This is a genomic window from Prevotella sp. tf2-5 (genome assembly GCF_900115435.1).
Lineage (GTDB): Bacteria > Bacteroidota > Bacteroidia > Bacteroidales > Bacteroidaceae > Prevotella.
Genome location: NZ_FOWK01000005.1, coordinates 1 through 57,671 on the forward strand (window position 1 = coordinate 1; position 57,671 = coordinate 57,671).

General features: G+C 47.4%; 48 protein-coding genes (1 of these 48 running past the window's edge). 27 read left to right on the top strand and 21 right to left on the bottom strand.

The genetic code is table 11. The annotated features are described in order from the left end of the window. The 3 genes from BM257_RS06510 to BM257_RS06520 all read right to left on the bottom strand — a co-directional run. Window positions 1–395, bottom strand: a 395-nt coding sequence (locus BM257_RS06510; protein WP_304443162.1) for an S-adenosylmethionine synthetase N-terminal domain-containing protein, incomplete at its 3' end; no start/stop codon positions are given. Between the two features lie 14 nt (window positions 396–409). Further along, on the bottom strand, window positions 410–1,231 hold the full coding sequence (locus BM257_RS06515) for an SAM-dependent methyltransferase (protein ID WP_092069988.1): 822 nt from the start codon (window positions 1,229–1,231) through the stop codon (window positions 410–412). A 16-nt stretch (window positions 1,232–1,247) separates the two neighbouring features. Further along, entirely contained in the window at window positions 1,248–2,426 is a 1,179-nt protein-coding gene (locus tag BM257_RS06520) for a glycosyltransferase family 87 protein (RefSeq protein WP_092069991.1), read from the bottom strand. Window positions 2,427–2,671: 245 nt separating this feature from the next. Between BM257_RS06520 and BM257_RS06525 the strand changes: the two genes are divergently transcribed. Genes BM257_RS06525 through BM257_RS06535 form a run of 3 tightly spaced genes read left to right on the top strand, consistent with a single transcriptional unit; the run spans window position 2,672 to window position 6,492 of the window. Continuing rightward, a complete protein-coding gene (locus tag BM257_RS06525; RefSeq protein ID WP_092069994.1) occupies window positions 2,672–3,598 on the top strand; it encodes a glycosyltransferase family 2 protein in 927 nt (308 codons plus the stop codon). Then, entirely contained in the window at window positions 3,595–5,496 is a 1,902-nt protein-coding gene (locus tag BM257_RS06530) for an SUMF1/EgtB/PvdO family nonheme iron enzyme (protein WP_092069997.1), read from the top strand. Before BM257_RS06525 ends, BM257_RS06530 begins: the two co-directional genes overlap by 4 nt. Beyond that, a complete protein-coding gene (locus BM257_RS06535; protein ID WP_092070000.1) occupies window positions 5,497–6,492 on the top strand; it encodes an acyltransferase family protein in 996 nt (331 codons plus the stop codon). Between the two features lie 3 nt (window positions 6,493–6,495). Here BM257_RS06535 and BM257_RS06540 read toward each other — a convergent pair whose 3' ends face one another. Genes BM257_RS06540 through BM257_RS06550 form a run of 3 tightly spaced genes read right to left on the bottom strand, consistent with a single transcriptional unit; the run spans window position 6,496 to window position 9,172 of the window. Beyond that, window positions 6,496–7,320 carry a DUF6492 family protein gene (locus BM257_RS06540; protein ID WP_092070003.1) on the bottom strand — a complete coding sequence of 275 codons (825 nt, stop codon included), beginning with the start codon at window positions 7,318–7,320 and terminating at the stop codon, window positions 6,496–6,498. Between the two features lie 2 nt (window positions 7,321–7,322). Next, window positions 7,323–8,165 carry an alpha-1,2-fucosyltransferase gene (locus BM257_RS06545; protein WP_092070006.1) on the bottom strand — a complete coding sequence of 281 codons (843 nt, stop codon included), beginning with the start codon at window positions 8,163–8,165 and terminating at the stop codon, window positions 7,323–7,325. Beyond that, a complete protein-coding gene (locus tag BM257_RS06550; RefSeq protein ID WP_092070009.1) occupies window positions 8,162–9,172 on the bottom strand; it encodes a glycosyl transferase family 90 in 1,011 nt (336 codons plus the stop codon). The genes BM257_RS06545 and BM257_RS06550 overlap by 4 nt, the downstream gene beginning before the upstream one ends. 119 nt (window positions 9,173–9,291) lie before the next feature. Between BM257_RS06550 and BM257_RS06555 the strand changes: the two genes are divergently transcribed. Both BM257_RS06555 and imm40 read left to right on the top strand, forming a co-directional pair. Continuing rightward, on the top strand, window positions 9,292–10,251 hold the full coding sequence (locus tag BM257_RS06555) for a lysophospholipid acyltransferase family protein (RefSeq protein ID WP_092070522.1): 960 nt from the start codon (window positions 9,292–9,294) through the stop codon (window positions 10,249–10,251). Between the two features lie 997 nt (window positions 10,252–11,248). Continuing rightward, complete coding sequence (gene imm40 / locus BM257_RS06560) at window positions 11,249–11,908, top strand: Imm40 family immunity protein (protein ID WP_092070012.1); 660 nt, start codon at window positions 11,249–11,251, stop codon at window positions 11,906–11,908. Between the two features lie 165 nt (window positions 11,909–12,073). Here imm40 and BM257_RS06565 read toward each other — a convergent pair whose 3' ends face one another. Then, complete coding sequence (locus tag BM257_RS06565) at window positions 12,074–12,466, bottom strand: type II toxin-antitoxin system HicB family antitoxin (RefSeq protein ID WP_092070015.1); 393 nt, start codon at window positions 12,464–12,466, stop codon at window positions 12,074–12,076. Window positions 12,467–12,477: 11 nt separating this feature from the next. After that, window positions 12,478–12,735 carry a type II toxin-antitoxin system HicA family toxin gene (locus BM257_RS06570; protein ID WP_092070018.1) on the bottom strand — a complete coding sequence of 86 codons (258 nt, stop codon included), beginning with the start codon at window positions 12,733–12,735 and terminating at the stop codon, window positions 12,478–12,480. A gap of 272 nt (window positions 12,736–13,007) precedes the next feature. Here BM257_RS06570 and BM257_RS06575 point away from each other — a divergent pair, with 272 nt between their 5' ends. From BM257_RS06575 to BM257_RS06590, 3 genes are all read left to right on the top strand, one after another. After that, the gene (locus BM257_RS06575; protein ID WP_092070021.1) at window positions 13,008–13,784 is read left to right on the top strand and encodes a hypothetical protein; all 777 of its coding nucleotides are present in this window, start codon (window positions 13,008–13,010) and stop codon (window positions 13,782–13,784) included. Window positions 13,785–13,959: 175 nt separating this feature from the next. Next, the gene (locus BM257_RS06580) at window positions 13,960–14,631 is read left to right on the top strand and encodes a hypothetical protein (RefSeq protein ID WP_092070024.1); all 672 of its coding nucleotides are present in this window, start codon (window positions 13,960–13,962) and stop codon (window positions 14,629–14,631) included. Between the two features lie 452 nt (window positions 14,632–15,083). Then, window positions 15,084–16,070 (top strand): IS1595 family transposase, encoded by a 987-nt coding sequence (locus BM257_RS06590; protein ID WP_218154494.1) that lies wholly within the window; start codon window positions 15,084–15,086, stop codon window positions 16,068–16,070. On the opposite strand, the gene BM257_RS06595 is transcribed toward BM257_RS06590, so the two are convergent. Next, on the bottom strand, window positions 16,053–16,859 hold the full coding sequence (locus tag BM257_RS06595) for a hypothetical protein (RefSeq protein WP_143096787.1): 807 nt from the start codon (window positions 16,857–16,859) through the stop codon (window positions 16,053–16,055). The two genes, BM257_RS06590 and BM257_RS06595, sit on opposite strands and share 18 nt — an antisense overlap. A 55-nt stretch (window positions 16,860–16,914) precedes the next feature. Here BM257_RS06595 and BM257_RS06600 point away from each other — a divergent pair, with 55 nt between their 5' ends. The 3 genes from BM257_RS06600 (at window position 16,915) to BM257_RS06610 (ending at window position 20,187) form a co-directional block, all read left to right on the top strand. Then, window positions 16,915–17,322, top strand: a complete 408-nt coding sequence (locus BM257_RS06600; RefSeq protein ID WP_092070033.1) for a hypothetical protein — start codon at window positions 16,915–16,917, stop codon at window positions 17,320–17,322. A 111-nt stretch (window positions 17,323–17,433) separates the two neighbouring features. After that, on the top strand, window positions 17,434–17,667 hold the full coding sequence (locus BM257_RS06605) for a hypothetical protein (protein WP_143096788.1): 234 nt from the start codon (window positions 17,434–17,436) through the stop codon (window positions 17,665–17,667). Window positions 17,668–17,976: 309 nt separating this feature from the next. Next, on the top strand, window positions 17,977–20,187 hold the full coding sequence (locus BM257_RS06610; protein ID WP_092070039.1) for a S8 family serine peptidase: 2,211 nt from the start codon (window positions 17,977–17,979) through the stop codon (window positions 20,185–20,187). 96 nt (window positions 20,188–20,283) lie between these two features. Here the strand turns inward: BM257_RS06610 and BM257_RS06615 are convergent, their stop codons facing one another. From BM257_RS06615 to miaB, 4 genes are read right to left on the bottom strand one after another with little or no spacing between them, the layout of a single operon-like run. Continuing rightward, a complete protein-coding gene (locus BM257_RS06615) occupies window positions 20,284–22,224 on the bottom strand; it encodes an LTA synthase family protein (protein ID WP_092070042.1) in 1,941 nt (646 codons plus the stop codon). Further along, the gene (locus tag BM257_RS06620) at window positions 22,221–24,032 is read right to left on the bottom strand and encodes an LTA synthase family protein (protein WP_092070045.1); all 1,812 of its coding nucleotides are present in this window, start codon (window positions 24,030–24,032) and stop codon (window positions 22,221–22,223) included. The genes BM257_RS06615 and BM257_RS06620 overlap by 4 nt, the downstream gene beginning before the upstream one ends. Continuing rightward, entirely contained in the window at window positions 24,029–25,858 is a 1,830-nt protein-coding gene (locus tag BM257_RS06625; protein WP_092070048.1) for an ABC transporter ATP-binding protein, read from the bottom strand. Before BM257_RS06625 ends, BM257_RS06620 begins: the two co-directional genes overlap by 4 nt. After that, window positions 25,855–27,156: a tRNA (N6-isopentenyl adenosine(37)-C2)-methylthiotransferase MiaB gene (gene miaB, locus BM257_RS06630; RefSeq protein WP_218154495.1), complete on the bottom strand. Its 1,302-nt coding sequence runs from the start codon at window positions 27,154–27,156 to the stop codon at window positions 25,855–25,857. Before miaB ends, BM257_RS06625 begins: the two co-directional genes overlap by 4 nt. A 76-nt stretch (window positions 27,157–27,232) precedes the next feature. On the opposite strand from miaB, the gene BM257_RS06635 reads away from it, so the two are divergent. Genes BM257_RS06635 through BM257_RS06650 form a run of 4 tightly spaced genes read left to right on the top strand, consistent with a single transcriptional unit; the run spans window position 27,233 to window position 31,549 of the window. Beyond that, entirely contained in the window at window positions 27,233–27,646 is a 414-nt protein-coding gene (locus BM257_RS06635) for a 5-fold beta-flower protein (RefSeq protein WP_092070054.1), read from the top strand. Window positions 27,647–27,670: 24 nt separating this feature from the next. Next, the gene (locus BM257_RS06640) at window positions 27,671–28,516 is read left to right on the top strand and encodes a DUF3737 family protein (RefSeq protein ID WP_092070056.1); all 846 of its coding nucleotides are present in this window, start codon (window positions 27,671–27,673) and stop codon (window positions 28,514–28,516) included. Next, on the top strand, window positions 28,513–29,688 hold the full coding sequence (locus BM257_RS06645; protein ID WP_092070059.1) for a MalY/PatB family protein: 1,176 nt from the start codon (window positions 28,513–28,515) through the stop codon (window positions 29,686–29,688). Before BM257_RS06640 ends, BM257_RS06645 begins: the two co-directional genes overlap by 4 nt. After that, on the top strand, window positions 29,672–31,549 hold the full coding sequence (locus BM257_RS06650) for an OPT family oligopeptide transporter (protein ID WP_092070062.1): 1,878 nt from the start codon (window positions 29,672–29,674) through the stop codon (window positions 31,547–31,549). Before BM257_RS06645 ends, BM257_RS06650 begins: the two co-directional genes overlap by 17 nt. On the opposite strand, the gene BM257_RS06655 is transcribed toward BM257_RS06650, so the two are convergent. From BM257_RS06655 to BM257_RS06680, 6 genes are all read right to left on the bottom strand, one after another. Continuing rightward, window positions 31,522–33,993, bottom strand: a complete 2,472-nt coding sequence (locus BM257_RS06655; protein ID WP_092070065.1) for a glycosyl hydrolase family 95 catalytic domain-containing protein — start codon at window positions 33,991–33,993, stop codon at window positions 31,522–31,524. The two genes, BM257_RS06650 and BM257_RS06655, sit on opposite strands and share 28 nt — an antisense overlap. A 20-nt stretch (window positions 33,994–34,013) precedes the next feature. Further along, window positions 34,014–35,594, bottom strand: a complete 1,581-nt coding sequence (locus BM257_RS06660; protein WP_092070068.1) for a S41 family peptidase — start codon at window positions 35,592–35,594, stop codon at window positions 34,014–34,016. Continuing rightward, window positions 35,587–37,527, bottom strand: a complete 1,941-nt coding sequence (locus BM257_RS06665) for a DNA topoisomerase IV subunit B (RefSeq protein ID WP_092070071.1) — start codon at window positions 37,525–37,527, stop codon at window positions 35,587–35,589. Before BM257_RS06665 ends, BM257_RS06660 begins: the two co-directional genes overlap by 8 nt. Then, window positions 37,524–38,678 (bottom strand): N-acetyltransferase, encoded by a 1,155-nt coding sequence (locus tag BM257_RS06670; protein ID WP_092070073.1) that lies wholly within the window; start codon window positions 38,676–38,678, stop codon window positions 37,524–37,526. Before BM257_RS06670 ends, BM257_RS06665 begins: the two co-directional genes overlap by 4 nt. Before the next feature lie 75 nt (window positions 38,679–38,753). After that, complete coding sequence (locus BM257_RS06675; RefSeq protein WP_218154496.1) at window positions 38,754–39,971, bottom strand: class I SAM-dependent methyltransferase; 1,218 nt, start codon at window positions 39,969–39,971, stop codon at window positions 38,754–38,756. Between the two features lie 58 nt (window positions 39,972–40,029). Next, entirely contained in the window at window positions 40,030–41,526 is a 1,497-nt protein-coding gene (locus tag BM257_RS06680; protein ID WP_092070528.1) for an L-fucose/L-arabinose isomerase family protein, read from the bottom strand. 161 nt (window positions 41,527–41,687) lie between these two features. Here BM257_RS06680 and BM257_RS06685 point away from each other — a divergent pair, with 161 nt between their 5' ends. From BM257_RS06685 to dusB, 8 genes are all read left to right on the top strand, one after another. Further along, window positions 41,688–42,374 (top strand): PAQR family membrane homeostasis protein TrhA, encoded by a 687-nt coding sequence (locus BM257_RS06685; protein WP_092070076.1) that lies wholly within the window; start codon window positions 41,688–41,690, stop codon window positions 42,372–42,374. A 68-nt stretch (window positions 42,375–42,442) separates the two neighbouring features. Beyond that, a complete protein-coding gene (locus BM257_RS06690) occupies window positions 42,443–44,218 on the top strand; it encodes an ABC transporter ATP-binding protein (RefSeq protein WP_092070079.1) in 1,776 nt (591 codons plus the stop codon). Further along, complete coding sequence (locus BM257_RS06695; protein ID WP_218154497.1) at window positions 44,178–46,010, top strand: ABC transporter ATP-binding protein; 1,833 nt, start codon at window positions 44,178–44,180, stop codon at window positions 46,008–46,010. Before BM257_RS06690 ends, BM257_RS06695 begins: the two co-directional genes overlap by 41 nt. A gap of 6 nt (window positions 46,011–46,016) precedes the next feature. Next, a complete protein-coding gene (locus BM257_RS06700; protein ID WP_092070082.1) occupies window positions 46,017–47,318 on the top strand; it encodes a DUF2851 family protein in 1,302 nt (433 codons plus the stop codon). Between the two features lie 7 nt (window positions 47,319–47,325). Further along, entirely contained in the window at window positions 47,326–47,739 is a 414-nt protein-coding gene (locus tag BM257_RS06705) for an acyl-CoA thioesterase (protein ID WP_092070085.1), read from the top strand. Between the two features lie 79 nt (window positions 47,740–47,818). After that, window positions 47,819–48,595: a hypothetical protein gene (locus BM257_RS06710; RefSeq protein WP_092070088.1), complete on the top strand. Its 777-nt coding sequence runs from the start codon at window positions 47,819–47,821 to the stop codon at window positions 48,593–48,595. Continuing rightward, window positions 48,586–49,683: a DNA-processing protein DprA gene (gene dprA / locus BM257_RS06715; RefSeq protein WP_092070091.1), complete on the top strand. Its 1,098-nt coding sequence runs from the start codon at window positions 48,586–48,588 to the stop codon at window positions 49,681–49,683. Before BM257_RS06710 ends, dprA begins: the two co-directional genes overlap by 10 nt. A 38-nt stretch (window positions 49,684–49,721) precedes the next feature. Continuing rightward, entirely contained in the window at window positions 49,722–50,672 is a 951-nt protein-coding gene (gene dusB, locus BM257_RS06720; protein ID WP_092070093.1) for a tRNA dihydrouridine synthase DusB, read from the top strand. A 320-nt stretch (window positions 50,673–50,992) separates the two neighbouring features. On the opposite strand, the gene BM257_RS06725 is transcribed toward dusB, so the two are convergent. Next, complete coding sequence (locus BM257_RS06725) at window positions 50,993–51,469, bottom strand: C-GCAxxG-C-C family protein (RefSeq protein WP_255405606.1); 477 nt, start codon at window positions 51,467–51,469, stop codon at window positions 50,993–50,995. A gap of 179 nt (window positions 51,470–51,648) precedes the next feature. Between BM257_RS06725 and BM257_RS06730 the strand changes: the two genes are divergently transcribed. Then, on the top strand, window positions 51,649–52,350 hold the full coding sequence (locus tag BM257_RS06730; RefSeq protein WP_092070100.1) for an iron-sulfur cluster assembly scaffold protein: 702 nt from the start codon (window positions 51,649–51,651) through the stop codon (window positions 52,348–52,350). A gap of 14 nt (window positions 52,351–52,364) precedes the next feature. Then, window positions 52,365–53,381 carry a GGGtGRT protein gene (locus BM257_RS06735; RefSeq protein ID WP_092070103.1) on the top strand — a complete coding sequence of 339 codons (1,017 nt, stop codon included), beginning with the start codon at window positions 52,365–52,367 and terminating at the stop codon, window positions 53,379–53,381. An 87-nt stretch (window positions 53,382–53,468) separates the two neighbouring features. Here BM257_RS06735 and BM257_RS06740 read toward each other — a convergent pair whose 3' ends face one another. Next, window positions 53,469–54,836, bottom strand: a complete 1,368-nt coding sequence (locus BM257_RS06740; protein WP_092070106.1) for an RluA family pseudouridine synthase — start codon at window positions 54,834–54,836, stop codon at window positions 53,469–53,471. 91 nt (window positions 54,837–54,927) lie between these two features. Between BM257_RS06740 and BM257_RS06745 the strand changes: the two genes are divergently transcribed. Together BM257_RS06745 and BM257_RS06750 are read left to right on the top strand one after the other, a co-directional pair. After that, window positions 54,928–57,666 (top strand): hypothetical protein, encoded by a 2,739-nt coding sequence (locus BM257_RS06745; protein ID WP_092070108.1) that lies wholly within the window; start codon window positions 54,928–54,930, stop codon window positions 57,664–57,666. Then, window positions 57,666–57,671, top strand: the 5' end (the start) of a protein-coding gene (locus BM257_RS06750; protein ID WP_092070111.1) for an AAA domain-containing protein. 1,893 nt of this gene lie beyond the right edge of the window; the window shows 6 of its 1,899 coding nt (coding positions 1–6); the start codon lies at window positions 57,666–57,668; its stop codon lies beyond the right edge, outside the window. The genes BM257_RS06745 and BM257_RS06750 overlap by 1 nt, the downstream gene beginning before the upstream one ends.

Here is a 57,671-nt window from a genome sequence, read left to right on the forward strand (position 1 = left end):
CTCTCTGTCTCGTTAGTGGCATAGCCAAACATCATACCTTGGTCGCCAGCTCCCTGATTCTCGTCATCCTCACGGTCTACACCACGATTGATGTCCTCACTCTGTTCATGAATAGCCGTCAGGATACCACAGGAGTTCCCGTCAAACTGGTATTCAGCCTTCGTATAGCCGATTTTTTTGATCGTATTGCGGGCGATGGTCTGTAAATCGATATACACCTCGCTACGCACCTCACCCATAATCACCACTTGTCCTGTCGTCACAAACGACTCACAGGCGACTCGGGCATGGTCGTCATAAGCGAGAAACTGGTCGAGAATAGCGTCACTAATCTGGTCGGCAACCTTGTCAGGATGCCCCTCTGATACGGATTCTGATGAGAATAAATAGGACATATCTTTTCTTTATTTTAATTAGTTCCTCTTAATAAAACACTCTTGAGACGATGCGCAAAGAACCCCGTCTGATTAGTATAATTACAATGATAAGTATTAAGAAAAGAAGAGATGACACTCAAATCATCCTTCCGATGGTATGTACAAATGGCAAAACTCACATTACCTGCGTTTGCAAACATCTGGCGACAGCCCGAAAGGGCCTTTCGTTCCATACCTTCTATATCCATTTTCAAGAATAGGTTATTTTGTGGTTTGTCCTTGAAAAAGGTGTCTAACGAGACATTGTTTTCATCGTCTTTATCACTCACGAACTTTTTTATGATAGTGACCTTGTCTTTCCATGGCTCAAAAGTCTTATTTAAAGCATCTATCCAATCCTCTGAGCATTCAAAAAGATATACATGTTTCACTTGCTCGATAGCCATCAAGGACAAGATACCCTCGGCTGCACCTACATCTAAAAGGACTTTATCCTTGAATTCTTCTATATGGTCGAAATACCGATGAGGCGAACGATGGTCTTGCTCCATTAATAAAGTCATGAAAAGTTTCTTAATCGCTTCATGCGTCATCTGCTTACTAAAAAAAAGCCTCTTTTTACTGTTTGGGTGTGGAAGATATACGTATGGAAGTCCTGAAGCCTTATCCTCTTCTATCTTTATTTCCATCATTTCGTACTCATGCCGAAACAGGAATAGATGATGGGAATTGTGATAATCAATCACATACTTATAATATGGGAGACTTGCCGATTGAGGATTAAAAACCTTTGCATAATAGAAAGGTATATATCCATATATTATTTTCTTAAAACCTTGAACAAATTTACTCATTTTCTATGTATTACTTTTAAACGTTATCATTGAAGGATATGATGGGACGATAGTCTTTCGTCAGCATCTCATAGCATAGTTTCAGCCAGATGATGGTAACAGGTAATGCCTTCAGTGCGTATGGCTGTACGAACTCTTTGCGCAGATAGGCTGGGAAGAGGTCGCTGGGCGACATGCTCGACAGGATGAAGGCGAACACCAACAGGAAGATGTCCCATCCGTTGCGCTGCCAGGGGGCTGCCGTATACCAGATGACGATACCGATGAAGGGGGTGATATAACCACTCGACTCACTGCCTGTCGAGAACAGGATGATGAACATCATCACGGAGGCAAGCAGGGTTTGACGGAAAGCCACGTATTTGTATTGTCCTATACGTAGGTAAGGGAGCGCAAACAATAGCATACCAGGCAGTATCAGCCAGAGGTTATTGAATTGCAAGCCCGTCGTGCGATGTACCATTCCTAATAATGAGATATTCTGCATGATAGACTCTGCATTTTGAGCATTTTTGTTCATTAAAGAGATATACCACTCATGATACTGGCTGACAATATAGTCCCACCCATGGAAGAAAGGCATAGGGGCTAAAAACATTACGACAGCCCAGAAAACCAATCCTCCAATCAACTTCCCTTTGTGTTTGGAGAAGAAGAAGAATGCCAGTCCCACGATGCTGTATGCTTTGACGAAAGTACCCAACATGATAAAGAACGCTGCCCAAAAGTCTTTCTCTTTCTCAATAAGGTAGTATGACAGCAGGATTGTGGCTGCAATGGCAATATTGAACTGTTGCATAAAGAGAGCCGTCAGCATCTCATGGGCACAGAACCACAGAATAAATAACTGTTGGTATTTCGTAAACTGCGACTTGCGAATAGCCCAATAGAGGAATAAGGTCAAGGCAATACCCCATAATAATAGCCCTATCCATTTAGGACCGATGGCAAAAGGAGCAAAGAGGAGCGAGAACAAAGGACCGTAATGGTGCATATCGCCATACTCCTCAGGATTAGGCAGATAAAGATTCCAACCCCTTACAGCATTCCAGAACGAGCCCCGGTAGATGTTGTAGTTGTTGGCACGTGTCATCTTTGTCAGCCACATGGCAACGGGCAGTATCATCCACAGTCCGAACAGCGTACGATAGTCGCTGAAGAACGGTTTTGAAAAGAACTCTCGAATCTTATTCATACTCACTGCAAAGATACTGTTTTATTTTTTAAAAAAAAGAGTTAATAAAAGAATTTTTCTTTTCTTTTTTAACTTTTAACCAAGTCGGGATGAAATACTATACAGCAACAAATTTATTTCCTCTAACTATCGTTAATTAAAGAACCTCTAAAATTATTTTTTGGGCAATAGTGTGGTAAAAGATTTACTATTTCCTTCATAATATACATTTTTTTTGTATTTTTGCACACAAAAGAATAAAAACAATGGAAATATCAGTTATCAGCCCATGTTATGGAGCCCCTACCCTGTTGGAAGAGTTGGTGAGGCAGATAGAGGAAACGGTGAGTAAGTTGACCTCCGACTATGAGATTATCCTGGTGGAAGACCATAGTCCCGACAACAGTCGTGAGATTATCACGGAGATCTGTCGGAAGAACAAACGGGTGAAAGGAGTCTTCCTGAGTCGTAACTTCGGACAGCAGTATGCGTTGAACGCAGGCTTCGACCTGTCGACAGGTGACTATGTGGTGACCCTCGACTGTGACTTGCAGAACCCGCCCGCCCAGATCAAAGACCTCTACGAGAAGATACAGGAGGGCTACGACATCGTGTTCGCCAGTCGGCAGAACCGTCCTGACAATTTCTTCATGACACAAGGGTCGCATCTCTTCAACAAACTGATGGGGTTCCTGACAGACACCAAGCAGGACGAGTCGCTCGCCGAGTTCGCCATCTATCGCCGTAAGGTGATTGACGCGATGGCACAGATGGGTGACTATCGCCGCTACTACCCGTTGATGAACCAGTGGGTGGGTTTCAAGACGGCAAAGGTATTCGTCAACCATGATGAGCGGACAGACGGCAAGGAGTCGTCATACTCCATGCGCAAGCGTATCGAGCTCGCCGTGACGACAGCGGTATCCTTCAGTACCAAGTCGTTACGACTGATTGTCTACTTCGGTGTCATCATCACCCTCCTTGCCATTATCGCCGCTCTTGCCCTCGTCATCAAGACCATAGTGAGGGACACACCGGTCAGCGGTTGGGTGACATTGTTCGTCTCCATGTGGTTCATCGCAGGAATCATGATCTCTGTCATGGGCATCATCGCTGTGTATATAGGTAGCATCTTCGACGAGGTGAAGCACCGTCCTTCTTATATCATTGACGAGAAACTGAATTTCGAATGACTAAAAAAATTTTCTCGAATAAGTATTTCTGGTGGGGCTTAGGACTACTGGTCGTCCTCATCGCCACCTCTGTGGAGGTGTTCCGCGGACGTAACACCAACTATTTCGACTACCAGGACTCCACCCGTATGTTCTGGGAGGGACTCTCGCCCTATAACCTGGAATATGCCCAGGCACACCAGATCTATTTCCTCTACTCCCCTGTGTTCAGCGTCCTCTTCGCCCCTATCTTCTACCTGCCGTGGTGGTTGGGACCCTATGTGTGGAACATCGGCAACTACACCTTGTTCTCACTAGCCATCAAATGGTTGCCGCAACAACTTGACAAATATAAGCTGTATATCTTCGTATTCCTATTGTCGGTAGTGTTGCAAACCGTCTTCTGCTACCAGCATAATATCATTGTCGCCTATATCTACCTCTTCGCCTTTATCCTGCTGGAGCGAGGCAAGGGCTTCTGGGCGGTGTTCCTCATCATGCTCTCTGCCACGACGAAGATCTACGGGGCTGCCGAGCTTGCCATCCTGTTCTGTTATCCGAAGACCCTTCGTAGCTTCGGCTATGCCATCCTCTGCGGAGCCTTCTTCCTGCTATTGCCCGCTGTCAACACCAACTTCGACAATGTCTTCGTGCTCTATCAGCAGATGTTCGACATGATAGCCTCCCATCACAGCGACTCCGACTATATCGGCATCCTCTTTGCCGTAGGTCTCAAACCCTTCCTGCTGCCCAACTACCGTATGGCGCAGGTCGTGGTATTAGCGATATTGGCAGTACTCTTCTTCTGGCGGTACAAAAGATGGAGCGATTTCCGCTTCCGTGTACAGGCTCTGGGCGTATTGAGCGGTTTTATGATCCTCTTCAGCGACTGTCCGGAGACCCACACCTATATCATCTGTCTGCCTTTCTACGTCATGGCGTTCTGGTTGCAGCCCAAGCGCAACTGGATAGACTGGACCCTGTTCTGGTCGCTGGTCGTCAACTACATGATTCTCCCAACGGACGTGCTCTGTCCCGCATGGTTGCATAACTTCATCCACCGCACCTTCTGGCTGGATGTCTATACCTATTTCTTCTGCTGGCTCAGAATGATCTGGTGGGCAGTGGGACCTGACAGATGTCTGATGGATGATGTAAGATGTGAGAAGGTTGAGTTAAAAGTTATACTGCCTTTGCTGATGCTGTTGCTGCCATTAGGCACACAGGCACAGTCCAAGTCGAACCTGCGTATCTTAAAAGTGAAAGGTGTCACTTACAAGATGCGACTTGTCGAGGGCGGTCGTTTTATGATGGGAGCCTTGCCACAGGACACCCTTGCCGATGCTGACGAGGTAAGACACCAAGAAACTGTCGGTGACTACTATATCGGAGAGACAGAGGTGACCCAAGCCCTGTGGGAAGTGGTGATGCACAAGAACCGCTCCAAGCAGAAAGGTGCCGATATGCCTGTGGAATATGTGACCTACGAGCAGATCCAGGAATTCATCGTACGACTCAACAAAATGAGTGGCAGGCATTTCCGACTGCCGACAGAGGCAGAATGGGAATATGCCGCACGAGGAGGACGCCAGTCGAAAGGTTATCTCTATGCTGGCAGCAACAACCCCGATGAGGTCGCTTATACGCTGACCCACGACTTTGACGACCATCATAAACGGGTGGCACAACTCAAGCCCAACGAGCTGGGACTCTATGATATGTCTGGTAACGTGTGGGAGTTCTGTGAGGACTGGTACCGTAAGACACCAACGGGTAAGCCCTCTGGCAATTTCCATGTGATGCGGGGAGGCTCCTACGACTGTGACGCACGTTACAGCAGGGTTACCAACCGTTTTATGTACGACGTACGTCGCAGAAGGATGGAAGTAGGATTCAGATTAGTCATGGAGGTGAGATAAATGAAAACACAACGCTCGACAAAGATCCAGAACCTGTCCTTCTTCATGATGCTTGCCATCGTATGGACACACTCCCGGCTACCCAAGTGGGAGATGGTACCCGACTATTTTCACCAACTCTCCATCTTCAATGAGATCGGACAGGATGCCGTAGCGCCTTTCTTCCTGATTACGGGATTCTTGTTCTTCCGCAACTTCCATATGGGCAACTATCTGGAAAAACTGAAAACAAGATTCCACTCACTCGTCATCCCTTATGTCATCTGGAATATCCTCGGGGCATGCGCATGGTTCCTGCTCATCTATTATACCGGTGAGCGGTATATCAGCAACAACTACTCTTTCGACTCCCTCACAGAAGTGATAGGAAACATCTTCGCCTGCAAATATACGGTCTTGTGGTACGTGGGTGTCATCATCGTCTATGCGATAGCGGCTCCCGTCTTCTACTATCTGGCACGTGACCTGCGTATAGCAGTCACCTCCGTCATCATTTTCCTTATCATCGGTATCGCCTTCCACCATCCGTTTGCCAGTCCCTTGGTATGGATGTCTATCTATATGATGGGAGCATTATTAGGAATCCACTATAACGACTATCTATTCAAGGCACAACCCTTATGGGTTACCCTGCTGGCACTGGTATGCTTCCCTGTCACCGTCTATCTCAGTCATCAGCACGACACGATGCTGATGGTCAATCTAAGACAATGGTCGTCCGTCTTCTTCTATATCGGGATCTATGACCTCCTCGACAAAGTCATGCATTTCGGCTCCCACAGAATATACAGGTATTCCTTCTTCCTTTATGCCACCCACTATTTCTTCGTCCATGTGTTACAAAGATATGTGATTGTCAACACAGGAAGTACGTTCGGGTGCTGGGTGGCGTACCTTGTTATTCCCCTTGTGGTGGTCGTCTTTTGCGTGTCGTTAGCCTACTTCCTTGATGAGAAGATACACAAGTTATACGCTTTGCTCACAGGTGACCGCTAATTCCTATTTATTCATGTAATCAGGAAAGGTCACCGACCAGCGCGAGCCTTTCCACTGACGACAAAGTGTCTCGTAGTCAGCAAGTCTCGTATAACGCAACGTTTTCTGTAACCAAGGACGTCTGACTTTCTCCTTGACGAAGTTGCCATATAGCTCAAACTCCGAGAAACCCGCATGACTATGACGGTCATAGTTCTCAAGGATGGTCTTGACCCACTCCTCGCCCCCTAATGTCTGATGTAACGCCTCCAGCTGTTCTTTGTCAAACAACATCTTATGGTCGACATACGACAGGGTATCCAGAGGCAGGTCAGGTATCAGGCGATGGATATTGTCATAGTAAGGCTGGTGCTCCTCATAACTCATATAGAAGACCGTCTTATTCTCTTTTGTCAAGAACACATGCGGATGAATCAGCACATGGTCGGCGTCAATACAAAGATAATGCTGACAAGTACCTACCTTACCGCTTAATTTTACCAGTTGCTGAAACAACCAGCCGCTGCGGTCCCTGACCTCACCCTTCTCGCTGATATACTGGATATCCAACTCATTAGGACTGAATCCGAAGATAGTGGTCTCGTCGACGAACTGCAGACGGTGCTCCTTACAGAAGTCCAGGATCTCCTGCTGGGCTGGTGCCACGATATAGATCTCCTGGATAGGATGAGCCACACATTTCCTGACGCCCTCCAGACAAAGGGGCAGGATATGAAGGTCTTTGGCAATGATAGGTATCACCACGTCAATGGGTTCCTTGGAAGGTTCCAGATCAGGAAACCACCACCATGAGAACAAACGGTATCTTATCTTACGGAGCTGGGACATATCTACACCATATTCTGAAACCAGTAAGCAAAAAGTTTGAAACCCTCCTTTGTCATTTGTGACGCGTCAGCAGTATCCATGCGATAAAGGGGGATGTCCCGATACATCGCGGCGACTAAGGAGAAAGTGCTGGGAGGACCTATCAGATAGTCACACTCGGAGAGCATAAACAGGTCTTCCGGGGCACTTCCCTGAAGATGATGGATGACCACCTGAGGACAAAGCTGCTGGAAGTCTGTCGCAGACACCTCCGGGTCGTTCGTAGAGAGATAGACATGAACTCTCTGGTCTGGATGCATCTCCGCAAAACGGTTGATATGTGCCGCATAGACCGCATTGTCGAAATAGAACTGTCCGTCACGCCACTCGGCATAGTCACCACGACGGATATGGACACCCAATCTTAGAGTTGACAGTTGAGAGTTGAGAGTTGAGAGTTTTTCTACCTCCTGCATTTTTGTTTTGACAGGAGTCGTGTATGGCTCGTCCAACGTGAAGAGGTCGCAGATCTCATCCCTGTATTTCAAGAACAAGTCGTAGTAACGCACGAACCAGCCACTGACGACGATATGCCTGTGTCTGAGCATCTTACGCTCCAACGCCTCACGGTCGCAGTCTCTCCTTTTGAAACTGGCTGTGGGCAGGACCTTGAGAGCGGCAAGGTATTTCGCCAGCAGATACCAGCCAAAACCCGTCAGGTTCGTATGACAGATTTTGAAATATTGGTATTTGTAACTGAAACGCATAGAGATGACCTTACGACCATGCTCCTTGCCCCATGCATAGACATGGGCATACTGCAACAGGTTGTTGCACATCTGGGACTTGTCTCTTGCGAATATCATAGGGCAGCGTTTGTTACATCGAAATACTTCTTCAAGACCAGAAGGGAGATGAGTCGCTCACTCTTGGGGTCCATAAACTGAGCCACGAACTCATGGGCATGCTGGATGATCGTCTCTGCCTCTTCCGGGTGTTGGATATAGTAGGTCAGGCGTTCCTCCAAATCGGAGAAATCGGGTTTCACTTCTATATAATGATAGTTGGGAATCAGTGTCCCCTCCATAAACCAGGTCTCACAGGTCAGACGGGGGGTAACGGCTATCGAGTTGGACGACATCACCCATTTGAGATTAGAGGCGACATCATTGCCCTCAAGGGACATCACGAACTTATAGTCCAGATGCTCCCCTATCGTCATCTTCTCTCGTTGCCATTCCGGATGACCATCAATAGAGTCGATAGAGGCGGCATCCACAAGGGGGTGCCCGTACCAACGGTTCATAAAGGCGACCCTGTTGGGCTTGACATTCCCATCCTTGGGGTTACCCACATCCCCGCGGAATATCGTCATGTCTCGTTTCTCACGCCAAGGTTTGGGATCGTTGACAAACAGGAAATGCCGCACCTTGTTAAGATTCAGCACCACAGAGCATTGGTTGTGATCCCCTATGGGACGACTCTTCAAAATGGTGGGTAACGCTTGTAGGTCTGCGACATCACCTGGTTTCAGGATCCAGCGAAGACGCTGGTCGAAATAGCGTGCTGTATCCATCGCGTCGAAATAATACACCTTGGGTTGGATGACAGACTGGTCCTTGAGACTGACTGCCGTCTTGTTGAATCCCTCATGGTCATAGGATGTCTCGGGAGTCAGCTTGCAATAATAGTCGACCCTCCGCAGGATCTCCTCCTTGTCATCACGCGACTGTAACTGTTTCAGTTTGCTCCCCAGCAAGCGGCGGGTGACCCATCCGGGAACACATTGCCGTATATATGCCTTTATAAAGAACTTCACCTTGCTGTTCTTTCCACTATGGAGCAAATAATATATCTTGCGCTTCTTCGACATGCCTATGAACTTATGGATGCAAAAATAGTGTTTTTTTAGCAATTTGACAAAAATTGACTTAATTATTTGCTCATTCACTTTGAATTAACTACCTTTGTGGCACATAAAACCATTTGCTGATGAAATTCTCGTACTATCTCCTGATGGCTGTGTGCTACCCTGTCTCACTACTGCCGTTCTGGGTACATTATCTCTTCTCTGACATGCTCTATTTCCTGATATACCATGTGGGAAGATATCGTGTGAAGGTGGTTCGGAAGAATCTGGCAAGTGCTTTCCCTGAGAAATCTGAAATGGAGCTAAAGGCTATCGAGCGGGACTTCTACCAGTGGTTCTGCGACTATATCGTGGAGAGCATGAAACTGCTGACTATCAGTAAAAGGAATATCAGGAAGCGGATGGTGTTCAAAGGTACGGAACTGCTGGATCCGTTCTTTGACAATGGACAGTCCATCGGTGTTTACTTAGGTCATTACTGCAACTGGGAATGGGTCACCTCCCTGTCATTATGGATTTCTCCCAAAGTCCAATGCGCACAGATCTATCATCCCATCGAGAACAAAGGGGTGGACCAGCTCTTCCTGCGCTTACGTCAGCGACTGGGCGCTGAATGTATCCCTATGGCTGACACCCTCCGTAAGATCCTGGAACTCAGACAGTCAGGACAGATCTCCATCATCGGCTATATCTCCGACCAGAAGCCTAATTGGTTTAATATCCACCACTGGGTAGACTTCCTGCATCACGACACTCCCGTACTGACGGGTGCCGAGCGTATCATGCGGAAATTCAACCATGTCGTGTTCTATCTCGACGTACAACGTGTCCGCCGGGGGTATTATGAGGCTACCTTCAAACTGATCTCCCAAGAGCCTCAGCAATTAGAGGAGTTTAAGTTGACGGATATCTACTATCAGTTGTTGGAGGAGAGTATCCGAAGAACACCCGCTTATTGGTTGTGGAGCCACAACCGTTGGAGCCGCACCCGTGAGGAGTTCGACCGTCGTTTCGAAGTTGTCAACGGGAAGGTGGTGAGTAAACTCACTGAATTTACTTTCATAGGAGATACTTCCATATAAGGACAATTCGAAAAAACTTCTATGAAATCAGTTACCGACTGAAGCCCACTTTCATACCGATTAAGGGCTTTATTCGACCCGATTAAAGCCCTCATTCAAGTTAATTAAAGCCTCATTTGCTAATCACCTTACCCCTGAACCCTTACACCTGAACCATGCCCCTATGAAGGCGGCACCTTCGACCCGAGGAAGCGGCACCTTCGACCCAAGGAAGCGGCACCTTCGACCCAAGGAAGCGGCACCTTCGACCCAAGGAAGCGGCACCTTCGCAGGCAGGAGGTGCCGCCTTCGTAAAATACCCCTATTAGTTGCTTTTTATTCCGATGCCTCCTATCTCAGTAAATTCACTGAATTTGGTGAGTAAATTCACTGAATTTACTGAGTAAACACACTGAATTTACTTTCATAGGAGATATCGTTGTCACCGTTGCCGCTATGTTGTTACCCGCAATCCCCTGACAATCAAATACTTTTGCAAGGCGGCAACGGTGACAAGGGTTTTAAAAATTACGTGTAGGGAATGGTGGGTTCTTTCAATAGCAAGGAGATACCCCTAACCTCCAACTAAAAATCCCGCAAACCTCGATAAATAAAGGGCGCAAGACCAGTTGGAGGTTCTGACAACCTCCCACTAACGTCCAACCCACCTCCCACTATATTAGAGGTTAGTGAGAGCTTAGTTGGAGGTTAGAGCAACCACCAACTGCCCGGAAACGCCCTGTACATCGGTGTTTCAGAAGAAATCAGTTGGAGGTTAGGGGTTTGGAGGAAAACGGTTCTCCCTGATCCACTTTCTTGTGTAAACATTTTGTAGAAAGAGATAATAATACTACCTTTGCAACATAATTAATAACTTACAACAATGAGAACAAAACTGAGTATCTTATTTTGGATCATTCAGTCATCGACGAAGTCGCTTGCCAGAGCAAGAGCCGTCCCCAAATTTTGACATAGATTTTTTAGACCTTATTGAGAAAATGTGTATCTTTTCAACAAAATGAATAAAATGACAATAAAAGAGTTTACCCAATTAAATAATATTAGTACTTACCCTTTATATCCTTTGGGTATTGATGGTTATGCTTATATAAAAAAAGACGCTTTGCTGATTATACATTTTTTTCGTGATAATTGTTTTCCTATAACAGGTGGGAATGTTTATACTATAAGCAAGGAGAAGATTTGTTACACAGAGGGTTACAATGGCTGGTCATGTGATAGATTACAAAATGAACCGTGGAACGATTACGTTCGACGAAGTTATAAAATTGCATATAAATACATCAATAGTTATTCCAGATTTCCTTCTCTATTTAACAGAAAAGAATTCTTATTTAGTATTAATTATGTTGAAACTCCCGATGATTATAATGATATTTACCCCTTAGTGAATGAAATTCTAGCAAAATGGAATCCTATTAATGTGCCACAAAAAATAGCGGATAATGAATACTTGTCTTATGTGCCTTACATTGTGGATTCAATAGATGATGATATAAAGTTAAGATCTTGTTTGCTTTCAGTTCTGAGAAATATGGGATTTGAAGAAGACATAATTTGTCAAAAAAAAACAAGGGAAGATATTGACAAACTTATAAAAGAACTCAAGGAATTAAGAATCACTGGGACAGATTTGATTCCTGGGAGGATTCCCTAATAGAAAGCTGGGGACTCTCAATGATCCATTTTCTAGTGAAATATTTTGTCCTATGTAAAAATTGGGGACTCATTGATCCACTTTCCTGTCCAATCATTTTATCTTTTGAAAGAAATGTTGTACCTTTGTGGTGGATCACTGAGAACCGACCCCATTTTTCAACGTTTAATCCTTCTCTGGAGGGAGTAAAGGCTCGGAAGCCAGCATGGAACTTGACTCATAACTATGAGCCAACTCATTCTGTACTGCACGATTAATGAAATCGTTAATGGTAGTGCCTGTGGATGCAGCAAAAGCGGCAATGCGAGAATGCAACTCTGAGGTCATACGAAGATTGAGTCTTCCACTATAAGGCTTGCAAGGTTCTACTCCGTCAGCCTTACAACCTTCAAGGTAGTCGTCAATACCATCCTCGAAGTCTTTACGAAGTTCGTCAAGTGTCTGTCCTTCATACAATATGAGGGCTTTGCTCAATCCCTGAACCTTACCAAACAGACAATTATCTTCCTTACTATATTCTACGGATCCTTTATATCCTTTGTACTCCAAATAATCCATAACGCTCTTCCTTATATTAATTGATTACCTTTCAAATGTCTATATATCTCTTTCAACATCCATTCTTTCATGATATTTCCTGGATGAGGTCTATGTAAATCTATGTACATTCCTGTCGCTTCATTCTTAAAGCGTATGCGGGAGCCGGAAGTCCTCCCCTTGTTATGCTTTTGATATCCCATAGACTCTAAAAGAGTTACAGTTTCCTCAAAAGTAAAGTCCTTGGGAAGTCTTTTAAACCGTTCTTTTAACTTATTCTTCGCAACCATTTATATAATATGAATCTGTTGCAAAGGTACTAAATATGGTACTAACTTCCAAATAATTACTGGATAAATTATAGATAATAACATAAAGGGGTACTTTAATACCGACAACCGGTCGAAAATCCGGGACTCAGTGATCCACTTTCCTATCCAAATATTTTGTCTTTTGAAAGAAATGTTGTACCTTTGTGGTGAATCACTGAGTCCCCATTTTTCATAGTTTGAAACCTATTTAACACACAAAATAATTACATATTTATTTCGTTGTTTATAATATGAAAGCATTATTTATCAGTGACAAGTTCAATCTCGCCTCTTATGTAGAATTGGAATTAAGAGAAGATGTGTTAGGAATTTTTGTTAAGCGTAACTACTTTATTATAAAGACGGATGTTCTATGCACGGACGCAGAATTTGAGGATTTGCAACATTATCTTTATAAAGTGGCAAAACATACAGCAGAGTCGGAAGTGTGGGTAAACACAAGCATGTCATTCAAAATAATAGTGAAATATGATGCTGTTATTTATGATAATCTGCTATTGCGCTTCGAGATCTTGAAGGAAAACTACATAGGCTCAATCCATGTAGACATAGGTGCAGATTACTTATTAGAATGTCTTACTAAAGAAGTATCATGTTTGATTAACCATGATAATTTAGTCTTTTCAGAGGAAAAGTGGAATAAGGCTTCTATTTCGTTAACGTTTTTGGGGAAACAAAAATATGATACGTGTCTGAATTTCGATTATCAATTAAGTATAATATCCAGTACATTCATTATAGACAAAAAGATTTCCATACTTGATGAAGATCGTTTGGACATCTGTGGGGGGTTGAAAAAGTTGATTTCTGAAGGAACTCCATATACCATAAAATTGCCTGATACTTTTGACGTGTTTGCCATTAAACCCTTAGATGCGAATAATTGTTTAATAGAAGGAGGTTATGTCGCAGATTCGGATTGGGAACAAAATGATATCCAGTTCAAAAAAATAATAGTTTCTGCCAAAGCAGTAGAATCTTTATTGCAATCGGTGAGCTATGAATAAATCATAGTTAATGGGTAATTGGGGACGGTTCTGACTGATCCACTTTTTCTGTCTAAACATTTTGTAGAAAAAAGAAAGCTGGGGACGGTTCTTAATGATCCATTTTCTAGTGAAATATTTTGTCCTATGAAATAAAAGAAATACCTTTGCTACTGAAAAACAATTTATTACAAATATGAAAGTAACAAGAAAACAGTTATTCAAGAAGCTTATTCCATTCTTTGAGGGAATAGGATATACTTATTTCAAGGACACAATCTCTCCTGCTAGTGGTTTATTTGCAAAGAAAATTGATGAGAAAATTTATGTTTGTATAGGAATAGACAAAAGCAACTTGTATGAAAATGCATTTGATTGTAATTATTATATGGGACAATCTCTGACTTATGCATTAATTTATGAAGGAATTAGAGATGCCTATTTGCGATCTTGGCAATTGTTCTCAGAAGAGGAACTAAATAAATATCGTATTATTGGTGCATTTTCTGAGTATTATTGGTGGCACAGCGATGATGACAATTCTATCGAATCGTTCAAGGACGCTGTGCGACTAACCGAACCACGATTTATCAATAATTTATGCTTAAGAGAACGCATTGCTGCTAATGAAGAAGCTAAACATCAGCACGACTTAACAACAAAAGTCAGAATGCTTGTACAAAGTGGAGTACCTGATTTTGAGACTCAATTCGTTCCAGAAAAAGAAAGAGATGGTATCCCTTTAGTTTGGTTTATTGCTGCTGAGTTTGCCCAAAAAGATGAAAAGTATTTCAATAAGCATACAGTGTTAAGACTTGCCGCAGATGCATACAGGCTATATGTACTTGATGAACAGGTAAAACAATAATGATGTAGAAAAAATAGGTAATAAGAGAAAGCTGGGGACGGTTCTAAATGATCCTAAAGTGGTATTATGCTTTTAAATCTGAGAACTTGAAAAAATGATAACAATTAAAAATGAAAAGAAAATGGTGTGTTTTATGAATCACATATTATACGGTTTACATTTGTTCACTCAAAAATTTGAGCCAGTTGTTTACCATAATGGTAAAGTAAGTTACAATGCTATGTTGGCTAAAAAGTTTTTCCTTCTTATGCTAATGAATTATCTCTTATGTATAGGGAATTATATAGAATTAGGCCCTAAATAACATTTTTTATAATACATAAATATGAATAAGAGATTAATTAGGGCAATTATATACTATTTGACCCCAAATAATCATCTATACGTATAAAAGTTCAGCTTTCGCTGGACTTTTTTCGTATCTTTGCTATAGTTTATAAAACAATAGCAATATGATTGATTTCTCACAGTTTGACAGTCTTATTTCAATGACAATGTACTTCAACAACGAAGATACTTGCAAGCAAGCAATCATCGAAACACGTTGGGGTATTGGTGAAGCACAAGACGTTGTTTGCCCCTATTGTGGTGAACACCACTGTGTAACTCGCAAGGATGGTAGGTTTCGCTGCAACCACTGCAAGCGCAATTTCTCTTGCAAGGTTGGCACAATCTTTGAAGATAGCAACCTTTCACTTGTAAAGTGGTTCATTGCTATGTACCTCATTTCCTCACACAAGAAGGGTATATCTTCTTGCCAACTTGCACGTGACATCAAGGTTACTCAGACTACAGCTTGGCATATGCTCCATAAGGTTCGTGCATTGCTTGCTCAAGACGATGCAGAAGGTTTCAGTGGTGAGGTTGAATGTGATGAGGTGTATATTGGTGGACGTGAGAAATGGAAGCATCAGTCAATGCGAACTCCAAACACACAAGGTCGTTCCACAAAGACAAAGACTCCCGTCTTCGGAATGATGGAACGTTCTGAGATTGAGAACGAGGACGGTGAGTTTGAGTTTATGTCATATGTTCGTGCTATGGTTGTGGAGAATACCAATCGTGACACTATCCTTCCCATTATCTCACAGTTCGTTGAGGAAGGTTCTACTGTATTCACTGATGAATTGAACTCATACAATCGTCTTGCTGATATGGGTTATAACCATAAAATTTGCAATCACGGACAGTTGCAGTATGTTGTTGATGGTGAGACGTACACCAACAACATCGAAGGCTTTTGGAGTCATTTCAGACGTATGATTGTGGGCTGTTACCACGATGTAAGTGACGAGCACTTACAGTCATATATTGACGAGGCTGTGTATCGTTGGAATACAAGAAAAGCGTCCCAATCGGAACGATTTGAGGATATGTTCAATAAGTCCATTGGGCTGATTGTTACTTGGAATGAATTGAGATTATGCGAGGTCGCTTAAGTACAGTTCTTCATATTCACGACCAAATCCCATATTTCTTAAATCACGCAATTGCCTATTTGTAAATCCAGGATATTCTTTTGATTCTTGGTCTAACCAAGATTCAATATTACTATCATCTATCACGTTGTCATGATGGAAGTAGCCATTATCCATGTTGTTGAGGTGTCTATCAATTAAGCTAATATCATCATATCTGTCTTTCAACATACCCATTTGTCTGTGTTTACGTTCTTTCCATTTTGGATTTAGCATTCCTTTTATTTGGGATTGCATATTATTTAATTGTTTACCTTTATCGTTATAAAATTGCTTTATGGAATCTGTTGTGTCGAGTGCTTCTTCCAATACTTTATTTACAGACTCTTTCACGATTCTATGAAGGTCTTGTTCTGTTAATCTAATCAATTTCTTATTCATATTCATATTCTTAGATTCATTATTATTCTGTGAGTTTGTTATTTCAAAAGGTACATCGTCAGGATTCTGATTTGTTGGTTTGAATTGTTTATCTGCCTTTATACGTTGCCCTTGAATTGGCTGTAATTGACTAATTGAAATGTGCTGCTTTATGAATGTATCCAAACTATTGTTAATTGTACTTTCAAGAAATGACAACAAACCATTAATGTCATTTATTGACCTACTACCGCCATTTTGTTCTACTGAAGCAAAATATTGTGGAACTTGTTGCTGAAATATCAATTTCAAGTTATTCCATGCGCCCGTTTCATATGAACTTGTTGGGTCAACACTTGTACCTATATTCGTATTTTGATTATTTCCCATATGTTTTTTGTTCATTTTAATAATAAATATTATCTTTGCAAAAAAAATACAGATTATGATGGAGAATTATGTTTTCATATCTGATTTATTCAGACAGCAATTGTTGCAGTTTTGCTCAGAAGATTTTATAACAAACAATATCTCTTGGCAAGGTTTTCACGTAAATAGAATAGAGAATCATCCTATAAGTATTATTGATGTATCATCTTTTATTAGGGATAACACTTATATGGATATTCTTACAAAAGTGCGTTTCTGCCTTGCTTGGCTACAAGCCATAACAGCAAATGTCCAAAACCCTCACAATGGAATCGTTTTCTTTGAAGGGATGGGCTATACTTCAATACGCTTTACAGATTTCTTATGCCATCTAACAAATAGTGGAATTATTACAAGAGAAGAACATATGCAATTAACAAATGAGTGGGGTGATATAACTAATGGATTACCTTATTATCAATAGATAACTATTTACAAGTAAATGCAGCCATTTCTGACTGCATTTATCATTTATTAGGGTCTAATTGTATATAGTTGCCTATGTATATCTTATTCCTTTATGAGTTTGATAAATATGGAAACAACACAGACACTGTTCAGAAACAGCGTCTATAAAATTATTTATTTTAGTATTATTATAGTGCTTTCTTTAATTTTAGAATATTATTGGTTTGAAAAAGATGAAAAAGAAGAAAAATATTATTGGAAATTTGCCTCAAAGCCTGACAGAGAACATTTTAAATGGAAATTAATGGCATGGGGGCTGTTTATATTTTCAATTGTTTATATTATACTTTTAATTATTTAGTGTTCACTGAGGGATCACGGGGTCGGTTCTAGTGATCATTTATTGTAATTAAAGAAAGCTGGGGACGGTTCTGAATGATCCATTTTCTTGTGAATTAAAAGAAAACTGGGTCGGTTCTGACTGATCCATTTTCCTGTCTAAATATTTTTTCTTTTGAAAGAAATGTTGTACCTTTGTGGTGGATCACTGAGAACCGTCCCCATTTTTCAATTTTCTTGGTTATTCCAAGAAATATATTTAACTTTGCCGCAAGTTTTTACTTAAACAAAGCAAGTATTCATCAAATAGAGAAATAAACATTTGAAAAGTATGAAGAGATTTTATACCTTACTTGTATTGGTGGCATGTGTGATGATAGCACAGGCCCAGAAGATTGACAGCCGTCTGACAGAGCTCGTGCAGCAGTCTGTCAGCCGTCGTGCACAGGGATTGGCTCCGCTCGACGCCAAAGCTGTAAACAAGGAAATCGCCGTGCGCTTCAATGCCGACGGAAGTATCAATACGCTGTCGGCTATCGCCACGCTGAAGGCTGGTGCCGAGTGTCCCACGGCGAAACTGGAGCAGATGGGCATTGAAGTGCGCTTCGTGCTGGGCGACATGGTGGTCCTGCGCATCCCTGCCGACAAGCTTCAGCTGCTGGAGCCGCTCGAGGAGTTCATCGAGGTAAAGGCTGACGAGATGAAGCACGTAATGAACGACGAGGCCCGCAAGGCTGTCGGCGTCAATATGGTAGACATCGAAGCTGCCGCCAAGTCACAGGGACTGCCACAGGCCTATACAGGCAAAGATGTCGTGGTGGGCGTCATTGACAATGGTATAGACTTCAATCACGCTGCCTTCAGGGATGCCAACGGCAATACCCGCATCAAGAAAGCCGTTGAATATATAAGCTTCCTTGACATGATGGAGGAGTACGAACCAAGTGACATCAGCGAACAATTGAGCAGCGATTTGGATGAAACATCGCACGGCACACACACGTCAGCTACCGCTGCAGGTTCGGATATAGGCAACAACATGCAGGGTATAGCCCCCGATGCCGACCTGGTACTGGTAGGTCTGGGTGGCGCAACAAGCGATGCCAACATCGTTGAGGGCATACAGAGAATTTTCGACTATGCCGACGCGGTCAAGAAGCCTGCCGTGGTCAACATCAGCATGGCTGGTGTTGCTGGTCTGCACGATGGTAGTGACGAACTCGCTAAGGGCATTGCCAAGCTGACAGATAACGGCACCAAGCCTGGACGTGCCGTCGTTGTCAGTTCCGGTAACTCAGCATCCATGTGGCAGTCGATTATCAAGAAATTTCCCAACACCACCGACGAGCTGAAGACCGTCCTTGGAGCATCAAATTATACCGACAAGGGCTTTGCACAATACAGTGAGACGTATTACCTCTATGCCACTGACTATCAGGACTTCACTCCGACGCTCACGATGGTCGACCTTTCGACAGGCAACTTCGTTGACATGACCGGCCATGTGAAGGACAAGCAAGGTGAAAACCTCACCCCCAACTTCGTGAAACTGAGTAAATCAATCGTGAAGACCATCAAGGGTACGGATGCCATCATCTGGAGAGTATCGTTCATGAGAACAAACGTATTCCTGGATGACATCTTCTACCGTCTGGCGATTACCGTCAAGGCTGGTCATGCCGATCAGACCATCAATATGATCTGTACGGGCGATAACAATCTGGAGCCGTGCTTCGACACGCCAAAGACGGCAACAGGCTACGACTTCGCTGCCAACGGCTGGACGAAGGGCAACAGCGACTTTGCCTGCAACACCGCCATCTGCAACGATGCCGTCATCAGCGTCGGAGCCTATATCACCAAGACATCATGGAAGGACTATCAGAACGAAGAATACAAATACCGCAAGTCCGGCTTGACAGGCGACTATCAGCAGTTGGGCGAGATTGTCGACTTCTCCAGCTATTGCATTGACGATAACGGCCAGCCGCGTCCCACGCTCATCGCTCCCGGACAGGGCGTCCTGTCGGCTGCCAACAACTATGACAAGACCTACTTCGAGGCTTCCGAGCCCGGCTACATTGATCCGAACACATCACGAAAAGCAAGGCTGTGCTCGAATGTAGAGAAGTTCGGCCGTCAGAATTGGTATATTCTGTCGCAGGGCACGTCGATGTCGACACCTGTTGTCACTGGCGTCGTTGCCCTGTGGATGCAGGCCAACCCCAAGTTGACGGCCAAGGAGATTATCAACATCATGAAGGAAACCTGCGACAACGACGAGTGGACTACCAATGTCAACATGATTCCGTCGCACAACAAGGTGCAGGCTGGTTTCGGCAAGATTAACTGTCTGAAGGGCCTGAAGAAGATTACTGGTGCTACCGCCATCGACGTCGTCACCAAGGACGGCCAGCGACAGGCTACCCCTGCCACGATGTATAGCGTCGACGCTCCCGTCTATAACATGATGGGCCAGCAGGTGGACAAGGCTCAGAAGGGCCTCGTGATTTATAAGGGAAAGATGTATCTGAATAAGTAAGAAAGGTATTGAAAATCCGGGACGGTTCTTGCTCTGGCAAGCGACTTTGTCGATGACTGGATGACCCACTTTCTTGTCTGTCCAATCATTTTGTAATTACTTTAATACCGACAACCGGTCTTGTGTCATCCGTTCCATATATTGTTGGATGATCGCCTTCAGCTCCTGCTCCATCTGTTGTTGACGGCTGACGGTTGATGACTGATGCAGGAGGTTGTGTTGCATCAGCGAGTCCTGCAAAGAGTAGAACCCCTTGGTCTTTTGACCGTCAAACTGCAGCACACAACCATGTTTCACGTACTGGTAGACACCATTCAGGTAGTTGACAGCCCAGGTGTCCTCCTTGGGAGTATTCAGCACATCGATGCCAAAGCCGAAATAAGGTTTCTGGTATCCCAGCATCCCCAGAACAGTAGGCAGGATATCTATCTGCTGGGCAATCTTGTCTATCATCTGTCCTTCTGGACGGCTGGGCTCATATATAATAATCGGCGAGCAGAAACCACCTAAGTCGGTTTGATAGTAATCATGGTCACTCATATTCGTATGGTCACTGGTCAAGACAAAAATGGTATGCTCGAACCAAGGTTGCTTGCTTGCCGTCTCAAAGAACTTGCCGATAGCCATATCTGTATAACGGATACATTTCTGGATTGACAGGTGTTCCTCCGGGAACTGTTGTTGATAGGACTCCGGTACTACAAAAGGATGGTGGCTGGAGGCTGTGAAGACAGCCGTCATGAAAGGCTCCTTCATCTGACTCATCTGCTCCGCATAATACTGCAGGAACGGCTCGTCCCAGATAGCCCATGTGCCGTCAAAGTCTTTCGTTCCCTTTGCCGCCTCATACTCCGTACGCCCAAAATAACGCTGGAAACCCGTCTTCTGAGCAAAAGCCTGGAAACCCATCGAGCCGTTCTGTGCCCCATGGAAGAAAGCCGTCTCGTAGCCCTCCTTTCCCAAGATACCAGCGATACCCGTATAGTCGTTCATCGAGGCGGGTGTCAGGATAAACGGTTCGACGAACATAGGGATGCTGGAGAGGATGCTCGGCATCCCGTCAATGGACTTACGACCATTACAGAATGAATAACGGAAAGTAGTGCTCTTGCTGATAAGGGCATCGACGTAAGGGGTATAGCCTTTGTATTTTCCGTCCTCCAGGTCTTTGTTGAGGGCTCCGATGTATTCTCTTCCGAAGCTCTCGACGATGAGGATGACGACATTCTTTTTTATAGGGGGGATAGTATCTATAGTGTGGATAGGAGAATAGATGCGTGACATCTCTTCCTCATTACTATAATATTGGGGGACTACGAAGACATTCTTGCCGATGGAGCGGATCAGGGCAAAAGGTGTGTTTAATGCCAAGGCTGCATCAACGGGACGTGCCGCATATTGGTTGGCGTTAGAGACAGTGATAGGACGCACCGCTGTGGTAAAGCCACCACGCATGCCAGCTATACAGAATGGAAGGAAAGCGATGAATGACAACTGACAGGTTAAGGCATATCGCCACGTATTTGGAGCATGGAGCGTACGACCGTCAAGGTGTGGTCTCGCATAGCAATACCAAAGGAGGAGCATCACCACGACAAAGAGCAGTACCAAGTACCAATGGTTCAAGAACTCCGTGCCTATGATACTACCCAGATTCCCCTCGTTAGAGAACTCCTGGAATACCGTCGTCGTCGTCCGACGCATGGTATATTGGAAATAGACCGCATCCGCTAAGTTGATGGCAAGGGCGAGACCATTGACGACCATATACAACCACTTACAAATCAGATGATAGGTGTTATTCTCCTTTTTATACCAAGGGATAAGCATCATCATGACATATAGTATATTGGTATAGAGGATGGCAGAGGTGTCGAAAAGCAAGCCCCCACGGAAGATATCCCAAGAGTAAGAGAGGTAGTCGCTATTCTCCAGATAATACGCCAACCTTGCCGTCTGGTATACCAAATATGCCAACAGCAGATTCCACAGGACTGCCAGCACAGGAGAATATGTCTTCGTCATCCACCGTCTCATCGCTCGTTCAAGTCTTTAGTCGCTGCCTGTAATATCGCCTGAGCCTGTCGGATGAGTCGCTCACAGCCGTTCCCCTCACTTCTCACAACCCTGTCGCTGATAAAGTCATAATTGACGAAACTGGTAGAGTCTATCATCGTAAAGCCGTCATCATAAGTATGAATGGCAACAGGTCGGGTATAGGTCTTGCTTAGCACGTCACGACTGAAGGTATAGGCATCATGGTTAAGACCTAACTGTCCTAATAACGTAGCAGGCAGATCCGTCTGGTTACAGATCTGCTCGACACGTCGTGGTTCCTTGACAGCACCGCCCACCCATATCATGGGGATATGGTTCAGCAGAGGATTTGACTCGTCAATATCCTGATAAAAGATACCATGATCCGGTAACATGACGACCAGGGTATTGTCCCAGGCAGGACTCTTCCGCAGTCTCTCTATGAAGTTACCCACACATTGGTCGAGATAATAGAACGCGTTGAGTACCTCGTCGTCAAAATGGTGAATGGGCACATCCCAGGGAGAATGACTGCTCAAGGTGGAATAACCTATCAGATAAGGCTGCGGCATCGTGGTGGTCAACTGATAGAGAGTCTCGAAGGTGATATCGTCACGAACACCCCATTTAGCACTCTTCTGCTCGTCAGACGTATAGTCTTCCTTCCAAGTCAGGTTGCTGAAACCGCCAGAGACGAGATAGCTGCGCATATTGGTGAAATTAATATCACCACCATAGAGATAATGCGTATGATAGCCACGCTCCTCTTGTAATGTCCTGGCGATATTGGGCATGGTACGGGACTTAGAAGGTATCTTCATCACCGACATCGTAGGGAAGGAGGGATAGCCGCTCCATGTACATAGCGTCCCCCGGTCCGTACGCCAACTGTTACCATAACAATTCGTAAAATAGATACCCTCTTTGGCAAGACGGTTCAGATTCGGGGTGATATCCGTACGACCACTGATCTCCGTAAACTGTCCCCCACAACTCTCCAACAATATCACGATGATGTTCGGCTGCTGCGTCGACAACAGGGTATCAATACCCATACTCTGCGTGTTGTATAGTTCAGAAACGATCTTCTCACACTCCGCATCCTCCATGAAGTGGTAAGTCACATTGTTGCTTGCCGTCTTCTCGAAAGAGGCAAAGAAAGAGAAGAAGGGATTCACTGCGGAATGGTTCAGGAACTGGTTCTGTGAGAAATACACCTGTCCGATATTCGTCGTGGACTCATCCAGTCCGCCCCTGATACCGATGATGATAAAGGGAATCAACAACAATGCCACTAAAGTGGCTATTAGTTTTGAGAGGTAAGAAGTAAGAGGTAAGAGGTAAGAGGTTAACTTGTCATAAACCCAATAGATAAGGAAGGCTATCAGGAGGAAACTTAGAATGCGGAGCAGGACATACCACACACTGACACTCGCCATCGCCTCTGTAGGGGTCTCCAGATATTGCAGACAAGAGGCGTCTAACTTAAACAACCAGAACTCGTAGAGACTGGTGTCTGCCACGAAAGCCAAGGCAAGAAGGACTGCCGCTATGACATAGTAGACTCTATAGACCCATCTTGGCACCCGGACCCATAAAGAGATGATGGTCAGAAGGAACGGCAGGATAAAGATATAAAAAGAGGTACTCAGGTCTAATGACAACCCATGTCCGATGACCTGCATCATATCCGACAAAGAGAAGTCATGCCCTCCATGATGATAGAGCATAAAACCCACCTTGCCAACCACAAAGAACAAAAGGGTTGCCAGATAGAATCTCAACAGATATAACGCCCTTTGTCTCATAGACTCTGCATATCGTTCAGTTTCTTGTAATAGCCATCAATATTGAGGAGCTCATCATGCGTACCACGCTCTACGATCTGTCCTTCGTGGAGGACACATATCTCATCCGCGTTCTTAATGGTCGAGAGACGGTGGGCAATGGCAACAGTAGTACGTGTCTTCATCAGTCGCTCCAACGCATCCTGTACGAGTCGCTCGCTCTCCGTGTCCAAGGCAGATGTTGCCTCATCGAGTATCAGGATAGGAGGATTCTTCAGAATAGCACGAGCAATAGACACACGTTGGCGCTGACCTCCCGAGAGACGTCCGCCACGATCGCCTATATTCGTCTCAAACTGATGCTCACTCTGCATGATGAAATCGTAGGCATTGGCAATCTTGGCAGCCTCAGCAATCTGCTCATCCGTCGCAGCATCCACTCCAAAAGAGATATTGTTCTTAAAGGAGTCGTTAAACAGGATCGCCTCCTGGTTGACATTACCTATCAGCTGTCGCAAGTCCTGAACACCTAAATCCTTGACATTGATACCATCTATCAACACCTCTCCCTCCTGTACGTCATAGTAACGAGGAATGAGGTCTACCATCGTCGACTTACCACTACCGCTCTGTCCGACAATAGCGATGGTCTTGCCCTTGGGAATCGTCAGATTGATATGTCGGAGGATCCATGTCTCCCCATAACGGAAGGACACATCACGGAACTCTATCTCATGCTCGAAAGAGGCAAGATGCTTGGGATGAGCCGGTTCCTTAATCGTGTTCTCCGCCAACAATATCTTATCGATACGCTCCATGGAGGCAAGTCCCTTGGGGATATTATAACCCACCTTGGAAACCTCCTTCAACGGGTTGATAATTGAATAGAGTATCACCATGTAGTAAATAAAGGTGGGACCTGAAAGGCTATGGTTGTTCAGGACCAGCACACCACCAAACCACAAGACGATGACGATCATACAAGTGCCCAGGAACTCAGACAAAGGGTGTCCGATGTTCTGACGGATATTCACCTTCATGATATCATTGCGATAGGTGGAGTTGATATGATTAAACTTGTCACGCATCTTATCCTCCGCACAGAACGCCTTGATGATACGCAACCCACCTAACGTCTCATCCACCACACTCATGGTATCACTCCATAACGACTGTGCCTTGATACTCTGTGCCTTCAGCTTACGACCAATCCAGCCCATGAACCAGCCGATGGCAGGAATGATGACCACGGAGAAAAGGGTAAGTTGCCATGAGATGACGATCAATGTGGTAAAATAAGAGATAATCAGAATAGGGTTCTTGAACATCAGGTCAAGGGACGACATGATACTGGTCTCCACCTCTTGCACATCACCTGTCATACGGGCAATGATATCACCCTTGCGCTCCTCTGTAAAGAAACCCAATGGAAGACTGACAATCTTGTTATACAGTTGGTTACGCATATCCCGCACCACACCCGTCCGGATAGGTACTACACTGGAAGAGGCAAGGAAATAAGCGAAAGTCTTCAACAAGGTGGCTACGATCAGGAAAATACCAATGAACAACAACGTTGTAGTAGAGCCGACATCTGCGATGAAGTAATTGATGTAATAATAGATGTTGTTGATGAGCACATCCTTAAAACTCCCTTCCCCCCACTCCATCAGTGAGGTGACAACAACCTGGTCACCTGTCTTGAACAGGATCTGCAAGATAGGTATCAAGGCAGCAAAAGAGAAGATATTAAGCAGCGCCGACAAGATATTAAAAACGATAGAAAGCGCTACATATTTTTTATAAGGCATCACAAAACGCCTCAGAACCTGCATAAAATCCTTCATACCTCTTCACCAAATAAAGTTGCACTTGTACTATTCGTTATTCTCACACGGACTGTCTCTCCGATATGGTGGCTGCCCTTGTCGAACACGACCATCTTGTTTTGCTCCGTGCGTCCACAGAGTTGCTGACGACTACGCTTAGAGAAGCCTTCCACCAATACGTCAAACTCCTTACCCTCATCCTTCTTGTTCTGTTGGGCAGAGATCTCTGTCTGTAAGGCTATCAACTCATTCAAGCGACGAATCTTCTCCTCCTCTGGGACATCATCGGGCAGATGTTTGGAGGCATAGGTACCCGGACGCTCCGAGTACTTGAACATAAAGGCTGAGTCATAGCCCACCTCACGCATCAGGTCTAAACTGAGCTGGTGATCTTCCTCTGTCTCTGAATGATAACCCACGAAGATATCTGTCGAAAGGCCACAGTCAGGAATGATGCGACGGATAGCGGCTACACGGTCAAGATACCATTCACGAGTATATTTCCGGTTCATCAGTTTCAGGATCCTGTCAGACCCGCTTTGTACTGGAAGGTGGATATGCTTGCAGACATTAGGCATCTCAGCAATGACCCGTAAGGTCTCGTCACTCATATCCTTAGGATGGGAAGTGGTGAAGCGGACACGCATCTGGGGAGCCTCCTCGGCGACTTTTCTTAATAAAGCAGGGAAATCAGTATCTGGTGCCTGGTAGCTGTTCACATTCTGCCCTAACAATGTCACCTCCTTAAAACCACGATCTCTGAGGTCACGTACCTCACGCAGAATACTCTCCACATCCCTAGACCGCTCACGTCCACGGGTATAAGGTACGATACAATAATGGCAGAAGTTATTGCAACCACGCATGATACTGACGAAGCCTCCTATCCTCGCCCCATGCAATCGCTGGGGAACAACGTCCTTATAAGTCTCTGAGGTCGACAACTCTATATTCATCGCCTTATGTCCTGTCTCTGCCTGCGCCATCAGATCGGGCAGAGAGAGATAGGCATCAGGACCAGCCACTAAGTCGCAATGGTGATGCTCCAACAGATCATCTTTCACCCGCTCCGCCATGCAGCCTAAGACACCAATAATCAAACCACGCTTCCGCTTGATGGCATCTAAGGCATCCAGACGGTGATAGATTTTCTGCTCGGCATTATCCCGCACAGAGCATGTATTCAGGAAGACGGCATCAGCCTCATCAATACTGTCTGTCGTCTCATAACCAGCCATCTGCATAACACTGGCAACAACCTCAGAATCAGCTACGTTCATCTGACAGCCGTAGGTCTCTATATAGAGTTTCTTCATGTATTTTCCCTTTTTGTTTGCAAAGTTACGCTTTTTTTTGTATTTTTGCATCGTTATTAATACTAAACTTCAAGAAATGATGAAATTACTACGTGTTTTATTTGCCGCTTTATTGGTGATGATAACATCTGGAGCTACGGCACAGACGGTCTATAACAGCAACGGAAGCAGTTGCGGAAAGATCGAGAGTAACGGTACGGTACGTAATAGCAGCGGAAGCAGTATCGGCAAGATCGATAGTGATGGTACCGTCCGTAACGGTAATGGTTCCAGCATCGGGAAGATTGATCGCGACGGCACTATCCGTAACAGCAGTGGAAGCAGTATCGGAAAAGTAGATAGCAATGGTACTGTCCGTAACGGTAATGGCTCCAGCATCGGAAAGATAGAGAGTGACGGTACTGTTCGTAACGGTAATGGAAGCAGTATCGGAAAAGTCTCTGGAGTACCCAAGGAATGGGCTGCCGCTTATTTCTTCTTCTTTTTCTAAAACCATCATAAAGATAAACTAACCTTGGAACTGATTAAAGACAAAGAGTTTGGTGGAGAACGTCCGTTGTTCACCATTCATGATACACGTTTGGAGAATATCACCATCACTGATGGTGAGAGTGGCATCAAGCAATGCCAGAATATTGAGGCAAGTCATTGTCGTTTTTACGGGAAATATCCTTGGTGGCATGTTGATGGTGCCCTGATTGAAGACTGCTATTTCGCCTTGGACTCCCGTTCTGCCATTTGGTACACTAACGACCTCGTGATGCGCCGTTGTCGTATTGATGCTCCCAAGTTCTTCCGTGAGATGAGAAACGTAGAGTTAGAGGACGTACAGATTTTCGACGCTGATGAGACCTTCTGGAAGGTAGACGGACTGAAACTGAAGAATGTCTGTCTGCATGGTGGCACCTATCCGTTTATGTTCTCCAAGAACATCTATGTGGAGGGATTGGAGAGCGATTCGAAGTATGTGTTTCAATATTGCCAGAATGTAGAGATACACCATGCCAAGATATTAACGAAAGACTCTTTCTGGGAGTGTGAGAATGTCACCATCTATGACTCTGAACTGGATGGCGAATACCTTGCCTGGCACTCCAAGAACGTGCGTCTCGTCAATTGTCACCTGGCTGGGGAGCAATTGCTCTGCTATGCGGACAACCTCGTATTGGAAAACTGTACCTTTGACAAGGCATGTGACCGTATCTTTGAATATTCGACTGTTGAGGCAGACATTCGAGGACATATTGAGCACATCAAGAACCCTACCAGCGGACATATCACTGCCGACTCCATCGGCTCCGTTACCATCGACGAGAACGTCCGTCAACCGAATAACTGTGTAATCAAGACAAGAGGATGAAGTTTCATTTTGACGAACCGATTGACAGACGTGGAACCAGTTGTGTGAAGTGGGATGAGAGTCCTTCAGCAGACGTGATTCCTATGTGGGTCGCTGATATGGACTTCCCGGTAGCTCCCGCTATTCAAGAGGCGATTAAGAAACGTGCGGAACATAGCATCTTTGGCTACACCATCGTAGAAGAAGACTACTACGAAGCTGTCATCTCATGGTTTCATCGCCGCCATCAGTGGACCATCCAACGAGAAGAGATTCTTTATACCACTGGGGTCATCCCTGCTATGTCCTGTGCCATCAAGGCTCTGACCATGCCAGGAGAGAAAGTACTGATCCTTTCTCCTGACTATAATTGTTTCTTCTCTTCTATCCGGAATAATGGTTGTGAGGTGTCTGAGACCATCCTCGTCAAAGATGGGGATTCTTTTGTGGTGGACTGGGAGGATTTCGAACAACGATGTGCAGACGAGAAGACAACTGTTTTCCTACTCTGTAATCCTCACAATCCGACAGGACGGGTGTGGAGCAAGGAAGAGCTGGAACGTATGAATACGATCTGTATGAAATATGGGGTAAAGGTCATCAGTGACGAAATTCATGGAGAGCTCATCATGCCTGGTTACCTTTTTCAACCCTTTGCGACAGTCAACGACGCCTGTCGTCAAAATAGTGTCATCCTCAACTCACCTTCCAAGTCTTTCAATATCGCAGGACTCCAGACAGCGAATATCATTTGCTCACAACCAGAATGGAGGCGCAGGATCGATCGTGCCATCAATATCCATGAAGTATGCGACCTGAATCCCTTCGGACCTGTAGCGCTGAAGGCTGCCTATAATGAAAGCGAAGAATGGATTGATGAGCTTAACCAATATCTATGGGATAATTATCAAGCACTCTGCCAATTCTTTGAGAAAGAGCTTCCGCTCTGCAAAGTCACTCAACTAGAGGGAACCTATCTCGTATGGTTAGATGTTACTCGTTATAGCAATGACGTGGAGAAACTTTGTGACGATCTCTTGACAAAAGGAAAAGTCTGGGTTAATCCCGGGACGATGTATGGAGCAGAAAGTGGAAAGGGTTATATCCGTATTAATATTGCTTGTCCACGAAGTCGTATGATGGAGGGATTGGAACGAATTAAAGAAACTATCAATCATGAAACAAAGAAGTGAAGTAAACACCTGGTCAGTGACATGGGGTGTATTGATGGCTGTGCTCTTCTCAGCAGCAGCAGCTTATCTAGGACTGAAAGTAGGACAAGTCTTTGAGGCAGCTATTCCGATAGCTATCATTGCCGTTGGCGTCTCCACTGCCGCGAAACGCTCTAATGCCCTGCGTGAGAATGTGATTATCCAATCGATTGGCGCCTGCTCTGGTGCCGTGGTGGCTGGTGCTATCTTTACCCTACCCGCTATCTATATTCTTCAAGCGAAATATCCAGAGATGTCCGCTGACTTCCTGAAGATTTTCATCGCCTCCTTACTGGGTGGTGTTCTTGGTATCCTGTTCCTCATCCCCTTCCGTAAGTATTTCGTAGAGGCACCTCAGGAACAGTTTCCTTTCCCAGAGGCTACTGCTACCACACAGGTACTGAAGAGTGGTGACAAAGGCGGCTCACAGGCAAAGCCTCTGTTGATTGCCGGACTAGTAGGCGGGTTATACGACTTTATTGTCGCTACTTTCGGATGGTGGAATGAGAATGTGACCAGTCGTATGATTCCCTTCGGGGAGGATATCGCTGAGAAGGCTAAACTCGTTTTCAAGAATAATACAGGAGCTGCGGTGCTTGGACTTGGTTATATCATTGGTTTCCGTTATGCCCTAATTATCACCTTCGGCTCGTTATTTGTCTGGTGGCTTGTCGTACCAGGTATGGCACTACTCTTTCCTGATACCGTTTTGGATCAGTGGAACCCAGCTATTACCACCGCTGTGGGTGACATGTCACCAGAGCAGATTTTTACATCTTATGGTAAGTCCATCGGTATCGGAGCTATAGCTATGGCTGGTATCATTGGCATCATCAAGTCATGGAGCGTTATTAAGAGTGCAGTAGGGTTGGTGGGTGCTCAGAGCTCTCAGAGTACTCAAAGTGCTCAGATTGCTCAAGACCTTCCTTTTAAATTCATTGCCGTCGCTGCTGTTATCACCCTTGTACTGACATTCCTTTTCTTCTGGTTCGGTGTCATGGATGGCAACTTGTTATTTGCGGCTGTTGCTATTATACTGACTGCCGTGATAGCTTTCCTGTTTACGACGGTAGCTGCTAACGCTATTGCTATCGTAGGAAGTAATCCTGTCAGCGGCATGACCCTGATGACGCTGATCCTCGCCTCTGTAGTGATGGTTGCCGTAGGACTGAAAGGTACGGGGGGAATGGTAGCCGCCCTGATTATGGGTGGTGTGGTATGTACGGCACTCTCTATGGCTGGCTCCTTTATTACCGATCTGAAAATCGGTTATTGGACAGATACCCTTCCTAAGAAGCAGGAGACCTGGAAATTCCTCGGTACACTGGTCAGTGCGGCAACTGTCGGTGGGGTGATGATGCTCCTTAATGAGACCTATGGTTTTGCCTCTGGGACATTAGCTGCCCCTCAAGCGAATGCGATGGCTGCTGTCATCGATCCCTTGATGAATGGCGTCGGTGCCCCTTGGGTTCTTTATATCATCGGTGCCGTCATCGCTATCATCCTGACGCTTTGTAAAGTTCCTGCCCTCGCCTTTGCCTTAGGAATGTTCATCCCTATGGAACTGAATGTCCCGTTGGTCATTGGTGGTGCCATCAACTGGTATGTGACAACACGCTCAAAAGACAATGAAGTCAACAAGGAACGTGGGGAAAAAGGGAATCTCATCGCTTCCGGCTTTATCGCCGGTGGTGCCCTGATGGGTGTTATCAGTGCTCTGCTACGCTTTGGCGGTATCCAGTTTGACTACAGCGGATGGTGGGCAAACCCACTGAGTGAACTGCTCTCCCTTGTTGCCTATGTGCTGTTGATAGCCTATTTCGTACGTGCCTCCAAGAAATAATACTGACCTGCACGGGTCAGAATGTCATACTCATAAACCTGTCGAATAACAGGTACCTGAAAGTCCTTGAGTTCTTTCGAGTGCTCAGGGACTTTTATGATGGCTGGTGCATATAAGTCATTAGGACATGCTCCCTTTGCCTCCTTCAAACCTTTTCCTGTCAATGGGACATAGGAACGGATACGGAGGACACCTCCGATAGTAGACAATATCTCTGCTTTTTGCAGTGCTCCCTCTTTCCACTGCATATTGACCTCAAAGCCACCACGGGCTCGTAAGCCCTTTACCTGACCTTCCGACCACATATCTGGGAGGGCGGGCAACAGATGGACTGCCCCGTCATGACTCTGCAGCAACATCTCTGCGATACCTGCCGCACTACCGAAGTTACCATCAATCTGGAAAGGGGGATGTGCGTCAAAGAGGTTCGGATAGGTACGTCCGTCAGGATAATCTTTCATCTTGGCATCATCAGGAAGAAGATGTAACATATTGGAAAGGATACGGAAAGCGTGATTGCCATCCAGCATACGTGCCCAGAAATTAATCTTCCACCCTAAGCTCCATCCTGTCGCCATATCGCCACGCTGATTCAATGTGTTCCTTGCTGCAGCAAAAAGATCTGGATGACTATAAGGAGATATCTGGTTAGAGGGATAGAGTCCATAGAGGTGTGAGATATGACGATGCTCATCCTTAGGATCATCACCGTCTTGCAACCACTCCTGTAACTGCCCATAACGTCCTATCTGCATAGGAGGTAACTGACTGATGGCATACTGAAGTCGCTGGGCATAAGCCTCATCCTTCTCTCCTATGATACGCATCGCGTTCAGGGTATTCGACAACACATCAAAGACAATCTGGTTATCCATTGTCGAACCAGCAGTGACAGTAGTGTTCTTACCCATCGGACCATGTTCTGGAGACACAGTAGGCACCGTCATCAACCAGCCATACTGTGGATGACGCTGCATATAATCCAGGAGAAAGTCTGCTGCCCCCTTCATCACATGATAATTCTCACGCAAGAATTCCTTATCACCCGTAAACAGGTAGTGTTGCCACAGATGGGTAGTTAGCCATGCCCCACCTGTTGGGAACATCCCCCAGGTAGTGCCATCGACAGGTCCTGCAATACGCCAGAGGTCAGTGTTATGATGAGCTACCCATCCACCACAGCCATACATCGTCCGTGCAGTCTCTGCCCCAGTATGACTTAAATCACGAATCATGGAGAACAACGGCTGCTGTGTCTCGGCGAGATTCCCGACCAAGGCAGGCCAGTAATTCATCTCAGCATTGATGTTAATCGTATATTTAGAGTCCCATGGCGCATTCATCTTGTCATTCCACACCCCCTGCAGATTAGCTGGTTGTCCACCTGGTTGAGAAGAGGAGATGAGTAGATAACGACCATATTGGAACATCAGTGCCACCATAGCCATATCCTTACTATCTGCAAAATTCGCAAGACGCTTATCAGTAGGGAGGTTAGCGGCATCCTGACCTCCCAGATACAGGCTGACACGCTGGTATTGTTCCTGATATTTATGAAGGTGTCGTTTCAATAACTCATCATAGCTTTTATCACGGACAGAGGCTATTGTCTGTTGGGTGAGCTCGGATGGACGACCGCTGATATCGTGGTAATTCACGAAATTAGTAGCGGCAGTGATATAAACGGTCGCCTCTGTAGCGTCTTTGATAACGATCATATCCGGGGTGTTGTCCCATGTGCCATCACTCTTTACCAACACACGGATCTCTGCCGTCAGCCCACCAGGGATACCCTCTTGCTCTACATTTAGCACCGTGGCGACGAGTTCTCCATCTTGCACCCGGCTGCTATTCTTGAGTGCGGTAGGGCACCAATGACTTAGAGAGAACTCAAGCTGGGCTTTCTTGTCTGCCTTCAAGCGCATCACGATGACATTATCGGCTTGTGAGGCAAACACCTCACGGGTATAAGTGACACAATTCTGTTTGTTTTTGTAGATCGTCGTACAGACGGCAGTCTCCAGATCCAACTCTCGACGGAAGCTGGAAGCATGCTCAAAATCGATACCTCCAAACAACTTTAAATTACCCAAAGGCAGGAAGCGCATACCATGAGGACCTTTGAAGAAGAATTTGTCAAGGATTGCATGTGCCGCCTCTTCTTTGCCTGCAAAGATAGAGTCACGCACTTCTTGCAGATGAGCCTTTGCCTCAAGACTATTGTTATGATGAGGAGACCCGCTCCAGAAAGTTTCTTCGTTCAGTTGTATCGTCTCACCGTCAGTCTCTCCATACACCATCGCTCCCAGATGTGAGTTGCCGATGGGTAATGCCTCCAGCCAATGGGAGGCTGGTCGGTCATACCAAAGTTTCTGACTTGTCTGCTGCGCCTTGGCGGCAAACATCACGACAGACAACAATAAAGTTAGCAGAATTTTTTTCATAAATATAATATAATAAGGTATTATGGATTCATTAATTCCAAAGCGCAACAAACAATATCGTTCGCCTCATTCATAATAGCGAAGTACTGACTGGTCTCCCAGAGGTCACGTGCCACCAAGGCTTTAAGTTGCAAGCGCAGGTAAGGCAGTGTCTTCTGCAGTTCTTCTTCATCCTTGGGTTTGATCTTCTGTTTCTCAGCCTCGGCGACAATACCGTCCGTCACTGACTGTGGTATCTCAAACTCTTTTCTAAACTGGTCAAAAGTAGGATACTTCTTCTGTAACTGTTTGCGATGCTGGTCCACATAACGCAGACTGGCATTGATGATATAGGAACGCGCCGACAGCTCACGATGGAAACGGGTATATTTCATGGTGTCTAACGGCACATAATAATCAGGCATGATACCACCGCCGCCATAGACAACACGATGTTCTTTCAACGTATAATATTTCAGTGAGTCTGCGAAATGAATACTGTCAGCATGCATCAGCTCCCCACTCTTCAGACGGTTCATCACATCCATCGCATAGTCTTCTGCCTTACCCTTCACATACGGTTTCTGGATGCAACGACCTGAGGGTGTATAGTAATGAGCGATGGTCAAACGAATCATCGAACCGTCAGGCAGGTCGATAGGACGTTGTACCAGTCCCTTACCAAAGGAACGACGCCCCACTACCAGACCACGGTCATGGTCTTGTATGGCACCTGTCACGATCTCTGCCGCTGATGCGGAATAGCTGTCTATCAATACTACGACTTTTCCTTTCTCAAAGAGTCCACCACCATGTGAGCGATACTCATTACGAGGGGCACGACGTCCTTGGGTATAGACAATCAGGTCATTATTCTTCAAGAACTCATTGGCAATAGCCACGGCAGACTGGAGATAACCGCCTCCGTTCTCCTGCAAGTCGAGAATCAGCGACTGCATCCCTTCTCCTGTCAGCTTCATCAGACTCTGACAGAACTCCTCATGTGTCTGGGCACCAAAGTTACCAATACGGATATAACCGATACCCGGACGAATCATATAGGTGGCATCTATTGACTTCACAGGTATCTTGTCACGGGTGATGACAAAACGCAGAGTGTCAGCAATACCCCTGCGGACAATACCCAGACGGACTTTCGTTCCCTTCGGACCTCGTAACCGTCGCATAATCTCCTCTTTGGGCATGGAGACCCCCGCTATCGTAGTGTCATTCACATAGACGATACGGTCACCGGCTAGGATTCCTTTCTTCTCGGAAGGACCACCAACAACGGGCTGGACGACCAATAAGGTATCCTCCACCATATTAAACTGCACCCCGATACCCTCGAAATTACCTTGCAACGGCTCATTAGCAGCCTTCACCTCCTTTGCCGTCATATAACTACTGTGAGGATCAAGCTTCTCAATCATTCCGCGAATACCGTCCTCCACCAGTTTCTGCTCATCGACACTGTCCACATAGAGGTTAGAGATCGCCATCTCGGCAATCTGCAGCTTACGCATCGGACTGTCCTCTCCCATGTTGATACGGAACTGGGCAGAGGCTGCCAGGGTATGCAACGACAACATCGCCGCAAACAGGATGTGCTTCTTAATCATATTCTTCCTCCTCAGGACGGTCTTCCTCAATGACGAGGTTGTCAATGATGAAGTTCTGACGCTCCATCGTGTTCTTTCCCATATAATACTCCAAGAGTTTCTGCACTTGGTCGTTCTTATGGAGGGTGACTTGCTCCAAACGGATGTCAGGACCTATAAAACCTGCGAACTCCTCCGGGCTGATCTCACCAAGACCTTTAAAGCGGGTGATCTCCGGGTCAGGACCTAACTCCTGTATCGCTTTTATACGCTCTTCATCACTATAACAGTAACGGGTCACGAAATCACCCTTCTTGCCATCCTCACGCATCTCCTTATTTCGGATCTTTGTACGACGGTTACGGACTCGGAACAAAGGGGTCTGAAGCACATAGACATGTCCCTTCTTTATCAGTTCCGGGAAGAACTGCAGGAAGAACGTGATGATCAACAGACGGATATGCATGCCGTCGACATCGGCATCTGTTGCCACGATCACCTTGTTATATCTTAGAGTGTCAAGACCTTCCTCGATATCCAATGCTGCCTGTAGCAAGTTAAACTCCTCGTTCTCATAGACCACCTTCTTGGTGAGTCCGAAAGAGTTCAGGGGTTTTCCTCGCAAAGAGAATACCGCCTGTGTGTTCACATCACGACTCTTGGTGATACTTCCACTTGCCGAGTCACCCTCCGTGATGAATATACATGACTCCTCTTTACGGTCGTTCTTGACATCACTGAAATGGATACGGCAGTCGCGTAATTTACGATTGTGCAGGTTTGCCTTCTTGGCACGGTCACGAGCCAGCTTCGTCACACCAGCCATTGCCTTACGCTCCCGCTCTGTCTCCTTGATTTTCTGTTCCAGCACCTCCACCACGTCTTGATGGATATGCAGGTAGTTGTCAACCTCCTGTTTGATGAAGTCACCAACATACTTATTGATACTCACACCATCTGGTGACATCGTGGTAGAACCCAGCTTGATCTTCGTCTGACTCTCGAAGATAGGCTCCTCCACATTGATGGAGATAGCTGCCACGATTCCCGTACGGATATCACCATACTCATACTTGTTGAAATACTCCTTGATGGTTCGTGCGATATGTTCCTTGAAAGCACTTTGATGTGTTCCACCTTGTGTGGTATGCTGTCCGTTGACGAAAGAATAATACTCCTCACCATACTGATTGGCGTGGGTGAAGGCGATCTCGATGTCCTCGCCCTGCAGGTGGATGATAGGATAGAGGGCGTCATTCGTCATACGGTCCTTCAACAAGTCCTCCAAGCCATGACGTGAGAGGATGCGCCGACCATTATACATGATGGTCAGTCCGATATTCAGGTAAGTATAGTTGCGGAGCATGTTCTCTACGATCTCGTCATGGAACTGGTAGTTGACGAACTTCGTGTTGTCCGGCTCGAAATAGATATAGGTGCCGTTCTCATCCTGAGAAGGTTCCGTCACGTCACTGATAAGCTCACCACACTCGAAAACCGCCTTGCGCACCTTGCCGTCACGATAGCTGTGTACCTCGAAACGACTGCTCAGCGCGTTAACCGCCTTCACACCCACGCCGTTCAGTCCGATAGACTTCTTGAATGCCTTGGAGTCGAACTTGCCACTGGTGTTGAGGATACTCACCGATTCGATGAGCTTGCCTTGTGGGATACCACGTCCATAGTCTCGGACGGAGATACGGAGGTTATCCTCCACATTGACCTCGATGCGCTCACCAGCCTTCATCTTAAACTCGTCGATGGAGTTGTCGAAGACTTCCTTCAACAACACATAGATGCCATCCTCCGGGGAGGATCCGTCACCTAAGCGTCCGATATACATACCAGGACGGAGGCGGATATGCTGCAGACCTGTCAGTGTCTGGATATTCCCCTCATCATATTCCGGGGTATAGGGGGTTTGGGGTTGGTTATTGGTTATTTCTTCTTTCATAGTTTCTTCTTATAGCACCTCCTGCGCTTGTGTAACTCATGCTCCAGATACTGCCACTGCGACTGCACCTTCTCGTTGGTCTCCATCTCCACATTGGTCTCTCCCCACTTGAAACCGTGTTTCTGATAATGGGGGATGAGGTCGTAGAACAACAGGGCATTGGCTCCTTTCTTCTGGTATTCTGGCAGGAAACCGATCAGCAACAGGTCCAGACATTCTGCCTTGTGGAATTTCAAGGCTCTCAGACAGTGCCACCAACCGAAGGGCAACAGTCGTCCGTTCTTGCATTTTTGCAAGGCGCGGGTCATATTGGTGATACTGACACCCACCCCGATGATATCGTGGTCAGGGGTGTTCCAGTCTTCTATCAGACAGAGCATATCCATATCAAGCAGGGGGAAGTACATCTTCAGATATTCGTCAATCTGAGCCTCCGTCATCTGCGAGAAGCCATAGATGTCCTGATATGACTTATTGACAACCTCCAGCACCTTACGACCGATCTGTTCCTTGCCGAAGATCTGGCTGCGCTTAGGGTGTACGGGATGCAGGTTATAACGCTTCATCACCATCTCCGAGATTTTCTTGTATTTCTCGGGCATGTCACCCTTGGGCACGATGAGCTTATACTCCACATAGTCATTGTCTTTCTCCCAACCGCCCAACTGCTCCATGTGGCGGGGGTAGTAGTCGTAGTTATAAATGGTCGACATCGTACCCAACTGGTCAAAGCCCTCGATGAGCATTCCCTCTGGGTCCATATCCGTGAAACCCAGGGGACCCACCATCTCTGTCATGCCTTTTTCTCTACCCCATGCTGATACGGCATCGAACAAGGCGCTTGACACCTCCATGTCGTCAATGAAATCAAGCCATCCGAAACGCACGCTCTTACGGTCCCACCGCTCATTGGCACGATGGTTGATGATACCGGCAATACGTCCTGCTACCTTACCGTCCCGATAGGCAAGGAAATATTCTGCCTCACAAAACTCAAAGGCAGCATTCTTGTCCTTACTCAGCGTATGCACCTCGTCACTATGGAGATTGGGGGCATCGTAAGGGTTATTGCGGTAGAGGTCGTAGTGAAACTGGATAAAGGCTTCCAGACTTTTCCTGTCAGTGACTTTCCTGATTTCTACTGTAGACATGGTATATCCTAATTATGAGAGTCGCCAGAATTTCTTTTGGCAAAGATACGAAAAAACAGAGAAATACGCAAAGATTTAACCTATTTTACGGCAAATAAACAACAGATGGGTGGCATCCGACAGGGTTGTTCCGAAAATGAACATGTCTCCACCGTCCTTGAGCTTCAGTTTCTTACGCAGCGTCTCTGCCGTCATGGGGAAGTTACGTACTGCGACATTCGCCCTCTCGATACCTGTCAGGGCTTTCCTCAACTCCTGCTTGTTCATCGTCGTCATCACCTCCACACGGAACCTCCTGCCTGGGAAATCGCTGACATCATGGTCGGAAAGGAAGAGATGGGAATGGACGGCTGCCTGTTGCACCTCATATTGGTGGGCAAGGACTTGGAAACATCCTGCCTTCATGATACTGGCATTGGGCTCGAAGAGGAAAGAAGTTCCATTCGTAACCTCTACCTTTGAGGGAGGGGGGCAGGCTCTGCCATAGGAGAAACTGAAATACTGATCCTTTTCCTTGCTCTGAAGATTGACACAATGAACTGCCATACTCTCCTCTCCCTCAAGGGGAGGGACTGAGGATACGACCAGCAGGAGCTCTTTACACTCGTTGTCAACACTGACGATATGGACCTCTGATACTCCTCCGAGGTCCTCCACCGCCTTATGCCAGTCGAGCATAGGCGATAGTTTCAGGATGATGGTGCCTGCCTTCTCTTTCAGAAGGGGCAGCAGTTCAATGACATTGGGAGTGCAGTCTTTGATATCATAGGTGCGCCCCCCATGCTCGTCTCTGCGTGCCGGATCAAGGAATATCACATCGGCATGGGACATCGTCGTGAGATAGGACGCAGCATCGTCGCACACCACCTCCGCCTCCAGTTCCAGCATCTGGAAATTGTGCCGGGCAATCTCACAAAGCACTGGGTCGCGCTCGACATAGATCCGTTGGGAACAGGGACGTGACATCAAGGAGAAGTCAACACCAAAGCCGCCTGTCAAATCAAGGAATACCTGATGGGATTTCGGAATCCCGGAATCTCGGGAGACAAGGCTTTCCTTATATCTCGCCGTCGCCTCACTAGAGCATTGCTCCATGTTCAGATGCGGAGGATAGATGATACCATCGACGGCAGCCCATGACGGCAGTTTCGTCCTGGCAGTCTGCCACCCTGCTATCTGACGCAGGGCAAAGGGCATGTCAACCTCTGCCGCCCCCTTTCCTTTGAGAGCGAGTTGTCGGACATCCTCCAGACGGTGGTCATGGATAAACTGCCGGGTGGTGTCGTTCATCATACGTCATCGATAAAAAAGTGACTCAGGGAAGCCCTGAGTCACTATGTTGATCCTTCGTTTATGCAAAAGGATTCTCTGTGGGATAATAGTCACCCTTCGGGAAGTTGTAGTCAATCTCCTCAACGGGGATACCCATGTACTTGAGAACCTCCCACAGATACTTACCAGCATGCTCGAACATGACGGCAGCGTGGTGTGGGTAGTGCTTCTCGATGAGCACGTGACGGTAGAAGCGGCTCATATTCTTGATACCGAAGGTACCGATACTACCGAATGAGCGTGTGGCTACTGGCAGGATCTCGCCCTGGGCGATGTAAGCGCGCAACTTCGTGTCAGCTGTTGACTGCAGGCGATAGACGGTTGCCTTTCCTGGCTTCAGGTCACCCTCCAGCGTACCGTTGGTCACCTCTACAGGCAGGGCACGTGCCATGATGCGCTGGAAGCACATCTGACAGTTGCAGACCTTAGAGGATGCTGTGTTACCACAGTGGAAGCCCATGAAGATCTCCTTGTCTGTGTAGCTGTCGCACTCGAATTTTTTACCCTTGATGCTCTCCTCGTACATATCCTTAGGTACGGAGTTATTGATGTCAAGCAGGGTAACAGCATCCTGTGTGATGCAGGTTCCAATGAACTCAGAGAGGGCACCATAGATGTCCACCTCACAAGCTACGGGGATGCCACGACCTGTCAGACGGCTGTTGACATAGCAGGGAACGAAACCGAACATGGTCTGGAAAGCAGGCCAGCACTTGTTCGCCATAGCCACATACTTACGAGAGCCCTTATGAGCCTCGATCCAGTCTGTCAGTGTCAGTTCGTATTGTGCGAGTTTAGGAAGTACCTGGGGAATCTTGTTACCAGTACCCAGCTCTGCAGCCATATCCTTCACGACATCGTCGATGCGTGGGTCGCCGGCATGCTTCTGGAAAGCCTCCAGCAAGTCGAGCTCTGAGTTCTCCTCGATCTCCACGTCGAGATCATAGAGGGCACGGATAGGAGCGTTACAAGCCAGGAAGTTGTTTGGACGAGGACCGAAGCTGATAATCTTCAGGTTCTGCAGACCGACGATGGCACGGGCGATAGGAATAAACTCATGGATCATCTCTGCACATGCTTCTGCGTCGCCTACAGGTTCCTCGGGGATATAGGCGCGGGTCTTGCGGAGGGACAGCGCCTGGCTGGCATTCAGCATACCGCAGTAGGCGTCACCACGTCCGTCAATCAGGTCGTTCTGTGTCTCCTCGGCGGCAGCGCAGAACATCGTAGGACCCTGGAACCAGTCGGCAATCATGGTCTCGGAGATCTCTGGACCGAAGTTGCCCAGGAAGACACACAATGCGTTACATCCAGCTTTCTGTACGTCTGCCAGTGCCTGCTGTGCGTGAATCTCACTCTCTACGATAGTAATAGGACACTCATAGATATCGGCAGCGCCGAATTTCTCTACATACTTGGCTACCAATGCCTTGCGGCGGTTTACTGCCAGTGACTCGGGGAAACAGTCGCGGCTGACGGCGACAATTCCAACCTTCATTTCAGGTACATTTTTCATGTTGTTCAATGTTATTAATAAGTATTGTTTAGCTACTAATTGCTGCAAAGATACAAAGAAGAAAGTAAAAAACCCCATATTTTAGGTTTTTTAATTCTCCCAATCATAAAAATAGTCAACTTTGCGGTTATTTTCATATTTTTTTCGTAATTTCGCAGCCCATGGCAATCAGATACACACATAAGGAAGAACTATGGAACGCATGGAGCCATGCTGGCGGCATCCTCATGGGGGTCACCTTCGGCATCATATTCCTCGTCATGGCGTTCAAGGGCGACAACCCCTGGGCACGCCTGGGTGTCTGTCTCTACCTCTTCGGGATGTTAGGCTCCTATGCGGCGTCAACCATCTACCACACCCTGCCCCGACGCTCGAAATGGAAGGAGCGGTTGCGTAAATGGGATCATGCCGCTATCTACTGGCATATCGCAGGCTCCTACTCTCCCCTGACGCTGATCGCCCTGCTCCAACAAAACTGTCAACTGTCAGTTGTCAACTCTCAACTAACCATCAACTGGGGATGGAGCCTTTTCATCTTCGTATGGACCTGTGCCCTTGCCGGCACCATCATCAGCTTCGTCAAACTCAAGGAGCACTCTAACATCGAGACGTTCTGTTTCATCGGCATGGGACTGAGCATCCTCGTCGCCTTCAAACCGCTCCTCAACACGGTCTCCACTGCCGCCGTGATATGGCTCATCGCCGAGGGTGTCGCCTATATCACCGGTGCCGCCTTCTATACCCTCCACCGGAAGCGTTACATGCACTCCGTCTTCCATTTCTTTGTCCTTGCCGGCAGCCTCTGCCACATCATCGCCGTCTGGGATGTGCTGATGGAATATCTGTAAAAAAGAATAATTTCTTTTGGCATTTCTCTCGTTTTTTCGTAACTTTGCCATCCATAACCTAAAAGGAAGTGATTAAGACTCTCTATCAACAAATTCGGCAATACCGTACAGCATCACTACTCACCCCCGCCTTCACGGCTTTGGAGGTATTGATGGACGTGCTGATACCTTATGTCACTGCCTCGCTCATCGACAAGGGTATCAATGCCGGGGATATGGAGAGTGTCTATTTCTATGGTGCTGTCATGATGGGTATGGCACTGCTGAGCCTTGTCTTCGGTATCCTCGGGGGGCGTTGTTCTGCCTACGCCGCCACAGGCTTTGCCGCTAACCTGCGATCTGCGATGTATCGGAATATCCAGCGGATGGCGTTCTCGGATATCGACAAATACGCCACCTCAGGTCTCGTCACCCGTATGACGACGGATGTGAACGCCTTGCAGAGTGCCTTCCAACAGATCATGGGTATCAGTGTGCGCGCTCCCTTTAAGCTGTTGTTGTCTATCCTGATGTGTCTTGTCATCGACGCCCGTCTGTCGCTCATCTTCCTGATAGCATTGGTGATCCTGAGCTTCTCCTTATACCATATCATATCACGCGTGGCAAGACTATTCCAACAGGTGTTCGTGAAATACGACGACCTGAACCAGAGCGTACAGGAGAATATCACGGGCATCCGACTGGTGAAGGCTTTTGTCCGCGAAGACTATGAGAATGCGAAATTTGCCAAGGCTGCCGAGAATCTCTATAAGCTCTATGTGAAGGCAGAGAGTCTGATGGCATGGAACCACCCCATCATGAACATGGTGGTATATGGTTGTATCATTGCCCTCTCATGGTTGGGAGCGCATTATATCGTAGAGGGAACGCTGACGACGGGAGAGCTGACATCCCTGTTCACCTATGTCATGTCTATCCTGATGTCGCTGATGATGCTCTCCATGGTCTTTGTGATGCTCACCCAGAGTGCCGCCTCTGCCAAGCGGGTAGCGGAGATCATCGAGGAAGAGCCTGACATCGTCAACCCCGCCAACGGTATCACGACGGTACCAGACGGCAGCATCGAGTTCCGTGGGGTGAGGTTCGATTATCAGTCAAAGGACGAAGGCCAAAGGTCAAAGGTCTCTCCCTTACTCCCACACAAGCGCAGCGCCCTCTATAACATCACCTTCAGCATCAAGAGCGGCGAGACCATCGGTGTGATTGGTGGAACAGGTTCCGGTAAGTCAACCCTCGTCAACCTCATCAGCCGCCTCTACGACCCCAGGGAGGGAGAGGTCTGCGTGGGAGGACATAACGTGAAAGACTACGACCTCACAGCCTTGCGTCATGCCGTGTCGGTGGTGCTACAACAAAATATCCTGTTCAGCGGTACCGTCCTTGACAACCTGCGTTGGGGTAACCCTGATGCCACCTTGGAGGAGTGTTGCTATGCTTGTCAGATGGCACAGGCTGACGAGTTTGTCAGTCAGATGCCTGAAGGTTATGATACCCGGATAGAACAAGGCGGCACGAATGTCAGTGGCGGACAGAAGCAACGTCTCTGCATTGCCCGTGCCCTGTTGAAACACCCGAAGATACTGGTACTCGACGACTCCACCTCTGCCTGCGACACGGCGACGGACGCGAAGATACGGGAGGCGATCCACCACCAACTGCCTGAGATGACGAAGATCATCATCGCCCAGCGCATCCTCAGCGTGAGAGACTGTGACCGCATCCTTGTCCTGGACAATGGTGTCGTGACGGGCTTCGATACCCATGACAACCTGTTAAAGACGAATACGTTATATCAAGAAATCAATGCAATTCAGACAGAGAACATCGGCGATTTCGATGCCTAAGGGAGAGGTGAAGCGTGACGTGCTGTTGCGTATGTTCTCCTTCGTCTTCAGACACTATAAATGGTCTGTAGTCCTGGTCCTGGCGTGTGTGTTCGTCTCCTCCCTGACATCCCTCGTCTCCTCCCTGTTTACCAAGACACTCATCGACGACTATATCGTACCGTTGACACAGGTGGCTAACCCCGAATATGCCTCGCTGGCACAGACCCTGTTTATGTTAGGACTCATCCTTTTCTTCGGTACCGTCTGTTCCTATGCCTATAACCGTCTGATGATTCATGTGAGCCAGGGCACGATGCTCCGCCTCCGTAAGATCATCTTCGAGAAGATGCAGCGACTGCCCGTCAGCTATTTCGACCAGCGTTCCCATGGAGACATCATGTCCGTCTATACCAATGATGTCGACTCCCTGCGACAGATGATATCCACGGCGATGGCACAGGTCCTCTCTTCCCTCATCACCATCGTCGCCACCTTCACCTCCATGGTCGTCATGAGCATCCCCCTGACACTGGTGAGCATCCTGATGGCGGTAGTGATGATGGTCGCCACCTCCCAGCTTGGCAAGCGCTCCCGTACGTTCTTCCGCACCCAGCAGCAACGCCTCGCCCATGTTAACGGCTTCATCGAGGAGATGATGACAGGACAGAAAGTCGTGAAGATCTTCTGTCATGAGGAGCAAGCCATCCGTGACTTCGAAGTCATCAACGAACAGCTACGCACCTCCGCCTGCCACGCCAACCGCATCGCGAATATCGTCATGCCCGTCAATGGCGGCATCAGCAACTTCGGCTTCGTCCTCCTCGCCGTCGTCGGAGCCCTCCTCGCCCTCCACACCCCTCACATCTCACATCATACATCATACATCTCACATCTCACATCATACATCTCCCTCGGCACGGTCGTCGCTTTCCTCCAACTCAACAAGAACTTCACCCGTCCCATCTCACAAGTCAGCCAGCAGATCAACAGCGTACTCAACGCCTCCGTAGGAGCAGAGCGCGTCTTTGCCTTAGGCGATGCCGAACCCGAGATAGATAACGGTACCGTTGACCTGACAGCCCCCCAGGGCGATGTAGACTTCAAAGACGTGGACTTCAGTTATATCCCCGGGAAACAAGTACTCTTCGATATCGACATCAACACCAACCCCGGGCAGAAGATCGCCTTCGTGGGAGGCACAGGAGCCGGTAAGACCACCATCATCAACCTCATCAACCGTTTCTACGAGATACAAGGCGGTCATATCCTCTATGACGGCATCCCCATCACCGATATCCGTAAAGAGTCACTGCGCAAGGGCATGAGCATCGTCCTCCAGGAGACCCACCTCTTCACAGGCACCGTCCTCGACAATATCCGTTACGGCAAGCTCGACGCCACCGATGAGGAATGCGTCAAGGCAGCCCAGATGGTCGGTGCCGACGACTTCATCCGCCGACTCCCCAACGGCTATCACACACCCCTCAGCGGCGACGGAGGCAACCTCAGCCAAGGAGAGCGCCAGCTCCTTGCCATCACCCGTGCTGCCGTAGCCAATCCCCCCGTCCTCATTCTCGACGAGGCAACCTCCAGTATCGACACCCGTACCGAGCAGGTGGTACAACGAGGCATGGACACCATCATGCAGGGGCGCACCACCTTTGTCATCGCCCACCGCCTCTCCACCGTCCGTAATGCCGACCAGATCATCGTCCTCGACCACGGGCGCATCATCGAGCAGGGCACCCATGAGCAACTCCTACAACAAAAAGGGAAATATTATCAACTCTATACAGGAAATGAAATATAAATAGGTATGGAACAACTATTACATTACGTATGGAAACATAAATTGTTTCCATTAGTCGAACTTAAAACAACGGACGGCAAGCCCGTCGAAGTAATTGACCCAGGACTACACAACCACAACAGTGGTCCTGACTTCTTCAATGCTAAAGTGAAAATTAACCATACTCTCTGGGTAGGTAATGTGGAGATTCACGACAAATCAAGCGACTGGTTTTTGCATGGTCATGACAAGGATCAAGCATACGACAATGTTGTGCTGCATGTAACTGGAAAACCTGATGTAGAAGTGACGAACACCGCAGGGCAATATATCCCACAGATGGTATTAGAAGTGCCTTCTACTATCAGGGAGAATTACGAAGAACTGCTACGTACTGACCAATATCCACCTTGTTACCAGATTATCCCTGACTTGACAACATTAAACATCCACGCATGGATGGCGGCACTGCAAACAGAACGGTTGGAACAGAAAACAGAAGCAATCATACGACGTGTCAAACGGATGAATGGCTCGTGGGAAAATGCCTATTTCTTAACTCTTGCCCGTAATTATGGTTTTGGCATTAACGGTGACACTTTTGAGGAATGGGCAACTCACATCCCCTTCTCCGCTATTGCACACCATCGGGATAAACTGTTCCAAATAGAAGCTGTCTTCATGGGTCAGGCTGGGTTGTTGGATATCAATGCGATTCCCGAGCGTTATCAGCAAGAAGCTTTGAACGAAGGATATTATGCAAAACTGCGCAATGAATATCTTTATCTTGCCCACAAATTCTCATTGTGTCCTATGGATTATAAACGATGGAAATTTCTACGACTACGTCCCCAAAATTTCCCACATATCCGATTGTCACAACTCGCCAACCTTTATTATGAGCGTAAAACGGGGCTGTCGCAACTCGTAGAATGCAAGGATTTATTTTCTTTGCAAAGCCTATTGAGTACAAAAGTGACACCATATTGGGAGACCCACTATACATTTGGGTCAATCAGTGACCTCAACGAAAAGAATTTGTCACCATTCTCTATGAATTTGTTGATGATCAACACCTGTATCCCTATGCTCTTTGCATATGGACGACATTCTGCCAAAGAAGCCCTATGCAACCGTGCTTTTGATTTTCTAGAACAACTTAAGGCTGAAAACAATTACATTATCCGACTTTGGAAAGAATGTGGGCTAACTGTAAAGAATGCTGGTGATTCACAGGCTCTTATACAACTAAAAAAAGAATACTGCGACAAAAAGGAGTGCCTGCGTTGTCGCATCGGATATGAATATCTCAAAAAAACAAAGAAATAAATACATTATGAGCAAATACATTTTTGAAGCGAGGATGGAGGTGCGCGACTATGAGTGCGACATCGAGGGGATAGTGAATAACGCGAATTACCTGCATTATACGGAACATACCAGACACTTGTTCCTCAAACATTGCGGACTGAGCTTCGCTGAGATGCATGAGAAAGGGGTGGATGCCGTCGTGGCTCGCATGGAATTGCAATATAAGGCTCCGCTTCGCTGTGACGATGAGTTTATCTCTCGTCTGTGGCTGGAGAAGGATGGGTTTAAGTATATCTTCCACCAGGATATCTACCGTGCCTCGGATGAGGCGATATGCTTCAAAGGGAAAATCATGCTGGTCTGTCTGATCAACGGACGACTGGGGGAGAGCGAGGACTATAACAGGGCGTTTGAACCATACATAAAGGTTAAAGGTTAGAGGTTAGAGGTTAGAGATGAAGGGTTAAGGGTTAGAGGTTAGAGTAATCTATAATAACATAACAATTTTAATAACTATCATGATGAAGAAAATCTTAATGATGATTCTCATGGCGGGAATTGCCATGCAAACGAACGCACAGTGGACGAACTGGAACACGACTCAAGCCGTTAGCGGCGGTATTGGTATCTTGGGCTCTATTATCGCCTCGTCGGAGCGTAAGAAGGCTATGGAGATCTTTGAACGGGAGAAGGCTCAGTATCAGCCTACTTTCGCAAGTGCTTATGATGACGCCAAGAAACTGGAGGCGGAAGAGAAATGGGCGGACGCTCTCGACAAGTTCGAGGAGGCTGCCAAACTGAACTGTGACTACGGCTATACGGACCAGAAGAGCCTCACGCTGAAAATCAACAGTCTCTATGAGAAGGCTGGACGTACGGAGGAGGGTCCCAGCGTGCTCAACAACAAGTCGACGATTCTTCCTGACTACTCTCGCTATCGCTTCTCCTTGCAGAACCCTATCAGCAAGGGTAAGAAGGATAATACTCAAACGAGGATCGTACGCGTGAGCTGCTCGGACACGGAGACGCGTATTGAATTGGAATGTGAGGCGGATATGCCTAACGACCAGCTCTATATCAAGTCGGACACTTACATCAGAAGCAAGGGCGGCGACAAACTGCGCCTGCGCGGGGTGGAGAATGTATCGGTGGCTCCGGTGGTGACGGAGATACCATGGCCGTACCAGAAACTGCGCTTCGCCTTGATTTTCCCAGCTCTGCCCGTCACTGCTGAGGAGTTTGAACTCGTGGAACCTTCAAGTAGCTGGAAATTCAGGAATATCAGATGCAGATAACTGACAACGAGGAGATTCTCTACTCGATGGCGCTGTCACGGCTGGCGGGGGTGAGCCTGCCAGCGGCGGTGCAGATGTACCGGGAAATGGGGGGCGGTAAGGCTGTCTATGAACAGACGAGGCAGCGGTCCCCCTGGGACGAGGCGCTGCAAAGGGCGGAGGCGGAGCGGACTTTCGTCGAGAGGAACGGCATACGGGTGCTGACGATGAATGACAGGGACTACCCTGCCCGGCTGAGGGAGTGTCCTGACGCACCTATTATATTATATTATAAGGGAACGGCGGATCTGAACCGGCAACGGGTCATCAATATCGTGGGGACGCGACAGTGTACGTCGTACGGTCAGGACTTGATACGACGCTTCGTCGGTGACCTGCGACAGCTGTGTCCTGACGTGCTGATTGTCAGTGGTCTTGCCTATGGTGTGGATATCCATGCGCACCGGCAGGCACTGGAGAACGGCTATGAGACGGTAGGGGTGCTTGCCCACGGACTGGACCAGATCTATCCGCATCACCATAGGGACACGGCGGCGGAGATGGTACGGCATGGGGGACTGCTGACGGAGTATATGAGCGGGACACAGGCACTGCCTAACAATTTCCGACAACGGAACCGTATCGTGGCAGGGATGTCGGATGCCACCATCCTCATAGAGAGTGCTTATAAGGGGGGTGGGCTGATCACCTGTCGTATCGCCCAGGAGTACGGGCGTGACGTGTTTGCCTTCCCCGGGGCGGTGGGGATGCCGTTCTCGGAGGGGTGTAACCGTATGATCCGGAATAACACGGCGGCTCTCATCACGTCGGCAAAGGACTTCGTGGAGGCGATGGGATGGAATGTGAGATGTGAGATGGATGATGTAAGAGGTAAGATGTCGGAGGGGGAACTGTTCCCGGAACTCACGGAGGAGGAGAAACGGGTGGTGGCTGTGCTGCGGAAGACGAATGACTTGCAAATGAACTTCATCAGTGTGCAGACGAATATCGCTGTGGGTACCTTGACGGCTGTCCTCTTCCAGTTGGAGATGAAGGGAATCGTGAGGGCTATGGCGGGAGGAACGTATCATTTGATGTATGATGTATGATGTGTGATGTATGATGTAAGATGTAAGATGTAAGAAGTATGAAAATAGGAAATATAGAATTGGGGGAGCGTCCGGTGTTCCTGGCACCGATGGAGGACGTGACGGATATCGGGTTCCGCATGTTATGCAAGCGGTTCGGGGCTGCCATGGTCTATACGGAGTTCGTATCGGCGGAGGCACTGGTGCGGGATGTGAAGTCGACCATCCAGAAACTGACGATCGCCGACGAGGAGCGTCCTGTGGGTATACAGATCTACGGCAGGGACGTGGAGGCGATGGTGGAGGCTGCGAAGATCGTGGAACAGGCGGGTCCTGATGTCATCGACCTGAATTTCGGATGCCCGGTGAAGAAGGTGGCTGGCAAGGGCGCCGGTGCCGGTATGCTGCAGAATATCCCGAAGATGCTGGAGATCACACGCAAGGTGGTGGATGCCGTGAAACTGCCTGTGACGGCGAAGACGCGCCTGGGTTGGAACGCGGAGCAGTTGGTCATCACCGACCTGGCGGAGCAGTTGCAGGACTGTGGCATCCAGGCGCTGACGATCCATGGCAGGACCCGTGCCCAGATGTACACGGGGAATGCGGACTGGACGCTGATCGGGGAGGTGAAACGCAACCCTCGCATCCATATCCCTATCATCGGCAATGGGGATATCAAGTCGCTGGAGGATGCTGACCGTGCCTTCGACACGTATGGGGTGGATGCGGTGATGATCGGACGTGCGACATTCGGCTGTCCGTGGATATTCAGTCGGAAGGAGCTGACACTGGATGAGAAGATTGACGTGTTGGAGGAACAGCTGCGTATCAACGTGGAGCGGATAGATGAGTATCGGGGTATCTTACATACGCGCCGCCATCTGGCTGCCTCACCTGTCTTTAAGGGTATTCCCGACTTCCGACAGACGCGTATCGCCATGCTCCGTGCCGAGAAGGTCGAGGAGCTCCTCCGCATTCTGGAGGAATGCAGGGAGAGGTTGAAAAATTAGTAATTAAAAAAGCCCTGCGGGTCATCCGACTCACAGGGATTTTGTCTATTCTCTCAATTTTCCTAATTGTCTAAATCAAAGCTCGCAGCTTATTTCTTGATCATTGAAATAGTTTTCTTTGCGAGCGAAAGTACTACATAATTCAAAATAATCATAATCCTAACCTTTTTAAATTAATACCTGAAACAATCTCTCTTTTTGTGTTCCTGAAAAACAACCTTTTGTCTTTTGACAGTGCAAAGGTAGTGATTGTGTGCGAACACAGCAAACGTTTTATGCATTTTTTCCCACTATCTGCCATCTTCTTGACAAACATCAAGTCAGGGGAGGTATTTCTGCCTCAGATAGTCGGCAAAAATACGTGCCGCACTCTCCACCTTGGCGGCACAGGGACGTGTCTTGTAGTATTCAGCGGTACGGGGAGAAGCCACATAACTCGACACCGCCTTCTCCACCCCTTTCAGCCCCAGGATCTCCGCACAGATCAGACTGCCGTTCGCCTCCTTGGACTTAGCGAGTAATTCCTGGACGACCTTATAACATGCCGACTTGCCCTCCCGGTCACTGCCCTCCGTCTGTCCACAATCCAGTCCGACGAGGATCACGATGCCCGACACGGCACCACACATCATCCGCATCCTACCGACACCACCGCCGAAGCCTGCCGCAATCCGTTTTGCCATCTCCTCATCCAACCCGTACAGGTCGGCAAAGGCAGCCACCACACTCTGACAACACCCGTACCCTGCCATAAAATTCTCTACGGCACGAGCTACCCGGTGCTCTAAATCATTCATATCTACTTTTGACATTTTCACATGACAAAGTTACGAAGATTCTAGTAACATCACAAATAATAGGTATTTTTCTCTGTTAATTGTTCTTAAATAGGTGGTTTTCGGTTTGGATAGTTGAAATTATCAACGTAATTTTGCAAAATATAGATACATTTATTTAATTCTAATTAGAAATAACAATGATTTATTCAACGGAAGTGAAAAACATGTGTAGTGTCTGCAAAGGCGCTTACCATGGACCTGCTCCTATCCCCGAGGAGGGCAAATGGATTCAGGCAAAGGAGATCAAAGACATCTCAGGTTACACACATGGTATCGGCTGGTGTGCACCTCAGCAGGGTGCTTGTAAGCTGAGCCTCAACGTGAAGGACGGTATCATCCAGGAGGCACTGGTGGAGACCATCGGTTGCACCGGTATGACCCACTCTGCCGCTATGGCAAGTGAGATTCTGCCCGGCAAGACCTTGTTGGAGGCGCTGAACACCGACCTGGTATGTGACGCTATCAACACCGCTATGCGTGAGCTGTTCCTGCAGATCGTCTATGGACGTACACAGAGTGCCTTCTCTGAGGGCGGTCTGGCTATCGGTGCTGGTCTGGAGGATCTCGGTAAGGGACTCCGCTCACAGACTGGTACGCTCTATGGCACGATGGCTAAGGGTACCCGTTATCTGGAACTCACTGAGGGTTACATCACCAAGCAGTTCCTCGATGCCAACAATGAGGTATGCGGTTACGAGTATGTACACCTCGGCAAGATGATGGAAGCTATCAAGAACGGCATGGATGCCAACGAGGCAGTGAAGAAGTTCACCGGCTCTTACGGTCGTACGACAGAGGAGCAGGGTGCAGTAAAGGCTATTGATCCACGTAAAGAATAAAGGAGGATACGACGATGATTAGAAAAGTACAGTTTGAGAGTCAAGAGCGCCGTATCAATCAGGTTCTTGCTGCTCTGAAAGAGAATGGTATTAATAGTATTGAGGAGGCTAACGAGATCTGCGACAAGGCAGGTGTTGACCCCTATCTGATGTGTGAGGAGACTCAGCGTATCTGTTTCGAGAACGCTAAGTGGGCATACGTTTGTGGTGCCGCTATCGCTATCAAGAAGGGTGTGAAGAATGCCGCTGACGCTGCCGAGGCTATCGGTATCGGTCTGCAAAGTTTCTGTATCCCCGGAAGTGTTGCTGACGATCGTAAGGTAGGTATCGGACACGGTAACCTCGCTGCCCGTCTGCTCCGTGAGGAGACAGAGTGCTTCGCCTTCCTGGCAGGTCACGAGTCTTTCGCTGCTGCTGAGGGTGCTATCAAGATTGCCGAGATGGCTAACAAGGTCCGCCAGAAGCCTCTCCGCGTCATCCTGAACGGTCTTGGAAAGGATGCTGCCCAGATCATCAGCCGTATCAATGGTTTCACATACGTACAGACTCAGTTCGACTACTTCACCTCTGAGCTGAAGGTTGTCAAGGAGGTTCCTTATGGCAACAACCCCAGCCGTCTGAAGGTAAAGTGCTATGGTGCTGACGATGTCCGTGAAGGTGTTGCCATCCTGTGGAAAGAGAACGTAGACGTATCCATCACGGGTAACTCTACTAACCCCACCCGTTTCCAGCACCCCGTTGCAGGTACCTATAAGAAGGAGCGCACCCTCGCTGGCAAGCCTTACTTCTCAGTAGCCTCCGGTGGTGGTACGGGTCGTACCCTGCACCCAGATAACATGGCTGCAGGTCCTGCCTCTTATGGTATGACTGACACGATGGGTCGTATGCACTCTGACGCTCAGTTCGCAGGTTCTTCTTCTGTTCCTGCTCACGTAGAGATGATGGGCTTCCTCGGTATCGGTAACAACCCGATGGTAGGTGCTACCGTTGCTATCGCCGTAGCTATCGACCTCGCATTGAATAAGAAATAACGAGATCCCTCCAACCTCCCCTGTTGAGGGGAGGCTATGATAAGACAAAAGCCTCACCTTTTTGGTGGGGCTTTTTCTGTGTCCTAATTATAAGAAGGGAGCGGGCGATATCAGATGCATGTCCTCACCAGTGACAGGATGACGGAACCATATCTGTTCGGCATGCAGATACAGACGATCGGCTTTCGTGCCGTAGAGCTCGTCACCCTTGATGGGGCTGCCAAGTCCTTCAGGATGAGCGCAATGGATGCGCAACTGATGGGTACGTCCTGTCTGAGGATAGAGGGCAATTATATCAGGACTGATAAATTCGTAATCGGTCACTGCCCGCTTACCGTGTTCCAAGTCGACGACTTGGCGCGGACGATTCATCGGGTCAGGACGGAGCGGCAACGAGATAGTTCCTCTTTTCCATTTCTTCATTTCCTCATTTTCATTTCTCATTTCTAATTTCTCATTGCTCATTTGCTCAAGCTTCGCCACATATCTCTTCCGCACCTGATGTTTGATGAACTGCTCCTGTAGGGAGCGATAGACCTCCAACGACTTCGCCACGATAAGCAGCCCTGACGTCCACATATCCAACCGATGGGCGATGTATGAATCCGGATAACGCTGTCGCATGATGGTCTCCACGCTATACTCCTCTACCCTTCCTGGTATACTCAGCATCCCTGAGGGTTTGTCTACCACCAAGAGGGCATCGTCCTCATAGATTGTCTTGACTTCTAAATGTGGAAAGCCCAGCGTCTCTGGGTTCACATCAACATCAAGTCCTTGTAACATCCACGTGAGGATGGGCTTGCATTTCCCTCGACAGGCAGGATAGTAGTTCAGATGCTGCCGCAACTCCTCTTTGGTAGACTGTCCCCACCAGAACTCTGCCATACAGACGGGTCTCAGGTGTTGCTGATAGGCATACTGCAAAAGTTTGGGGGCACAACAGTCTCCTGTGCCACCTGGAGGCAGTGGGAATTTTTTCCGTAATTTGGGACGGTCGTAATAGTCTTGCCAGATATCCACCAAATCTTTCGTCTCTCCTCGTGCATTCAGCAGCTGATATTGATGGAACAGCCACAACTGTAAGTCTTGGGACATCTGTTTTGATGTTTGATGTTTGATGGCTGATGTTTGAGATATCTCGCGTTCCTTCGTTTTGAAATAACCGTCAGGCTGCTGGGCATCATAGACAGGAGGCACGAAATAGTCCCAGTCGTTACGTCCTGCCAGCAATCCGCTATAGGCGGCAAGGAAGGAGACCCCCTCTGACGTATCCACTACCAATACCCCGAACATCTTTCCTTTATCCGCATCTTCCTTAATCTCCGCATGACTGGCGATATACGCCTGCACCTCTTTCGCTGCCAACTGGCACAACGGATGTGGCTCATAGCAGAAAGGATAAGTAAACCGTTCCGGTTTCTGAATGTCAGTATGTAAGGGGTGTAACTTCATTGTTGTGCAAAAATACAAAAAACTATAAACTTTAAACTATAAACTATAAACTTTTTCGTACCTTTGCAGCAGAAAACTAAAACTAAAGCAAATGAAAAAACTACTATTAACAATCATGTTGACAGGATGTGCCTTCACGATGATGGCACAACGAATCGATTTCAGTTTCAGCAACGCACAAGAGGCACAGACACATGAACCAGGCTATATTGAATGGAAAATTCCTAAAGCCGCCTCCTCATCCATGTCTTTCGACAATGGGATGGAAATCACCATCTCGGCAACAGGAAATGCTGATGTCCTGAGAGACCAATGGAACAAGAACACCTGTAACAAGGGAAGAGATACTGAGCAGACAGGACTGCGCTTATTAGGAGATGGTGTGGTGGCTTTCATTGCTGACGGTGACAACACGCCGACAAGTACCAATACCCCTACCTCTATTGAGATCAAGGTCAAAGGGATGACGGCAGGCAGCCATACCGCTATGGCATACCATGTATGGAAAGATGCCAAGTCTGGTGATATGCCGAAAATCAAGGTAGAACTGAAAATCAACGAGGGCGAGTATGTTGTCAAACAGAATGACGTTGACTTTGCCAACGTCAAGAACCCGGTAGAAAACCTGAAGATGGCTGATGCCCCTTTCTCCTACGTCGACTTCAACATTAAAGAAGGAGATGTGGTATACATCAAGTATACGACTATCGTAGAGACGGGCAAGACTTACCAGACCACGAATGTCATGCTGAACGGTCTGCTCTTTGACTCATCACCTTTTGTGTCACAAGACCCAGTCCCCACCAATCGCGACTATCATGTCGATGCCGACCAGGGTTCCTGCACCTTGAAATGGACGGCAGGACCAACGGCGACAAAGCACCGCCTGTTCCTCGGCACCAATGAGAGTGAGGTGGAGAATGCCACATCACCGATTTACGAAGGGACAGAAACGGAATACACCGCCATCCAGCTGGTCTCAAAGAACTATTACTATTGGCGTGTCGACGAGGTGGAGAGTAATGGAACGGTACATAAAGGACTGGTATGGTCGTTCCGCCCCCGTCAACTTGCCTTCCCTGAGGCAGAGGGCTATGGACGCTACGCACAAGGTGGACGCGGCGGCATCGTCTATCATGTCACTAACCTCAGCGGTGACAAGGACACTCCAGGCTCGTTGCTTTATGGTTTGGTGAATATCGACGAGCCTCGTTACATCGTGTTTGATGTCAGTGGTATCATCGAACTCGACTTCGAGTCTTATTTCACCAAGCCCTATGCCTATATCGCCGGACAGACAGCACCAGGCAAGGGTATCTGTATCAAAGCATCCAATATCAATATCGGCTCTGATGTCATCGCACGTCATATCCGCTTCAAGCGCGGACTGGGTATCTATGGCGAGAACACAGGTAACGCCATGGGTATGAGTGGTGCCAACCATGCTATTGTCGACCATTGTACGGCAGCCTGGGGAACCGATGAGACGGTCAGCGGACGTGGCGCCAAGAATATCTCTTTCCAGTATTCCGTGATCTCTGAGGCATTAGGTATCGCTGGTCATAAGAACTACCCCGACGGCACCAATCATGGCTATGCGGCAACGATTGACGGACAGATCGGCTCGTGGCATCATAACCTCCTCGTCAACTGTAACGGTCGTAACTGGAGTATGGGCGGCGGTATGGATGCCAATAACATCCCCATTGGCGGACTGGACCTCTTCAATAATGTATGTTACAACTGGAAAAACCGCACCACTGATGGTAATTGTCACATGGTGAACTTCGTGGGTAACTACTATAAGATGGGCGCAGACACCAGTAGGAAGACGCTCTTCACCCAGGATTTCGAGGATGCCATCAACCCTGCCGGTACTGACCAGGCATATATCAACGGTAATATCCGCGAGAATAAAAACCACTCGCAGACTACTGATAAGAAAAACGATACCTATAATGCCACAGGTAATATCCCCACCACCTATGACTATGTGGTGAACACACCCCTGTTCCCCTCCTATGCCACTATCCACAGCGCCAAAGAAGCGATGAAGATTGTCACCAGCTATGCAGGTGCCACGATGCCTCAGCGTGACGAGCACCACCAGCGTAATATTAAAGAGACGCTGAGCGGTACCTGGACATACAAAGGCTCGAAGTCTGGTATCAAGGGAGAGATAGACAACGAGGCGGACATCACAGAACACACAGGCGGCTGGGAGGCTTATCCTGAGGAAAAACGTGCTGCCGACTGGGATACTGACCAGGATGGTATGCCCGACTGGTATGAGAAGGCTGTTGGCAGCGATCCTAATACCGCCAACCAGAATGATGACCCTGACAATGACGGCTGGACGCTCTTGGAAGACTATCTGGAATTCATGGCACATCCCTATATCATCGTAGAGCCGAATGCCACCAAGGAACTTGATGTGAAGCCTTTCTTTGCCGGATTCTATGGACAGAACGACAACTACGATAAAGGAACACCCACCTACAGCGTTGCTGCCGAGAGCAGTCTCTTTACACCCTCTATAACTGGCTCTGTCGTCTCTGTTCAGGCAAAAGGAAATGGTGGCGTGGGTATCGTCAATGTCACTGTTAATGACAATGAGACTACATGGACACAGAAGTTCTATGTCGCTGTGACAGGAGAGCCCACTAGCATCCCTTCTGTTTGGAGCGAAGACAATATCGAGGTCGCCAAACGTGAGTTCTTCACCACGGATGGCAAACAGGTCCGTCAGATGCAGTCACATGGCATTTACATCATGAAGGTCACAGATACCAAGGGGCATATCCATACGATGAAGATTATCAAGAGCTAATGTCA

Excerpts from the sequence above, each read along its gene's own strand:
- BM257_RS06515 (WP_092069988.1), bottom strand. The coding sequence starts at position 1,231 with ATGAGTAAATTTGTTCAAGGTTTTAAGAAAATAATATATGGATATATA.
- BM257_RS06520 (WP_092069991.1), bottom strand. The coding sequence starts at position 2,426 with ATGAATAAGATTCGAGAGTTCTTTTCAAAACCGTTCTTCAGCGACTAT.
- BM257_RS06525 (WP_092069994.1), top strand. The coding sequence starts at position 2,672 with ATGGAAATATCAGTTATCAGCCCATGTTATGGAGCCCCTACCCTGTTG.
- BM257_RS06530 (WP_092069997.1), top strand. The coding sequence starts at position 3,595 with ATGACTAAAAAAATTTTCTCGAATAAGTATTTCTGGTGGGGCTTAGGA.
- BM257_RS06535 (WP_092070000.1), top strand. The coding sequence starts at position 5,497 with ATGAAAACACAACGCTCGACAAAGATCCAGAACCTGTCCTTCTTCATG.
- BM257_RS06540 (WP_092070003.1), bottom strand. The coding sequence starts at position 7,320 with ATGTCCCAGCTCCGTAAGATAAGATACCGTTTGTTCTCATGGTGGTGG.
- BM257_RS06545 (WP_092070006.1), bottom strand. The coding sequence starts at position 8,165 with ATGATATTCGCAAGAGACAAGTCCCAGATGTGCAACAACCTGTTGCAG.
- BM257_RS06550 (WP_092070009.1), bottom strand. The coding sequence starts at position 9,172 with ATGTCGAAGAAGCGCAAGATATATTATTTGCTCCATAGTGGAAAGAAC.
- BM257_RS06555 (WP_092070522.1), top strand. The coding sequence starts at position 9,292 with ATGAAATTCTCGTACTATCTCCTGATGGCTGTGTGCTACCCTGTCTCA.
- imm40 (WP_092070012.1), top strand. The coding sequence starts at position 11,249 with ATGAATAAAATGACAATAAAAGAGTTTACCCAATTAAATAATATTAGT.
- BM257_RS06565 (WP_092070015.1), bottom strand. The coding sequence starts at position 12,466 with ATGGATTATTTGGAGTACAAAGGATATAAAGGATCCGTAGAATATAGT.
- BM257_RS06570 (WP_092070018.1), bottom strand. The coding sequence starts at position 12,735 with ATGGTTGCGAAGAATAAGTTAAAAGAACGGTTTAAAAGACTTCCCAAG.
- BM257_RS06575 (WP_092070021.1), top strand. The coding sequence starts at position 13,008 with ATGAAAGCATTATTTATCAGTGACAAGTTCAATCTCGCCTCTTATGTA.
- BM257_RS06580 (WP_092070024.1), top strand. The coding sequence starts at position 13,960 with ATGAAAGTAACAAGAAAACAGTTATTCAAGAAGCTTATTCCATTCTTT.
- BM257_RS06590 (WP_218154494.1), top strand. The coding sequence starts at position 15,084 with ATGATTGATTTCTCACAGTTTGACAGTCTTATTTCAATGACAATGTAC.
- BM257_RS06595 (WP_143096787.1), bottom strand. The coding sequence starts at position 16,859 with ATGGGAAATAATCAAAATACGAATATAGGTACAAGTGTTGACCCAACA.
- BM257_RS06600 (WP_092070033.1), top strand. The coding sequence starts at position 16,915 with ATGATGGAGAATTATGTTTTCATATCTGATTTATTCAGACAGCAATTG.
- BM257_RS06605 (WP_143096788.1), top strand. The coding sequence starts at position 17,434 with ATGGAAACAACACAGACACTGTTCAGAAACAGCGTCTATAAAATTATT.
- BM257_RS06610 (WP_092070039.1), top strand. The coding sequence starts at position 17,977 with ATGAAGAGATTTTATACCTTACTTGTATTGGTGGCATGTGTGATGATA.
- BM257_RS06615 (WP_092070042.1), bottom strand. The coding sequence starts at position 22,224 with ATGAGACGGTGGATGACGAAGACATATTCTCCTGTGCTGGCAGTCCTG.
- BM257_RS06620 (WP_092070045.1), bottom strand. The coding sequence starts at position 24,032 with ATGAGACAAAGGGCGTTATATCTGTTGAGATTCTATCTGGCAACCCTT.
- BM257_RS06625 (WP_092070048.1), bottom strand. The coding sequence starts at position 25,858 with ATGAAGGATTTTATGCAGGTTCTGAGGCGTTTTGTGATGCCTTATAAA.
- miaB (WP_218154495.1), bottom strand. The coding sequence starts at position 27,156 with ATGAAGAAACTCTATATAGAGACCTACGGCTGTCAGATGAACGTAGCT.
- BM257_RS06635 (WP_092070054.1), top strand. The coding sequence starts at position 27,233 with ATGATGAAATTACTACGTGTTTTATTTGCCGCTTTATTGGTGATGATA.
- BM257_RS06645 (WP_092070059.1), top strand. The coding sequence starts at position 28,513 with ATGAAGTTTCATTTTGACGAACCGATTGACAGACGTGGAACCAGTTGT.
- BM257_RS06650 (WP_092070062.1), top strand. The coding sequence starts at position 29,672 with ATGAAACAAAGAAGTGAAGTAAACACCTGGTCAGTGACATGGGGTGTA.
- BM257_RS06655 (WP_092070065.1), bottom strand. The coding sequence starts at position 33,993 with ATGAAAAAAATTCTGCTAACTTTATTGTTGTCTGTCGTGATGTTTGCC.
- BM257_RS06660 (WP_092070068.1), bottom strand. The coding sequence starts at position 35,594 with ATGATTAAGAAGCACATCCTGTTTGCGGCGATGTTGTCGTTGCATACC.
- BM257_RS06665 (WP_092070071.1), bottom strand. The coding sequence starts at position 37,527 with ATGAAAGAAGAAATAACCAATAACCAACCCCAAACCCCCTATACCCCG.
- BM257_RS06670 (WP_092070073.1), bottom strand. The coding sequence starts at position 38,678 with ATGTCTACAGTAGAAATCAGGAAAGTCACTGACAGGAAAAGTCTGGAA.
- BM257_RS06675 (WP_218154496.1), bottom strand. The coding sequence starts at position 39,971 with ATGATGAACGACACCACCCGGCAGTTTATCCATGACCACCGTCTGGAG.
- BM257_RS06680 (WP_092070528.1), bottom strand. The coding sequence starts at position 41,526 with ATGAAAAATGTACCTGAAATGAAGGTTGGAATTGTCGCCGTCAGCCGC.
- BM257_RS06685 (WP_092070076.1), top strand. The coding sequence starts at position 41,688 with ATGGCAATCAGATACACACATAAGGAAGAACTATGGAACGCATGGAGC.
- BM257_RS06695 (WP_218154497.1), top strand. The coding sequence starts at position 44,178 with ATGCAATTCAGACAGAGAACATCGGCGATTTCGATGCCTAAGGGAGAG.
- BM257_RS06700 (WP_092070082.1), top strand. The coding sequence starts at position 46,017 with ATGGAACAACTATTACATTACGTATGGAAACATAAATTGTTTCCATTA.
- BM257_RS06705 (WP_092070085.1), top strand. The coding sequence starts at position 47,326 with ATGAGCAAATACATTTTTGAAGCGAGGATGGAGGTGCGCGACTATGAG.
- BM257_RS06710 (WP_092070088.1), top strand. The coding sequence starts at position 47,819 with ATGATGAAGAAAATCTTAATGATGATTCTCATGGCGGGAATTGCCATG.
- dprA (WP_092070091.1), top strand. The coding sequence starts at position 48,586 with ATGCAGATAACTGACAACGAGGAGATTCTCTACTCGATGGCGCTGTCA.
- dusB (WP_092070093.1), top strand. The coding sequence starts at position 49,722 with ATGAAAATAGGAAATATAGAATTGGGGGAGCGTCCGGTGTTCCTGGCA.
- BM257_RS06725 (WP_255405606.1), bottom strand. The coding sequence starts at position 51,469 with ATGAATGATTTAGAGCACCGGGTAGCTCGTGCCGTAGAGAATTTTATG.
- BM257_RS06730 (WP_092070100.1), top strand. The coding sequence starts at position 51,649 with ATGATTTATTCAACGGAAGTGAAAAACATGTGTAGTGTCTGCAAAGGC.
- BM257_RS06735 (WP_092070103.1), top strand. The coding sequence starts at position 52,365 with ATGATTAGAAAAGTACAGTTTGAGAGTCAAGAGCGCCGTATCAATCAG.
- BM257_RS06740 (WP_092070106.1), bottom strand. The coding sequence starts at position 54,836 with ATGAAGTTACACCCCTTACATACTGACATTCAGAAACCGGAACGGTTT.
- BM257_RS06745 (WP_092070108.1), top strand. The coding sequence starts at position 54,928 with ATGAAAAAACTACTATTAACAATCATGTTGACAGGATGTGCCTTCACG.